This window comes from Magnetococcus sp. PR-3 (assembly GCF_036689865.1).
Classification (GTDB): domain Bacteria; phylum Pseudomonadota; class Magnetococcia; order Magnetococcales; family Magnetococcaceae; genus Magnetococcus.
The window spans coordinates 1-57,671 of the sequence record NZ_JBAHUQ010000014.1; the positions used below are offsets into that span (position 1 = coordinate 1).

The window sequence follows — 57,671 nt, forward strand, 5'->3', positions numbered from 1 at the left end:
GTGCGCAAGTCTATCGCCTGTGGGCAAGGGGGGCTGGCCATGTGCATAGCGACCTGTTTGTGTCGATACGATGCTTCATTTATGGATGATCTCTTAGGTCTCTCCTTATCCCAGGCAAAAAAGTGTGGTTTTTATGTGAGGGCAGGGTAGGAAAGTAAAGGCAGGAACCATAGAGGTTTTTGCTCTTTTAATCCGGGGTCTTCCAGCTATGCTCGCTTGCTGTAACACAAGGAGGGGCTTAATGGGGAGAACACCCGTGGTTGGTTGCGTATCTGATTGGCTTTCTGCCATGTGTATTGGTGGTACCGGTTAACACAGGTATATAACGTGTAAACACACACGTTATATACCAAGCATAGACGCTTCTTAACTCCTGGGAAGGAGGGCCGCTCACTTTATGGCATGCTGGTTGGCATGTGTTAATTGCCAACATCAAAACGTGGACGAAAACGCTGGACCTGCTCACCTTCCGGTTTGGGGATTACCTCTGAAATACCAGCAATAATTTCAGCCTGTATCTCTGGTGTTAGATTTAATTTTGCTATTTTTTCGTTGATCTCTGGCCAAAAAGCCAGGTCTGTACCAAACAAAGGGGTTAACTGTTTGCCTGGGGTTTCCTGCACAATAAGGCGTCCCAAAGGGGTAAGCTGCTCAATAGACCGGCCATCAACCATTCGTTCTTGTGCAACATTGGCAGTTAGTTGAAAATTATGGTTTGGAAACGTGGCTTGTTGAAAGCCGTGTGCCTGTTTGGTCCATTTTAAATACATCACAAACCTCACTTAATCCCTAGGGTATACCCTGTCATCATCATGTTTGATGGTTGGCAGGGGGGATGGATATCATCTGCCTTCTCCACCCCCCAAAAAAAGCTCTTCCTGAATGACCGCACCTCTATAAGTGCGGTGCTCATCATTGACTCTCTATAATCTTTAAAGTTCCTGTTTTGATCATGGGTCTAACATTTATTCCATGATCGCAGCTTATAGGTTCAAAAAAGTGAACAAAAAATCATGTGTTCACGCATGGTGCCCACTCCAGGTCGATGCCGCACACTGGCTTCATGGCCCACTTAGCTTTAGATCACGTTGTCATGAGCGTTTAGATATTTTGTGGGTTCAGGGGCCATTTTGGGTGATCTGTCTATTTGTCTGATCTTGATATTTAAATGCATGAGATGGCTTTAAACAAATATTTGAAATGAAAAAGGTGATGAAGACAAAATATAGCCTGGGTTAAATTTGATAAATATCAAAAAAAACAGAATGTTACATGTTGGTTTCAACTATTACATTTAAATATGGATATATTAGCAAACAATAATGTTCTAAATATGGAAGACGCATCCTCTGGTGGGAAGAATTGGAAGGGGGATGATCCATAGAGACCATCAAAAGAAGATGGGACTCAACGTACGAAGGAAAATAATCATGAAGAAACAAAATGTGTTTGCTATAGCTGTCATGATGGGCGCTGCCATCTTGACTCAAACAACCCAAGCCGCAGATTTTTGCTGTTTAGCTGAAGAGTGGTCACTAGAGCCTGCTCAACAGGAAGAGGTCGTTGCAACATCAGACAACCTGAAAGCTGCCAAGGTATGGAACCATGATCTAATTGCCGATGAATGGAAGTTGGACCTTCAGGCAGAAGAAGAGACAATGGTTGTGGTGCCTGCAGTTGGAGATGCACAAGGTTGGAACCATAATTTGATTGCCGATGAATGGAAGCTCAGTCCGCAACCGGGTAATAGTTCATGGGTAAAGCCGGTTTCTAGCTCAGAGCTGACGCAAGGGTGGAACCATGATCTCATTGCCGCAGAGTGGAAGCTGGATGAAAAAGCAGCTCACGCTGAAGTGGTGCAACATGAAAGTTGGAACCATGATCTCATTGCCAGTGAGTGGAAACTAGAAGCGCAAGCCGAGGGAACGACCCCTCAAAAAGCCACCGCCCATTGGGATGAAGATCTTCTAGCTGAAGAGTGGAAACTGTAATTAGGTGCAGCCATACGCTAAGAAAAAAGCGATCCTGTGGTATCAATACAGGATCGCTTTTTTGTCGGTGCCTTAAAAGCGCGTAAAGGTTTTGTGCTTCTCATTATACTCGATCAGCAAAAACCAGATGATGATGATGCCCAAGGTTAAAGTGAGTGCCAATCCCCAGCTATCCAGTAGATCTGGTAAAAATGCTTGATACCCCAGATCGCTCACCGTCGGTACACCGTCAAGATAATCCAGGTCAACATCAAGCTCCAACCAGCCTTGTATCCGTAACCAGGCAAAGCTGATTGAGCCACTCCACGCAAAAAAGAATAGGCTAACCAGCATCTTTAAGTTGCCTTCACCCAAGCGCCATAGTGAACTTGCAGCACACCCTTGACCCAATATCATGCCAACACCAAAGAGTATGCCACCGAAGAAAGAGCCCCACCAAAACCTGGGGGGAATAATGCTATAGGGGTCAATGTTTAAGCGGGTAATGAGCAAAGCGGCGAGGGGCGTGACTAAAAGGATGGCCAACATTAGCGCTTTGGCATATTCACCACCTCCGGTTTCGAACGGTTCCCGTATGGCTTGAGCAAAACAGAGTCGTGAACGTTGCAAAACAACCCCTAAAAAAAGGGCTGTAATGACGATAAAGCCGCGTTTTGCCAAAGTGCTATCTGTTCCTGCCTGAGTTATCCAGCTTACGCCCCATGCCATGCCACCTAGAATAGGTACCCAGCCAAGCCAAGTAAAACGTACTTGCCACAGCGGGGTCGTACATTGTGGCTCTGGGGTGCCTCCCCACGGTAGAACTTTTTTTGCCCAGATCATTGCGCGTATGGCAAGCGCAGCACCGATCATAAGCCCTAATAACATCATCCAACCCGCTGGTGAAGAAAACACCAGTGGATTAAAAAAACCGCCAACGGTACACCCTCCCGCTAAAGAGGCCCCCATGCCCATAAAGCATCCACCGAGCATGGCTGTAACATACTCCATGGGGGCTGGTCGGCTCAGGCGGAACTGACCAGCAAGCATTGCCGCGCCCATAGCCCCCATGACCATGGCAATATCTGAGATTAAAGAACGGTGTTTTAAGGGGGGAAGTAAATGATCATCCAGATCCAAAAGGGGGCCAAGGCCTAGCCAATTGTTAAAGGCATCCCCTAAATAGCGGATACCCGCAAAAACACTCCAGAAATTACCGTTGAGAAGAAACACGGCCATCGCCATAACCAGCAACAGCGCGCCGACTTGGGGTGTCCAGGTTGGTATAAAAGGGGTGCGAAGATATTGGTTGAGTTGATGGAGAAAATCAAAAAAACTCTTCACGCTGCGTAGGCTCCTGAGTGATATGGAATGATTGAAAATAAGCCTAAGATTAGGGCGGTTTTCGGTGCATGAAGTGGCCGTAAGAAGATGATGAGCTCTTCAAACATAATGTGATTGATAAATATTTTACGCGGGGAATCAACCCATAGGCAGTCGTTTCATGATAAAATGGAGGACATCAACTGAATCAATGGATCATCTGTACTAAGGTAACGTGAACACACCCTTGCACAATCATAGGTCACCTAATGCAGAGAGGTTAGACCATGCAAACCCCCGTTGAAGTGATGGTCGGTCAAGACAATATCATTTGTGCTGTTAATACAGCCTGGAATCATTTTGCTGTAGAGAATGCGTGTGAAGATTTATTAGCTGAACATGTTGTAGGGCAAAGCTTACTGGATTATGTAGAAGGCGGTGCGACCCGCATTTATGTTGAGACCATGTTGCATATGGTACGGCAAGGGGATCAACTTTTAAGTTGCCCTTACCGGTGTGATAGCCCTGATATGCGCCGTGAAATGGAGGTCAGACTATTTCCACCGATCAACGGTGTTGTCAAAATGCAGCACCGGTTGGTATCGGAGCGTCCGCTGTACCACCACACAACTTTCCAAACCGTTGCTGAAAACCGCCACGCGTGTGCAGAGCAGATCAAACGTTGCAGTCACTGTAATAACTTGCGTGTACATTGGAAATGGTATGATGTGGAGGAGATTGAAAAAGCAGGGTTGCGGCATTTAGCCGAGCCGATCCAAGTCTATTACGGCATTTGTGACCGGTGTTGCGGCACCTTGGACCAGAAGGTTGTTATCCAACAACAGAGCATGGTTATGTAATGCGGAAATGCTTTTTTTCACATGAGTTTAGGCTGTTGGTGCTGGGGGCTCAGTTCTATATAAGGGGTGGAACCTTAATGAGGTAAAGTTGGGTGAGCCCTATCTGTCTTTACCAAGCGCCAGTGAGCTACCGAAGCCGATCAGTACCAAGCCAGTAATCCGGTCAATGGCAACCTGATTTTTTTGAATGAATGCCAACATCCACTTGGTGCGTACCAGGGCGGTAAAGATAGTCCACACCACAAATGCTTCTAACACAATAAACAGTCCATAAACCATTTTATCCAAGAACGGGGTTGATGGTTCGACCATTTGTGTAAAGACCGCCAAAATAAACAGTGTCACTTTAGGGTTTAAAACATTACAGAGTAAACCATCCCTAAAAGCTGTTTTTGGGTCAGTGGTTTGTGTGTGATACGCGTGATCCAACGGCTGATGGTTGGATGAAAAGAGGGCGTTGACGCCAATATATACCAGATAGGCCGCACCCATCAGCTTGATGGTGGTAAAAAGTGTGGCACTAGCTGCGATCATGGTTGCGATACCCAGGATCGAAAAGCCGATATGAACCAATAAACCGCAACAGATGCCGGTGATACAAGCAACGGCGGGCCAGCGGTCACGCTCTCCACCATATTTGATCACCAGCATCATATCTGGACCCGGGCTCATCATAGATACAAAGGTGACGGTGGCCAGGATTATGAGTGTTGCAATCATTATTAAATATGACCTTACGTAAGATGGGATTAACGATATTTGGTTTGCTTTATCCCAAGGGGCCTTGCTAACGAATGACCACCGAGTCCTGTTGGCACATAGGAATGTTCACCAATCCTGATCGCTCCATTGAACCAGTAAGAGCATGGTTTTAATTCTATAGCTAAGCCTATGTGTATGGATGCAGGTGGTGTGCAAACCTTGTGGTTCTACCATCTGCCTTTATGATCGACTCTTGATCCCATAAACCGTGATCATTCTGTGTTGCACCACCATGGGGCAGGGGTTGAGTTTACGGTGTGCCACATGCCTGGAATGAATAAAAGATTAGAGCCCAACGTTAGATCACGAACAGTGTCTATCTCACACCTCGCCGAAGTTTCTCCCTCGGGGAGTGTGGTTTAGGCAACCAATACGTTGCCGTTGTGTGCATGGTGTAACGGCAACCCCCTTTTGTTTGATGTTGATTATGCAGGCATAACCATGATGTGTCATCCGTCTTCATTGGTCTATGAAGTCAGCTCAGCATTTAGGGTGCTTTGACAGGTGTTGCGCATAAAAAAAACGGCCCTGATGATTCAGGGCCGTTTTCTGTTTTCAGCAATCAAGGACGATTATTAACCGTCGATGATGGCATTCAGGGTTGCACTGCAACGCTGAGCGACAGCAACCTTGGCGGGGTCAGGGCGGAAGTAACCACCCGTATCCACAGCACTGCCCTGAGGCGCATCAATCTCCGCAACAATCTTAGCTTCGTTGGCGGCCAGTTGCTCGGCGATGGGTGCAAAATGTGCCTTCAGTTCAGCATCATCACTCTGAGCGGCCAAAGCTTGTGCCCAGTAAGTGGCCAGGTAGAAGTGGCTACCTTTGTTATCCAGTTGGCCAACTTTACGTAGAGGTGACTTGTTCTCATCCAGCAGTTTACCGGTACCTTCATCCAGGGCCTTAGCCAGAACCTTGGCTTTGGCGTTGTTACGGGTATCGGCCATGTACTCTAAAGAAGCACCCAAAGCACAGAACTCACCCAGTGAGTCCCAACGCAGGTGACCTTCTTCAACAAACTGCTGTACGTGCTTAGGTGCAGAACCACCTGCGCCGGTCTCAAACAGACCGCCACCATTCATCAGTGGTACGATGGAGAGCATCTTAGCACTGGTACCCAGCTCAAGGATGGGGAACAGGTCAGTGTTGTAGTCACGCAATACGTTACCGGTGACAGAGATGGTGTTCTTGCCCTCTTTCATGCGTGCCAGAGAAAGCTCAGTCGCTTCCACAGGACCCATGATGCGGATATCCAGGCCAGCGGTGTCATGATCTTTCAGGTATTCATTCACCTTTTTGATCAGCTCGACGTGGTGAGCACGGTTTTCGCTGAGCCAGAACACGGCTGGATCACCAGAGAGACGGGCACGGTTAACAGCCAGCTTAACCCAGTCACGGATTGGGGCATCTTTAACCTGACAAGCACGCCAGATGTCACCCTCTTCAACCTGATGCTCAAGTACAGTATTTCCGGCAGCATCCACAACACGCATGGTGCCATTACCAGGTGCGGTAAAGGTCTTGTCGTGTGAACCGTACTCTTCTGCTTTTTGCGCCATCAAACCAACGTTGGGTACAGAACCCATGGTTGCAGGATCAAAAGCACCATTCTTTTTGCAGAACTCAACGGTGGCATCGTAAACACCAGCGTAGCTGCTATCTGGGATAACGCAGCGGGTGTCAGCAGCGTTGCCATCAGGACCCCAACCAATACCACCAGCACGGATCACGGCAGGCATAGAGGCGTCGATGATCACGTCTGAAGGAACATGCAGGTTGGTAATACCCTTGTCAGAGTTCACCATGTACATGTCGGGCTGAGCTTCCAAGCAAGCATTGATATCGGCTTCGATTTCAGCTTTTTTGTCAGCAGGCAGCTTAGCGATGCGGTCTTCCAGGTCGCCCATACCGTTGTTGGGGTTAACACCCAGCTCGGCAAAGGTGGCGGCATGCTTTTCAAAGACATCAGCAAAGAAGACACTTACACAGTGACCGAAGATGATGGGGTCAGAGACCTTCATCATGGTGGCTTTCATGTGCAGAGAGAAGAGCACGCCTTCTTCTTTGGTCAAAGCGATCTGTTCAGCCAAAAAGGTGCGCAGTGCTTTAACATTCATGAAGGTTGCGTCAACGACTTCACCTTCTTGCAGGGCAATGCCTTCTTTAAGCACAGAGACGTTACCAGAACCATCAACAAACTCAATTTTAGCTGTGGTTGCTGCTGGGATGGTGGTGGACTTCTCATTGTGGTGGAAGTCATCACTACTCATGGTTGCAACATTACACTGAGATGTGGATTTCCACTCACCCATGGAATGTGGGTTTTTAGCGGCATAAGCTTTAACCGCAGGAGGGGGACGACGGTCAGAGTTACCCTCACGCAGAACAGGGTTTACTGCAGAACCTTTGATCTTGTCATAGCGGGCTTGGGTCTCACGCTCAGCATCTGTGTTTGCATCATCTGGATAGTCAGGCAGGGCGTAGCCTTTATCCTGAAGTTCTTTGATGGCTGCTTTTAGCTGGGGAATGGAAGCAGAAATGTTAGGCAGCTTGATGACATTGGCACCAGGCGTTTTAACGAGGTCACCCAGTTCAGCCAGGGCATCAGGAATGCGCTGCTCTTCGGGGAGCACATCATTGAATGTCGCTATTAGACGACCGGACAGGGAGATGTCCTTGGTGCCAACGGAAATACCCGCGGGCTTGGTGAACGCCTGGATAATCGGCAGGAAGGAACCACTGGCAAGCTCAGGTGCCTCATCAACGATGGTATAGATGATGTCGGGCTGTTCAGACATGTTTTCTTCTCCAGTCCAAGGAAATCAGTATTCGTCGTTGTACATAAACCCCAGTTGCGCCTCTCTTTTAAGGTCGCTAAATTGGGGCCGTCGCTCCATTGACCGTGCGATTGCAGGTCATAATTTTGCGACATAATGCCATTTTTGTTTCCATTAGGGAAGGCTAATCAACGTGTATTTATCTCGCTTGTGTGCAGTTTTTTGTAAAAATGCGTAACAAGCTATATTTTACACCATTGATTACTCAAGCAGAAAAAAGCAGGTGAAAAAGTATTTCTCCAGCTTGTTCTTGAGGTTAAAACGCCTTTAATGCCGTGGGGAAACGCCATCCGTTGTAACATGTTTTATTGGCGGATTAAACGATTTTTGTGTGGCGTTCAATCACAGCAAGCAGGGTCTCACGGCTGATAGGCTTGGTCAGGTGGCCATTACATCCAGCTCTTAGTGAGCGTTCGGCATCGCCCTCCATAGCGTGCGCTGTAAGGGCATAAATAGGGGTAGGGGATAACTGATAATGTTGTTCTTGCGCGCGTATATGCTTGGTGGCTTCTAAGCCATTCATCACAGGCATGCGTATATCCATAATAACGATGGTGTAGTTTTCACCATGGTCCAGCCGTTCCACCGCCATTTGACCGTTGCCAACAATATCCAATGTATGGGGGGTGTCCTGCAAGAACCCCTCAATGACCAGTTGATTGATCTGGTCATCCTCTACCAAAAGAATATGGGCTGCGGACGCAGCATCATCATTTTTGGGTTCGATGTTCCAATGGTTTGTGTGGGCTGATGGTGGCTGTCCGTGGATGATATCCTCATAGGGAAGAATGACATGAAAGGTGGTGCCTTGCCCCAGTACGCTATCAACGCTTATCTCCCCTTCCATGGCTTGGATCAAGCGCTTGCATAAGGTTAATCCTAAGCCTGCTCCACCATGCTGACGGGTAATTGAGGCATCCACTTGGGTAAAAGGTTCAAAAATGGTTCTGAGCTTATGTTCGGGTATCCCGATGCCGGTATCACTGATCTTCATATGGTAGGTGTGATTAGCTCTGGCCAGAATTTCCAACTTAATATGACCGTGTTCAGTAAATTTAATGGCATTACCAAGCAGGTTCAGCAAGACCTGTCGTAACCGCTTAGGGTCACCTTTAATATGTGCGGGTAATTGCTCATCAATATCGACGTGTAACGCTAACCCTTTGCTCTGGGCATTTAAAGTATGAACTTCAAGAACATCACGAACCAAGGTTCTTAACACAACAGCCTGTTGATGAAAATGAAGATGGCCGGATTCAATACCTGCCAAGTCTAAAATATCTTCAATGAGTGCAAGCATGCTCCGTGCGGCACGACCTTGTATCTCCATATAGTGCTGTTGGGTACTGTTCAGTTCGCTACGTAAGACAATATCTGTAATTCCCAAAATGGCGTTGAGTGGGGTACGGATTTCATGGCTCATAACAGCCAAAAATTCATTTTTTGCCAAATTGGCTTGTTCTGCCTCCTGTTGACGCAGTTTTAAGGTGCGCTCTGTCTCTTTGCGGTCGGTAATGTCTATGACGCTTATAGGAAGGGCTGCAAACCCTTTTTCGGTCGTGGGAATTCGAAAGGAGAGCTGTAACTGTCTGGCGTTTCCCTGGAGCGTATCCAAACTGGTTTCAACACGGATCATCGGGCGTTGATGCCAGATGGCGTCCATAATATGCAAAAAAGAGCTATGGTTGCGTGTCGCAGTAGTGATGCCCATTTGCTGCATAAACGCACTTTTGTTCGGCGCTTCAAACAGTTTTAATGTGGCTTGGTTCACATGTAATACACGGATGGTACTGATCCAAGTTTGGAGCAGTTGAGGGTGGATCTGTAAATGGTGGTGAATATTCTCAACACCACTGCTGCGCAAACTTTGTAGGGCACACCAAACTTCAGACCAATCCTCTTTCCATAATGAAACCTCGGCATCTTCAAACAGGTGTTTAAAGGAGGCCTCAGCCTGTTGGCGAGCACGGAGATTAACCCCAAATATAATTAATAGAAGGGTCATTAGCAGAAACACCCCTACACTGACCCAGATATAGAAACCATATTGATCAAAAACGGTATAAGGGCGGTGTAAAAGCGTGCTGCCTTGTGGTAGAGCATCTTCCGAAATGCCAAAGCGTACAAGTTGACGGTGGTCAAACATGTAGGGGTTTGGGCTTTCCAGCTGTATGGGCAGAGCGTGGGAGGGGGTGCCGTTGAGCAGCTTTAACCCCATAAGCGCGGCGCTTTGCCCGTGGCTAAAACCACTTAAAATCTGTCCCCCAACGGCACCTTGCCCAACATGCATTAGCCAGGCGCTATAGATAGGAGCCTGGCTGATGGAAGAGAGTTGCCGCACACCCTCTTCAGAAGAAATGGGCACGCCCTGTTCGGTATTGATCACCCCACCAGCTGAAACAATCATGCTTTGAGAGGTCAGGTTGGCAACACGTTTTTTAAGTTCCGTAAGGGTGTGATCTTGCCAGTAGACAAAGTGTGCGCGTTTTTTAAAGCGATCTGCAAAGGCTTCAAACTTAGCTCGGTTGGCTTGCCCTGTGGTATCCCCTCTATGAATAATAACAACTTGATTAATTTGTGGGTGTAGGTTTAACCCTAATTTGACGACGGCATCAAAGTTGGTGGATTCCACAATACCCGTTATGGGTTGCATGCCTTCTACGCGCTCGGGTGTAAAGTGGTTGAGACCACAAAAGACCAAAGGAATAGCCTTAAAGAGGGTCGGACGTAGCCGTTTGATAAAGTCAAAGGCATTATCGTCTGCGGTTAAGATCAAATCTGGTGGGTTGTTCTGATACTTATGCTGAAAAAGCTCTTCTAAATTTTGGTAGTGTTCAGCAGAGTGGTGCTGTTTGGTATCCAGGTATTCCACGCGTAAACGTAGATCGGGCCGATTTTGGGCCAGTGTATGTTTAATGCCCGCAAAGAGATCATCTGACCACGGAAAACCTTGATGATATGACTGAACCAAGAGAATGGTTTGAGGGGTGGCAAAGGCTGCTGTGGGAATAAAAGTTAGGCAAAAAAATAGCGTTAAAAAATGAAGTTTAGTTGTACGAAAAAGGCCAAAAGAGGGTAGATACCGGTTAAAAAAACGGTATGAACGTATAGATGCATGGCCCATTACCCCACCCATAACAGCCCCCTGTCGCCATATACCACTCAGCTTCATCATAGCGCTGAATGGGGAGGGGGCCTATAAAAAAAGGGGGGGAGGGGCCAGAAAGCCCCTCTGTTGAGAATGGTTATACTTTACCAGCTAAATCCTAAGTGATCTAACCGTTCAAAACGGTGTTGATCCATATTGCCATCCCGATAGGTCTGCCGTTGGAACTGAACCCATAGTCCCAGCTGAGCATTGCCAGCCCAGTCCACAGGTACATCGCAGTGGCCCTGTTCCTGTCTGAATTGACGTAATGCCTGGAACAGCTCTTCAGCTTGTGCCTGTTTAGTGTCCCAAATAAAGTCCAACGCATTGAGCATTTCAACCAACTCAGCAGATAACAGATCCTTACTCCCTGCTGTTCGCTGTTGTTGTACCCAGCGGGCCAGGGCAGGTTGCTCCGTATCATTAATGGAGATGGTGGAGTGCCCTTCTCTGGCATGGTAGGCCTTCAGGGATTCATAGTTGGCTTCCCAGATCAGCCGCTGGGGGTCCCAAATAAACTCCAGTTCATCCAGGCGCTGTGTCCGCTCTTGCCCTAGGCTATCGACTTTATGACTTTTACGTTGCGCCTCTACCCACCAGGCAAGTTCAGGATCTTCTTCGTAGTTGTCAGGTACATTACAGTGCCCATACAGGGTGTGGTACTCCACCAGCTGAATAAACATCTGCTCCCAAAAGACCTCTTGAGCATCCCATATAAAGTCCAGTTCATCGAGTAAGGCAATAGCATGATCGGATAGCTGTTCTTTTTTACGGGCATTGCGCTGGGTGGTAACCCATTTGGCCAGTTGAGGATTTTCTGGCCACCCTTTGGGAACATGACAGTGGCGACGCTGGTTGCGATAGGCCGCTAACGCCATGCGCATGCTATGCCAGTCATTCTCTTTCTGATCCCAAGCCATACCGACGGCAGAGAGGGCATCTTTTTGGTCCTGAGGCAGTTTTTCTTTACCACCCAGTTTACGTTGTTCCAATAACCATGCTGCCAGTTGCGGGTGTGTAGCATCCTCTTTGGCCAGGTATATGTGGCCATGTTCACGCTGAAATGCAATGGCTTGATCCAGCATAGCCCACCACCGTGTTAAGGTCGGGTTCCAATCAAAGCCCATCCGGTTAAGGGCTGTGATGCGCTCGGGATGTAGCTTCTCTTTAAGGTGCAGTTTGCGCTGTTTATCGCCCCAGCTAAAGAGCTCTTGTTCTGTCTCAGAATCCGGTTCAATGGCACCAAACTGCTCACGAAAAGCCATGAGTTTAGCCAGCATAATCTGCCAGTCCTGCTTCTCCAGGTCCCACACAAACTGAATTTGATCCAGCAGTAAGATCTGATCGACCTCCAACTTACCGGCGGCAAAAAGTTTACGTTGATCTGTCACCCAGCGGTGCAGTCCGGGGTTTCCGGGTGGGGCTTCTGGTACACGATCATGTCCGTGGCTCTGTTTGAACTGACGTAGGGTGTCGTACATACCTTCCCAGTGGGCCTGCTTCAGATCCCAGACAAAGTGTATCTGTTCTAACTGTGCCCGGTGTTCGTCAGACATCTTTCCGGTAAAGCCATCCCGGCGTTGTTTGCGTACCCAGCCTGACAGTTCAGGGTTCTTCTCAAACGGTTCAGGAACGTCATCATGTCCTTCTTGTTGTTTGAAAGTTACCAGGGCACGGTACATAAGCTGCCAATAGGTTTCGTCAGGATCCCAATCAAATCCAACGGCTTCCAGTGCTTCAATGCGGGGCTTGGGCATTGAACCAAGCTCATAGGCTTTGCGTTGCCGCTTGACCCACCGTTCTAGGGTTTCATCCTCTGTCTGAAACAGGGTGTCCGGTGGTAACAGCTTGGCTTGAGTTGCAAAAGCTCCCAGCATGCTATCCCATTGGCCCCCTAGGGCTTCTATGAGGTCAGCGCCAAAGCGTGCTTTAAAATCGCTACTATCCACACCATGGCCGGTGATTTCTAATAACTGCCATAGGGGTTCGGTATCCAGCTGTTTGGTCATCCCCTCACGAAGACGAATTTCATGAAGCTGAGCCGCCAGTTGGCTGTCCATTCCTTTTAGGGCCATGAGGAGGTTTTTAAGATCTTCCAGGCCGAAAGGTTCACCTGCAACCCGTCCATTTTCATCAAACCCCCGGTGGAAGACCAAAGGCATAATCATATGGGCGTGGGGGGTGTCTCCCCGCAGGGTTGGACGCAGCAGAGGTTGCATGGCATCCAGCAGATCCAACTTGCCCTCAAGCTGAGGGAACAGCAGTAAAGCATCGACCGGTGGGCAGGGCTCTCCCTTAACCAAGCATCGGTTGTGGGCCAATAACATCGGAGGGTCGGCTTGTAGTGAGAGCCAGTGTGCATCCCGTTTATGTGCAGGCCATTTGCCATCAAAACAACGTACAACATACCCTTCACGCATGGGATCTGGGGCGCTGCGTCCAGGCGAGGTATAGAACTGCTGGGCCTCTTTGCTGTTCACATGGGTGCTGAGTACCCGGTGTGGCCGTAAGGATTTTAAAATGTGTTTAGCCCCGCGCCACTGGGCACTGCGTAAATGTTCTTCCCGAGACAGGCCATCGGTCGGGGTTGGCATAAAGACCAGGGGAAGGTGCAGTTTATAAGGGCGAGCCAAATGATGACGAACCGCACGGCGATAGCTCAAAGGCAGAATGGTAGGGCCAAACAGCTCTTTTTCCATGCTGTATTGAGGTTTGGCATCCCCTTCTGGTGTCAATCGCCCTGCCAGCTTAGGCTCTGGGTTATGGGTCAGGAAAAGCGTGGGGGGCTCCTGCTTGGGGGTCTCAAATTCCCCCAGTGTTTCAAATAGGTGCGGATGACGGCTTTGCCTTTTGCCCGCCAGCTTGTGGGCATCGGTAATAATGCGCAGCATGGGGGGGGTGGCCTGTAAAAAAGCCTCGAGTTGGGGTAGTGCTTCTGTGGTTGTTAGGTAGAGTTTTACACCATGAAAACGCCATTGGCTAAAACGATCCACCGCTTCACGGTCCCCGTAGAGGGAGAAGGGTAGTTCCCAAGGGTTGAGCTTAGGGCGGTCTGTGGCACCTTTATGGGGTTCTGCGGGTTGAAAAGGCAGAACACTTAAGCTTAGAGAGCTGGCATGTCGGTTAAGGTAGCGCCACACTTTCCCCATTCTGGCCATGCCACCACTAATGGCTACACACACGGTGGCAGGTGCTTGTAGACCTTCAAGGTAGGTCAGCAGTAGAGCTTCTGTTAAACCGGTTGGTGGTAAGGCAACCGTACGCCGAACATTATTTTCCAGTCCTTGTAAACTCTCTTTTGCAACCGAGACCAAGGCAGGGGCAGGCTGAAAGCGTTGAGGTTCACTGCGGCCACTACGCAACCACTGGCGAAGCGCCAAAAAGTCGTTTTGGGTTAACTGATCCAGATCTGGCCCACGCACCGCAAACCAGGGGGCTTCCCCTTGCAGTTTGTTGGGTAGGGTATTGGCATTGGTAATTAAAACCCGGCGCAGTGCGGCAGGTTGAGCTTCTGCAAATGGGGCGAGCTGCTTAGCGGTCAGGGGGGCGCGATCTTCACTGAAAAGGGCGCCGACAGCATGTAAGCCCCCTTCAGGTGATTTGAAGATGGCTTGAAACGGGGTGTCACTGTTATGGGCCAGCCCCATCTGCTCGCGCAAATGTTCGGGTAGATCGCCCCAGAGTTGAAAGCCGGTCATGCGCATTAACCGGCCTGTGGCCAGTAATCCGTGCAGCAGACAAGCCATCCACTCTTGACGTAATGCGACATCCTCTACCGCAGCCAGACGAGACTCTAGCTCCGAAAAGGTGTGCAGATCGTCAAACAGCCCATGTTCGACCAGTGTGATCAGACGTGATGGAATGATGTTACCCATGGCACCCTTGCTCAACAGAACAACCGCAGCTAAAAGCAACGGTCATCAAAAACATCCGGTCATTGCGACCTGGGAAAAACCGGGAATTTATATTCCCTTTCTAGACCGCCATGCCGGATGGTTGATCGGGCATGGTGGGTTATCTTGGTGTGGCGTCTGGCAGTCCGCCATCCACCGGCAATGTTGCCCCGGTTGTTGGGGATTGCCGGGTGGCAAAGTAGGCCACAGCACGGGCCACATCCTCTGCCGTTATTTTTTCTTTGAGCAAGTTGCGGTTTCGGTAGTAATCCTCCAAACCCGCTTGGTCAAGCCCGCGGGCTTTCATACGATCTGGACCTACCGTTGCCCACAGCCCTGACTGACGGTCGCCATCCGAAAATACAGCATCTGGAGCGACCATATTCACCCGTACCCCAAGAGGTGCCAGTTCCAGACTGGCAATCCGTGCCAGTTGGTGGCTGGCTGCCTTGGTGGCACTGTAGGCACCAAAGCTGGCGCCAGGGGCAAAAACATTTTTGGTGGAGATAAGAATAATATCCCCACCCATCGCCATACTGGCGTAGTGGTTGGCAGCCTGCTTGATCAGGTTTAGCGTGCCTTCAACATTGACCTGCTGCAGGCGGGCAAACTTATCGTTTTCCATCTGAGCAAGGGTAGAAACATGGGCGAGCCCGGCATTAATAAGCACCAGATCCACGCCACCCCAAAGGTTAACCATCTCAGCCCACCCTTGGGCAATGGCGTCAGGGTCCGTTACATCCATCGGTAACCCCAGCAGGCAATCGCCATAAAGCGGGGTTAACTCGTCAACTAAGCTATCTAAAGCAGGGCCGGCCAAATCCGTTGCTGCAACACAGGCGCCAAGATCCAACAGGTGCCGTACAATACCGGATCCTATGGCCCCCGCCGCTCCAGTCACCACCGCAGTGGTGCCGGTCAGCGGCGGGGCCGTGGGGGTCGCCACTTTGTCCTGTTGGAGCATAAAATATTCCATATCGAAACATGCCTGCTCCGACAAGGGGTTATAGGTCCCTCCGGTATTATTCACCCACTGCTTAACACGCACATTTTGCTCGGTTAGGTCGGCTAAAATTGCCGCTTCGTGCTGATTTTGCGCCATGCAAACGGCACCCACCCCCGGAATAAAAATGACACTGGGCAGGGTGTTGGTTGGGGTAGGGGGCTGTTCTCCTCCATGCGTGCTCAGGTAGGTTTGATAGCGCTGTTGCCATGCTTCGATCTGCCCGGCCATTTGATCATAGTTATCCAGCCACATAGGCCAGGGTTTCATGCGGATTACATAATCTGATGTAATCGGGGCACTCATAAGCAGTGTATCAGCCCCAATGGCATTGACCGCCTGCAGCATGCTCTCCGTGATGATGGGGTGCAAAACCATGCGCTGTTTAGGAAAGGGACCATCGGCCATAACTGGGCTAAGTAGGCCCCGTAACTTAGGTGCCAGCTCTTGATAACTACGCTGTGCGGCCTCTAAGTTAACAATGGGGTCATGTCCGTGGCTGGCTCTTTTACTGCCAAGCCAGCGTTCCGCAGCAAAGATCAGATCAATGGTGCGTTCATAACTGCTGCGGGCGCTCTCCCCCCACGTGACCAGCCCATGACCCATGAGAACCATGCCGCGGGCATCCGGTTGTTGATCAAAGGCAAGCAGAGCTTGTTTGGCCAACTCAAAACCGGGATGCATATAGGGCACAATGATCACATCCGCCCCCAGTGCCTCTCGGACGATCTGCTCACCATCTGTACGGTTGGTTAGGGTAAGGATGGCCTCTGCATGGGTGTGGTCAACAAAGGTGGCGGGTAGCCATGCATGTAGCAGTGTCTCAATACTGGGCATAGGGCTGGTGTGATCCAGCCGGTTAAGGGCCAGTTGGTTGCGCATCTGCTCATCGGAGAGTTGCTCCAGGTGGCGCAGAGATTTAAGCCCCTCCAGATTCATGGAGACATGATCATCTGGCTGCATGACCGCCAAGTCCCGCCCGGAACCTTTAACGTGCAGTGTCGAGAGAGGATTGCCAAAAAGGTCTGTCTGGCTGGTTTTTACAGAGGTATTGCCCCCTCCGTGTAACACCAATGTTGGGTCCGCACCCAGTAGGTGGCTTGTGTAGGTGCGTATGGCTAGCGCTTCACCAAAAAGAGTGGCATAAGCATCCAGCATGTCAGCGGCTTCTGCATCAGACCATAGGTTCTGCATGGCAGTCCCTTTTTAAAACGGGGCATAAAGAAAATGTGGGTTGGGACAGAACGCCCCAACCCATATGGGCGTGTTTAGCTATTTTTAAGGTCCTGATAAAGCGCATAAGCCTCTTTGGGCTTCATCTCTTCATGGACCACTTTATTCACCGCTTGGATCATGGCGGTTGGGGCGTCGGATTGGAAGATATTCCGGCCCATATCCACACCAGCAGCGCCTTGCTGTATGGCATTGTAAGCCATGGTCAATGCATCCAGTTCAGGCTGCTTTTTACCCCCTGCAATAACAATGGGCACGGGGCAGGCTGCGGTGACGGTCTCAAAATCCTCTTCGACATAGTAGGTTTTGACATAAGCAGCCCCCAGTTCAGCAATAATACGGGTGGCCAAGCGCATATATTTGGCATCACGGGTCAGCTCTTTACCCACAGCGGTTACACCCAGAACAGGCATACCATAGCGGTTACCTGCATCAATCAAACGGGTGAGGTTGTGGATAGATCGTGTCTCAAACTCGCCACCAATGAAAACCTGTACAGCAACAGCCGCAACATTCAGGCGTAAGGCATCTTCCATGTTTACGGCAATCTCTTCATCCGAAAGCTCTTTAAGGATGCTGGGACCACCGCTGGCCCGCAGAACCACACCGTTGGTATAGGTGGGGGGGGTCATGCTACGCAGCACACCACGGGTGCACATGAGCGTATTAGACCAAGGCAGTAGGGGGACGATGTCGACATCAATACGTTCCAAGCCTGTGGTGGGGCCCATGAAGTAGCCATGGTCCACGGCCAGCATGACCGTACGGCCTGTATCTGGACGGAAAATCTTAGAGAGACGATTTTTCATGCCCCAGTCCAGGCTGTTGCACCCTTTAAGGGTGGTCTGGGGGTTCACCTGGGGGATGTTGAGGTGGTAATTTTTGCTCTCCTGCATACCGTCGGTATCAGCCATGGTGACCTCGCTTTAGTTTAAATACTCAATAACTGAGTAGTGATCGTTGATAAAAAAACGAGGGCATAATAACAGATTCCGCGTCAGCACGACAATTGATGCTGAGGGAAGGGAGAGGATTGTATGGGTTGGGGGGATGTTGGTGGGAAAAAGAAGGATTTATACGCAGGGCGCAGCCTGTTGACCGTTGGCAGCCAATTTGTTTATTGAGCTGTTTGTTATGAAGCGTGGTTAGATTGGTTCTTGGTGAGCGATTAAAAGCGGGAGGGGCTGGTTATCACACAGTCTATAGGGTGTGACGATTCATTCTGTGTAAAGGGGGTGGCTAAATATGGGGTGGTGATTCTGGCTGGTATAAGAACAAAAAAAACCCCGCTCTAGGCGGGGTTGGGAGTATAGAAAAAACGGATAGGTCGGTGTCTTACATGCGACTTTTTGGGTCGAGCAGTACCCGGACATTGCTGGAGATCGGGACACTGAAATCTTGAGCGCCCAAGGTGGCGCGATCTTTTATGCGAATAAGCTGAACATTAAAGAAGACGCGGCTACGCGCAACCGTGTAGGTGCCAGCAAATATAGCTTCTGCACGGGTCTCTTTAGAAATTTTGTCCAGTTCGCGGGTCAGTACAAACTGCCCCTGCTTGGGTTTCATCAACAAGTCGGAACGCAAGTTCATTTGTGTCACGGTATAACCGGACTGGGTGAAGCGTGCCGCCATTTGTTGACTGACCAGACGCCCCAAAGAGGTGGTCTTGGTCAGATCATCATTGTTGACAAAACTACCAGCGACAATGGGGAACCGGCTGGGAAAACGGTCGGCCAGATTGGTGATCATGGCATCGGCCGCCCCATAGGCGGTCGTCAGTAGCTCTGTTTCAGGTGGGCTGGCCTGCTCGCTGGGGGTTGAAACCAGCGGGTAGGTGTCCGGGAAGCGCGGTTGGGCGCAGCCAGAGACCATGGCTGCCGTCAACAGGGTGACGGCCAGCCCTTTGACGAAAGTTTTTTTGTTCATTATCGATCCACCACCGACAGGGAAGGCCCGCCCGTTTCAAGCAGGAGATCTTCCGTATTGGGATTGAGGGGCAGCTTGGCATCAACCGATGCAAGTACCTGGCGATTGTTCACCCGAATCATACGGGTGGTGAAATCCAGGTTGGTGCGGCCACGGGTATAGTTGCCAGTGACAACCGCATAAGCCTTGTATTCCGCAGAGAGTTTTTCAATGTCGCGGGAGAGAATAAACTCACCTTGCTGCATGCGAATAGCAAGATCTTGGCGCAGTTTAGGCTCAAGCACGGCAAAACCCTGCTGGGTAATGCGGGAGGCAATGTGGTCGGAGAGAAGCAGGCCTAGCTCCGAGGTGCTGTCCAGGTTGCTGCGGTGAACAAAGCTGGTCACCAGGATCGGCTTTGAGCGGTGGTAAGAAGGATGGTTCTTACGCAGCTCAGCCACCAGGGCGTCAGCAATTTGATGGCTCATGCCAATGAGATCCACCTCCACTGGGGGGGCAGGCAGTCGAACCTCAACAGGAGGTGCAGCCGGTGGGGCATGCACGGCAATGTTTTGGCAACCGGTTAGCGCCGAACCCAGTGCCAGCAGACCCAGGGAGAGGCCAGTAAGACGTTTTTTCATGGTACCCTATCCGTTTGATTTGAACTGGTCTTTGACGTTGGCCTTTTCATAGGCCTGCTCGCGGGTGATGAGACCCTTCTGAATACAGTCTTGCAAACCTTGTTCCAAAGTCTGCATGCCCAGTTTGCGACCGGTCTGAATGGATGAGTACATCTGTGCAACCTGATTTTCCCGGATCAGGTTTTTAATGGCCCCCGTACCCAGCATAATTTCATGTACGGCAATCCGGCCGCCCCCTCGTTTTTTTAGCAGGGCCTGAGAGATAACGGCTTTCAGTGACTCTGCCAGCATGGTGCGGATCATATCTTTTTCAGCTGCGGGAAAGGCGTCGACAATTCGGTCAACCGTTTTGGGGGCAGAGCTGGTGTGCAGTGTCCCAAATACCAGGTGACCTGTTTCAGCCGCGGTTAGTGCCAGGCGGATGGTCTCTAGATCGCGCATTTCCCCCACAAGGATGGTGTCGGGGTCTTCCCGCAAGGCAGCGCGCAGTGCGTTGTTGAAGCTTAGAGTGTCTCTGTGAACTTCCCGCTGACTGATCAGGCTTTTTTTGGATTGATGCACAAATTCAATAGGGTCTTCAACGGTCAGAATATGCCCATAGTCTGAAGCGTTTTTATAGTCAACCATCGCCGCTAGGGTGGTGGACTTACCCGAACCTGTCGGGCCTGTCACCAACACCATCCCCCGTGGCGTCGCGGAGATCTCTTTAAAGATCTCCGGGGCACCCAGTTGTTCCAGCGTGAGAACCTCTGATGGGATGGTACGCATAACCGCGCTGACACCGCGTTGCTGTTTGAACGCGTTGACACGGAAGCGTGCGACCCCATCGAGAGCAAAGGAGAAGTCGCTCTCATGCGTCTCTTCAAATCCTTTTTTCTGCACGTCGTTCATAATGCCATGCAGCATGGCCAAGACATCATCACTGGATTGGGTGGGTACATCAATACGTCTGACATCCCCATCAATACGCACCATGGGGGGCAGGCCGGCTGATAGATGCAGGTCAGATCCGCCATTCTGAACAATAAAGGTGAGCAGATCTTTCAGGTCCATGGTGAGAAATCCTTTTGGGTAAAGATGGGGGTGGTGAGGTCACTCAAGCAAATTTAATACCTGACGATGGTACACCGCAGTTGCAGTGTGAGCAATTGTCACAATTCAATTGAAGCAACCGTGGCTTTAATGGGCTTTTTTTTGTATAAATACTCCTTTGATAAAAAAAAGGCCGTGGGCATGGATCTGCGGCTATTTTTCGCGACGCTTCTGCCATCAAGAGGAATAATCATGGCTTTGGATAAAGATAAGAGCAAAGCGCTGGATGCAGCGCTCTCTCAGATTGAGCGCCAGTTTGGTAAAGGCAGCATCATGCGCATGAGCGAAGGGGCCTCCAAGGATATTCCTGTGGTCTCTACCGGCTCTCTAGGTTTGGATATTGCGTTGGGGATTGGTGGACTGCCCCGTGGGCGTATTGTTGAGGTGTATGGACCGGAATCTTCCGGTAAAACCACCATGGCACTTCATGTGGCCGCAGAGATCCAGAAAATTGGTGGTGTGGCTGCTTTTGTGGATGCTGAACACGCCTTGGATCCTGTTTATGCCCGTAAGCTGGGTGTGAACGTTGATGAGCTGATTATCTCTCAGCCTGATACCGGTGAACAGGCACTGGAAATTACCGACATGTTGGTTCGCTCCGGTGCTGTGGATCTGGTGGTGGTAGACTCTGTTGCCGCGTTGACGCCCCGCGCTGAACTGGAAGGTGAGATGGGGGATTCCCACGTGGGTCTTCAGGCTCGCCTGATGTCTCAAGCGCTGCGTAAGCTGACCGGTAGTATCAATCGTTCCAGCTCTCTGGTGTTGTTTATCAACCAGATTCGTATGAAAATTGGCGTCATGTTCGGCAGCCCCGAGACCACCACCGGTGGTAACGCTCTAAAATTCTACTCCTCTGTCCGTTTGGATATCCGTCGTATCGGTGCCATTAAGGATAAGGATGAAGTGGTGGGCAACCGCACCCGTGTTAAGGTGGTGAAAAATAAAATGGCACCGCCCTTCCGCCAGTGTGAATTTGACATCACCTACGGTTTGGGTGTCTCCCTACCTGGCGAGTTGCTGGATATGGGGGTAGAGATGGGCTTGGTAGAAAAATCTGGCGCTTGGTACTCCTATGATGGTGAGCGCATTGGCCAAGGCCGTGAAAATGCCAAACGTTACATGATGGAAAATCCAGATGCCGCCATGAAGTTGGAAGATCAGGTGCGCATTAAAGAGGGACTGCAGCCCAAACATGGTAGCGCGCCACAGCCTGCCGCAGAAGCAGCCCCAGCAGAGTAAGTGGTGAGACACGGTCCTGGTGTGTTCCTCTCCAGGACCGTGCGACCACGTTTTTCGTTTGTTATGTCTGCCAGTATGCCAGACAGCCACCTTTTAAGCGGCCTCCTGTAAGCTTCTTATGTCCGATACCTACGAACAGATTGATCCATGTAACCTACGTGAAGAGCTGGAGAGCCGGTATTTGGCTTATGCGCTCTCCACCATTATCAGCCGTTCTCTGCCTGATGTGCGGGATGGTTTGAAACCGGTACACCGGCGTATTCTCTACGCCATGCGTGCTCTTAGGTTGGATCCCAACAGCTCCTATAAAAAGTCGGCCCGTGTGGTTGGGGATGTGATTGGTAAGTACCATCCCCACGGTGACCAGGCTGCTTATGATGCCATGGTGCGTCTGGCTCAGGAGTTTGCGGTACGCTATCCCCTGGTTGATGGACAAGGCAACTTTGGCAATATCGATGGGGACTCCGCCGCGGCCATGCGTTATACCGAGGCACGTTTAACCTCGGTAGCTAAGGCCCTGCTGGAAGATTTGGAGATGGACACGGTGGACTTTATGGCCACCTATGATGGTTCCATGGAGGAGCCTGTTGTCCTACCTGCGCGTTTTCCCAATCTCTTGGCCAACGGTTCTTCAGGTATTGCGGTGGGTATGTCCACCAACGTTCCCCCGCATAATGTTGGGGAGATTTTAGATGCCTGCCTGCAGTTGGTGAAAAAACCGTCCATCACCGTTGAAGAGCTCATGGCTTTCCTGCCGGCTCCGGATTTTCCCACCGGTGGTATTCTCATGGCGGATCATGCCGAACGGCTGGAGGTCTATACCGAAGGTAAGGGGAGTCTGCGTTTACGTGCCCGTTGGGATGTCGAAGACTTAGGGCGTGGGCAGTGGCAGATTGTGGTTACGGAAATTCCGTATCAGGTGCAAAAATCACGTTTGATTGAGCGTATTGCCCAGCTGGTTATTGATAAGAAGTGCCCTTTCTTGACCAATGTGCGAGATGAGTCTGACGAAAATCTACGTATCGTACTAGAGCCGCGAACTCGGACGCTGGACCCTGAGTTGATTATGGCCTTCCTCTTCCGTCATTCTGATCTGGAGTCACGGGCTGGCTTTAATCTCAATGTTATTATTGGTGGGCATCGTCCTGAGGTGTTGGATCTTAAGGGCATACTGCGTCACTGGTTGGATCACCGTTTTGTGGTGCACACCCGCCGGGCCAGCTATGAGCTGGGTAAAATCCGTGATCGCCTGCACCTATTACAAGCGTTCCTCATTGTTCATTTGAATATTGATGAGGTGGTGGAGATCATTAAAACCAATGATGATCCAGCGCCTGTCTTAATGCAGCGCTTTAGTCTGGATGAGATCCAGGCTGAGGCGATTCTCAATATGCGTTTGCGTAATTTACGTAAGCTTGAGGAGATGAAAATCCGTAAGGAGATGGAAGAGCTGCAAGCGCGGGCTGCTGAACTGGAGGCGATGCTGGCTGATGATAAAATTATGTGGCGTGCCATCCGCGAAGAGTTAAAGGCCACCCGTAAAGAGTTCGCCGATGAGCGCCGTACTGAGATCACCGGTTCAGTTGAAGAGATCCATGTACGGCCCGAAGATTTTGTGGAAAAAGAGCCTGTCTCGGTCATTCTCTCTAAAATGGGCTGGATTAAAGCCAATAAAGGTCATGATATCAATCTCGAGACCTTACGCTTTAAGGGGGATGATGAACTGCTGCGGGCCTTCCCCAGTTACACCAATCAGTCGATCTCTTTTATCAGTCAGAGTGGTAAGCTGTTCACCGTACTGGGGAGTAACCTACCCGCTGGTAAAGGTTTTGGTGAACCGCTGACAGGTATGTTTGACCTGGATGGTGGCGACCGGGTGCTATGGGCTCTTGCTGTAGACCCCGATCAGGAGTATCTGGTCATTACCCGGTTAGGGCAGGGCTTTAGGGTTAAGGGGACAGACCTTATTGCCAACCAGCGTAAGGGCAAACAGTTGATTACCCTTAAAAGTGGTGATCAACTGCTCCATATGCATAGGATTAAAGGCCCTTGGGTGGGGGCCATCAGTCGTAGTCGTCGCCTTCTGATCTTCCCCATCGAGCAGTTCCCCTTAATGGCCAAAGGTAAGGGTGTACGGGTACAAAAACTGACCGGTGATGAAGTGATTGTTGATGTCACAACCTTTACCGATGAAGAAGGCTTTGTGCTGGATTCTGGTAAAAAGACCAAGCTGATTACCGATTATGATCAGTGGCATGGCAACCGTGCTCAGCGAGGGGCCATGTTGCCTCATGGCTTCCTCAGTGGCGCCGTCTTTAAAGGAACCGGGGCATCCCCCTTAAAAGCGGGTAAAGGTCTGACCGGTGAACTGTTTGATGACTAGTTTGATTGCGTATTAAGCTGTGGTGCCGTTTGCCCAAGGTGGGTGAGGGGACCCTTTTGTTTGGGCCCATGTCGGTTACTGACAGATATGGAGTGGGGGGGGAGCACTTTTTTACCCCTCTTTAGTATGCCTATGTTTTAGCCGTCATGTGTATAAGTAATGATATAAGGCTGGGGTATGATCCGCTTTCTTCAGTGGCTGGATAGCATCAATGAAGGTGTTGGTCGGGTGATATCCTGGTTGACGTTGGCCATGGTGGTGGTCACCTTTGCCGTAGTGGTTTTACGCTACCAGTTTAATATGGGCTCCATTGCCATGCAGGAGTCTATTACCTACATGCATGGTCTCTTGTTTATGCTGGGTGCAGGTTATACCCTGCGTCATGAAGGTCATGTACGGGTAGACCTCTTCTACCGCCCTCGACCCCCTAAGACCCAAGCACTCATCAATCTTCTTGGCACGTTTTTTCTGCTTTTTCCGTTAATGATCTTTCTATTGATCATCAGTTTTGACTATGTGGCGGCCTCTTGGTCAATCCATGAGGGTTCCCGCGAGGCGGGTGGGTTAGAAGGGGTTTGGCTGCTAAAAAGCGCCTTGCTTATCATGCCAGTACTCATGATTTTACAAGGGGTTGCTCAGGCTGGTAAAGCGGTATTGATCCTAAAGGGTCAGGAAATTCCGGGGTTGACCCGTGGTGATGCAGCCAAAGAACCGCGTGAGCAGGAGCAGGCATAATGTTTGAAGATTATGCTGTCCTATACATGTTTGCGACGGTCTGTTTGGTGTTGTTAATGGGCTATCCCGTGGCTTTTTCACTGGCGGGTACCGCTTTGATCTTCGCCTGGGTTGGTAGTCTGTATGATCTGTACGATTTGACCGAGTTGGCATTTATGCCCAACCGACTGTACGGCATCATGACCAATGAGACCCTCATTGCTGTCCCCCTGTTTATCTTCATGGGTATGATGTTGGAGCGATCTTGTGTCGCGGAACAGTTGCTGGATACCATGGCGTCCCTGTTTGGCGCTGTACGGGGTGGTTTGGGCATTTCTGTGACCCTTGTGGGCATGCTCATGGCAGCCAGTACCGGTATTGTTGGGGCAACTGTAGTGACTATGGGGCTGTTGTCACTGCCCACCATGATCCGCCGTAACTATGACCCGGCCTTGGCCACAGGTATTATCTGTGCGGCAGGCACCTTAGGTCAGATTATCCCCCCTTCCATTGTGCTGGTCTTACTGGGGGATGTCATCTCTGCTGCGTATCAGCAGGCTCAGTTGGATATGGGCAGTTATGCGCTGCAGACAGTTTCGGTTGGGGATCTGTTTGTCGGGGCGTTACTGCCTGGTTTAATGCTTGTTGGGTTTTATATCCTTTACCTCCTCTGGCTGGCATGGCGTCGGCCGGCAATGGTTCCGGCCATTCCTGCTCAAGAGCGGACCCTGCAAGGGTGGGCGCTTGGCAAGCGGGTGCTGCAGGTTTTGGTACCCCCCTTATTTCTAATTTTGGCGGTATTGGGTTCAATCTTAGGTGGTCTGGCAACCCCAACTGAAGCGGCTTCCGTGGGCGCCATGGGGGCGATGGTTCTGGCCGCTTTTCAAGGACAGCTAAGCTTTAAGACCCTGCAAGAGGTGATGCAAGGTACCACCCGTGTAACCAGCATGGTTTTTTTAATCTTTGTCGGGGCGACCCTCTTCTCTCTGGTTTTTAGAGGGTTTGGTGGGGATACATTGGTGGCAGATTTTCTGGGAGATCTGCCTGGGGGTAAGTTTGGGGCAATGTTAGCTGTGATGTTGCTCATGTTTGTCTTGGGTTTTTTCATCGATTTTATTGAGATCACCTTTGTGGTGGTACCGATTGTTGGTCCTATTCTGCTGCAAATGGGGTTTGATCCCGTTTGGTTGGGGGTGATGATTGCCATTAATTTACAAACCTCCTTTTTAACCCCACCTTTTGGTTTTTCCCTCTTTTATCTACGTGGGGTCGCACCCGCACAGATCTCTACTCAACAGATGTATCGTGGTGTTCTTCCCTTTATTTTTATCCAAATGGTAACCTTGGCGGCACTGGCGCAATGGCCCATTCTTGCGACCTGGTTACCTTCATGGGTGTATGGTCCGTAGAATTTAGGAGAAATGCATGTCTATTGAGCTCTATCTCTCTGCGGACTACGAGCTGTACTTTGCCCGTAACCGGCTGCCCGAAGCTGAGGTTCTTATTCCCCCAACCCAGCAGTTAATGGCGCAATGTGAGGCCGTTCATGCCCCTTTAACGCTGTTTTGTGATGTCGCCTGTCTTATGCGCTATCAACAGTGGGGCGAGTTGGACTTTGTACGCGCTGTTGAACAGCAGTTGCAGGAGGCCATCCGGCGGGGTCACGATGTACAACTGCATTTGCATCCTCACTGGTTCCGTACCCAGCGGGATGATCAGGGGGGATATCAGTTTGCCCCAGAAGATTATCTGCTGGGCAGCTATGAGCCGGACCCAGCGCAACAACCCGCTCAATTTGATCAGATGATCGGGCAGGGTAAAGCCTATTTGGAGACCCTGTTACAAGGGGTGGATAGCCACTACCAGTGCAACAGCTTTAGGGGGGGTGGGTATGGTTTACAGCCGGGTACCGAAGCGTTGTTTACGGCTCTACAAAAGCATGGTGTGGTGGTTGATTCCAGTGTAGTGCCGGGTTACTACCTGAAAACAGCGGTGCATCGGGTAGATTTTCGTGAGATGGTGGGGCGGTCTAACCAGTGGTTTGGCCCTGAGCATGGGTTAAGTTCATCTGCCCCAAAAGGGGGGGGGCTTTTTGAGGTCCCCATTGGGGCAGCCAACCTCCCCGATGTGCCCAGTTGGAATGCGTGGCCTGAGGCGCTGGGGCGTTGTATGAATACCCTAAGATATGGTGGCCCGGCTCAAGACCCTCGGGGTGAGCCGGTAGGCTGGCAGTCACCACCTTTGCTACCCTGGCATAAACGGCCTAAACAGGCTTGGTGGGATCTGCATGCTGTACGTAATCGCGGTTTTGCTAAGTTAGAGATGCACAGCAGCTCTCGCTTAATGTTGGCCATTATGGAGGGGCACCTAGAACGGGAGGCACCCTATGAGGGTACGCACTACCTCTCGATGAATGGGCATCCTAAAGGCATGTTCCAGCCCCATTTCCATGCACTGGGTCAGTTTGTTAAACAGGTACGGGCCCGCTATGGGCAGGGTGTACACTTTTTAACCTTTACCGACTTGGCTCAGCGGTTTGATGGATCATGACCACAGGCGGTAAGGTTAAACTCCGTTGTGCGGAGTAGGGTCAAGATAAAGGTAAGAGATATCCCCCTCCTTCATGCCGTATGAATCGGTATCTTGGCTTGATTTGAGCAACTATTCACGTCATGTTTGAGCGATAACGACAGCTTTTGGACGCGGCATAGAACAGTAGGGGTGGACAGAGCTTATGGTTGGTCAAAGTATGGATAGCAAAAAGCTCTCGGCTTCAGTCGAATGTTGTAAACCAGGGTGGGCTAATCCCAGTCTGGATGTTGGCCTGTTGCATCATGCCGTGAGCTATTGGGCTGAACAGCAACCTGACCATCCTGCCGTGGATGATGGAAGCTGTATCTGGAACTATGGTGCCTTGGCCCAGGCAATGGTTGCACTGGCTGCCCAGATAGGCCAAACCGCTTTACCGATCAATGGACGTGTGGCGCTGTTTATGGACAGCCGCGCAGATGCCATTTTGGCAATGCTAGGTACTCTGCAGGCAGGGGGCTGTTATGTGCCCATCGATCCAGACTATCCTGCCCCTCGTGTGGCGGCAATTTTAGAAGATGCTGAGGCTACAGTTTTAATGACAGCCTCAGCCTTTTTACCACAGCTTGAGCGGCTGCTTGAAGCGCATGGTCAAACCCTCCCCAAAACCCTGATTGTTCTGGATGGGCAGGTAGCGGATATTTCCCAAGCCCTGCAGCAAGGTTTTACCGATGTTGTCTGTTTTGATCGTCAACAACTTGCCCCCCAAACCTATCAGCCACCCCGGCGTACAGAAGCGGATCTGGCCTATATCATCTTTACCTCTGGTACCACAGGCCGCCCAAAAGGGGTGATGCTCAGCCATGCCAACGTCAAAGCGTTTATCCGCTGGTCTGTGGATTATTTAAAGGTCTCCCCTCAGGACCGTATTGCCAACCATGCCAGTATTGCTTTTGATCTAAGTGTGCTGCCCATCTATACCGCACTTATGGGGGGGGCAACCCTCTATCCGGTCATTGAGGTCCGGGATAAAGCCTTTCCTATGGATTTTATTCAGCGTCATGAAATCACCATATGGACCTCTGTTCCCAGCATATTGGGGTTGATGATCCAGGCAAAACAGATGCCTGTGGGTGCCTTTGAACCCCATCTACGTGCAGCCGTTTTTTGTGGGGAGGCTATGCTTCCTGCCCATGCACAGGCATTGATGGAGAGTCATCCGGATGTTGCGGTGATCAACCTTTATGGTCCGACGGAAGCTGCGGTAGCTTGTACCTACCATCATGTCGGGGTTGATGCTCCTTTTGATGCCAATAAGCCCGTGCCCATTGGTGTGCCGTGCCGGGATGCTGAAATTGTTATTTTAAAAAATGACGAAGATACCCTCTGCGCACCAGGTGAACTGGGCCGTTTGATGATTACGGGAACCCAAGTCGCGCAAGGCTATTGGCGGAGACCCGAACTCAGTGCCGAAAAATTCTATGCAAACCCGCTACATCCGACCTTTCCTCAGCCGATGTATGATACAGGAGATTTGGCGTATCGGGATGAGTCCGGGTTGCTTCACTATGGGGGCAGACGGGATTTTCAGGTTAAATTCCGCGGTTTTCGTATTGAGCTCGGAGATATTGAGGCTACCTTGGCCAGTCATCCGCAGCTTAATGAGGTTGCGGTGGTTTACCATGAGCAGCCCATTCCCAGCCTGGAAGCCGCTTATACCTTGGTGCCGGGTCAGGTGATGAGGGCGGATTCGGATGAAGCCAAAGCTTTTTCCTTTGAACTGGTCGATTATTTAAAAGCTCGCTTACCGGCCTATATGGTGCCGGGGCGCTGGACACAACTGGAAAAACTGCCCCAAAACAGCAATGGTAAAATTGATCGCCATGCCTTGAAAGCCCAACTGGAACCATGAATATTTATCGCATCAAACAGGTGATTCCTAAACCTTTATACCCGTTGATTTCACCACTCTATGGGTGGATCAAACAGGCTCAGCAACGCTTGATTCTACTTCGTGAAGGCCCGGATATTCAGCCGGAAGTTTTTCGCGGTATGCTGCAGGAGCTGGGCATTCAAAAAGGGTCTATCGTTCTAGTGCATAGTGCGATGGATGGCATTTTGGAGCGGGTTCCCGGGATGAATCCGGTTAAGTTAATTGAGCTGCTAACAGATATGGTCGGTGAAGAGGGCACATTGTTAATGCCGACCTTTCCTTTTCGTGGGCGGCAACGGGATTATATTGAACAACAGCCTGTTTTTGATCGCCAAAAAACCCCTTCACGTGTGGGGCTTATGACGGAAATTTTTCGTCGTATGCCGGGTGTGACGCGCTCTTTACACCCCACCCACCCCTTGGCTGGGCGAGGGGCCATGGCCGCATCGTTACTAAATGAGCACCACATGGGGCGCACTTTTGGGGATGCGACTTCGCCCTTTTACAAGCTGGTTGAACACAAAGCACTGATTGTAGGGTTGGGCATTGACCTGGATTTTACCATCCAGTATGTACCAGAAGAGCGTCATCCTCGTTTTCGGGATAAGGTCTTTGCTGCAGATCCGGTGATGTTGACCATGAAAGATCAAGGGCAGGAAATTCCTTATGCCATTCATCCCACCATTGCTTACCGTGACTATGACCATTTGTGGGAAATTTTAGAGCAATTTAAGGCAGAAGGCATTGTGACGACACTCAGCCGAAAAGGTCTAACGTGTACCTCCGTTCGGGCTGATCGTTATCTGGAACGCTATAATCGGCTGATGGATCAAGGGACCACACTCTTTACCACAACCCCCCCCAGCAAACAGGAATCATAAACCATGGGGGAGCCCACATCTGAGCCACCACTGAAAGTTCTTGAAGTCTATTCTCAAGTCTATACCCATATTAAAGGGGGGTTGCAGACCATGCTGCACACCCTGGTGGATGAGCTTGGCCAAAAGCATCGCATCACTTTTTTCGAGGCGGCCCATTGGCAGCATACAACGTTGGAACAGCGGGTTGAAAAAGGCTATACCCACTACCGAAAACGGTTACGCTCCCCATTGGACCGTAATAACCCTGTCATGGGGTTTATAGGGTGGCTAAGGGAGTTCCCCAAAAGTCTTTGGCAGCTACGACAGTTATGTCGTCAAGAGCAGATTGAGATTATTCATCTACATACGCTACAAGAGCACCATGCCTATTTTCGCATGTTATCCATCCTTGGTGGGCCACCCTATGTCATTACACTGCACGGTTCAGATGTGGCCAAGTTTGATCGGCAAAAGGGGCTGGTCCGCTGGTTATTGCAGTGGAGTTTAAAGGGGGCATCGGCTGTGGTCTCTGTTTCCCAAACACTGCATAACGATGCCCAACAAGTGTTTGCTGCTGATCTACCTTTAACGTGGATCGCCAATGGTATTGATACAACGCCACCAAACAGAGCCCCCATAACACCACCTTTTAGCGATACCTCCCAGCCATATTGTATTCTTGCAGGCCATTTGGACCCCAATAAAGGGCAAGATCTGGCCATTCAAGCATGGTTAAGGCTGCGGCAACGGCAACCTGACTTGCACCTGCTACTGATTGGTAGCTTGGAGCCCCAGCCCCAGTATGAAAAAGAGGTGCGGGCTCTGCTTGAAAAGGAGTTGTCGCCGGGTCGTATTCATCTGCTCGGTGGGCTCTGCCGTGATGAAACTTTGGCATTAGCGGCTTCTCCCAACTGTGTTGGTTGGTTAATGCCTTCGTTACGAGAGGGGTTGCCGTACGCACTTCTCGAGTGTGGCGTACTTGGCAAACCTTTGTTATGCAGCGGAGTTGAACCCTTTACGGACCTGGTTCAAGAGGGCACAGAAGCGGTTATGTTACCCCCTAGGGATGCCCAGGCTTGGGCTGAAGCGGTGTGTGAGTTACTGGAAAAACCAGGAGAGGCCCAGGCCCGTGCACAGGCGCTAAATCGGCGTGTCATCAAATCGTATAGTGCGACAGGTATGGCCAATGCCTATGCAGATTTGTTCAATAAACTGCTTAATCGCTGAGTTTACCGGCCTGTTTTAAAAAGTCGGTAATCCGTTCCACACTATTGATCTCACCAATTTGATCAAACTCAAACGAGACATCATAGTGACTCTCAATGGCTGTAATCAGTGTTAACTGTCCATAAGAGTCCCACCCATGGGTTTTCCCCATGGCACTTTGGTCGGTCACTTCCTGTAAGTTCAGGGTCTGTTGAATAAAGCTGCGTAGTGCGTCTTGAGATGTCATGCCGGTTCACTTATGACGGTGCGTTAATTATTGATCCAGTGTAGCCAATGATCCCACCTGTTAACAAGTGGTGTTTGTGCCGAAAAATCGGAGTGTTGTGTCCATACAAAATAGGCCATACCCCGACCATCGGTTGTTCATAAGCACAGCGGACTGAGATACCATTATTTGGCCCCTAATAATCCCAGAAGAACAGCAAATGAATTGGTGTGGATCGAGGGGGTCCTGTTGATGACAAGCCATGTGTATGTTCTATCGTTTCTGCATCCGAACACATGAGTTTAAGGTAATGCCGCGTTGCTGTGTACGCTTGATCAAAAAGGGCCCGGTAATATAAGTATTACCGGGCCCTTTTTGACGCTGTATTCAGAAACTGTTAGTCATAGACTTTGGTCATAAAGTCTAACAATATGGTCTGAATAAGTTCTTGATCTACTTTGGAAAGCTTGTAGCTTTTCGGCTCTGCCGCTTCCTCATCAACCCAGCTATGTACCCACAATTTGCCGTCAGCAATGGCCTCTTCAAACATCAACCGATCTGCTTTTTCCAAGGCCTTTTCGCGGATAACCTCTCGCTGAAACCGGGGGTAGGTGTTCAACTGCACACGAGCAGCCTGCACGGTAATTTGGCTGCTGTAGGTTTGCCGGGTATCGGCATGAAAAGTCGGGTGGTGATAAGCAGAGCAGGGATAACCCCGGTTCTCCACCGCATCGGCCATGACATAGCACAGATGGCTGATCTCTTCTGTCAGTGTTTTCCAGGTCTCAATGCGTTGCTGCAGCTTATCCATGTCCGTGTAGCGAACACCATCATTTTTATGCCGCTCTTCAAAGACCTTTAACAGATCACTCACGCGAGATTTAAACTTTTTTTCCACATTTTTCATGGCAGGCTTCCCTTCATAGACCCCTCTTTTGCCGAGACATCCTCCCCCAGATTCGGTCAAAATAGGGTCTTTAATGGTATTAACACTATCATTGTATGCAAATATTATGACGTTCTTATGATTGAATGGTTTAGAAATCGACAGTGTGGCAAAAACATTGAGTTCATACAGGGTTGACGGACATGACGTAAGCGACTCAATGATAAAAAAGAGGCCTTAACACGGTTAAGGCCTCTTTTGTAAGCAAATAAGGTCGTTATTTACATCATGCTGGGCTGTTCAGGGGCCAATACTTCCCGTTTCCCTTGATGGTTCGCTTGGGAAATTAAGCCATCCTCTTCCATCTGCTCGACAATGCGTGCGGCACGGTTATAGCCAATTTTAAAATGGCGCTGGATCATACTGGTACTGACACGACGCTGTCGGATAATCAACTGTGCAGCCTGATCATAGAACTCGTCATAGTCTGTGCCACCACCCGCACCCGGTACTGCCATAGCTGAGCCGTCATCACCTGCAGCATCGCCCTCTTCATCCTCACGAGGGATCAACACATTATCGTTATAATCTGGCCCGCCAAACTGTTTCCAGTGATTCACCAGAGAGTGGACTTCGCCATCGGTGACAAAGGGGGCATGAATACGTTGTAGATGCGAGGTGCCTGGTGGTAGATAGAGTCCATCACCCATACCCAGCAGCCGATCAGCACCCATGGCATCCAAAATGGTGCGTGAGTCGGTGCGGGATGAAACCTGGAACGCCAAACGTGTGGGGAAGTTTGCTTTAATTAACCCGGTAATCACATCTACCGATGGACGCTGTGTTGCCAAGATAAGGTGTAGACCAGCAGCCCGTGCCATCTGTGCCAAGCGGGCAATGGCCGGTTCAACCTCTTTGCCAACTTGGATCATAAGGTCAGCCAACTCATCAATAACGATAACAATGAGTGGTTTTTTCTCGAGTGGAATCGGTTCATCACGTTCAACCGGTGCGCCGGTTTCTGGGTCAAAACCTACTTTGACCCGCCGTGTGGGCTGTTCTCCACTGGCGATCATCTGCTCCATTTTTTCATTGAAACCCGCAAGGTTTCGAACCCCAATCTCAGACATCAAGCGGTAACGCTCTTCCATCTCATGCACCGCCCATTTGAGCAGCGTTGCCGATTTATTAACATCGGTAACCACCGGTGCTAAGAGGTGGGGAATACCTTCATAAATGGAGAGTTCCAACATCTTGGGGTCGACCATAAGAAAGCGCACTTCATCGGGCCGAGCATGGAACAAAATGGAGCAGATCATGGCATTTACAGCCACAGATTTACCCGACCCTGTGGTACCAGCCACGAGTAGGTGGGGCATTTTAGCCAAATTGGCCACCACCGGCGAACCTTCGATATCCGACCCTAAAGCAACGGCCAAAGGGGCTTTGTTCTCTTTAAACTGTTTCGATTGTAGCACCTCACGAAGATAGACCGTTTCACGGCTTTCGTTGGGTACTTCAATACCAATGACGCTTTTACCCGGAATATTCCCCACAACCCGGACAGAAAGTGCAGAGATTGAGCGGGCTAAATCATCTGAAATCCCGACCACTTTTGAGGATTTTAAACCTGGTGCTGGATCCAGATCATAGGTGGTAACCACTGGACCTGGATGATAATCAATGATCTGCCCTTTGACCTTAAAGTGACCTAAAACCGCTTCCAACTGTCTGGCTTTAGCATTGAGCGCCGATTCATCCACAACATGAGCGGTTGGATCTGGCAGTTGTAACATCGAAAGATCGGGTAAAGTATATTTCTCTTCGGATGTTAGGGCCACTTTTTGTGGGGCTGGTGGGGTAACCAGTGGTGCTGGTTCAGGTTCTTCAACCGCAGGGATCGTGGTGACATCCTGCGAGACCTCATCAACGATCGGAGCGTCAGTTACCGCCTCTAAGTCGGCTGTAAAAGCTTCCGTGTCCGTAGGTGTGCTCGGTGTGGGGTCTGTCTCGACAGTGGCCTGTATAGGCGTTGGCAACTCGGGTTCAGGTTCCGAGAGCGCTTCTTCCTGACCGTTCTGTGCGGGAGGCTCCTCTACCGCTTCAACCACATCCTCTGTTGCCACTTCTGTTGCTAAGGGCTCTGGCTGTTCCTCGGATTCGGAAATAACAGAGGTGACATCATGATCTTGAGCGGGTTCCACTAAAGGCGTGGTCTCGACATCCTCACCAGCTTCATCATTTGGTGGTGTAATCTCCAGCGTTTCCTGCGCCACTTCAGGCTGTAAAGTGGCGGGGAGGGGAGATGTCTCAGGTTCTGTTGCAGGTGTTCTGAAAATCGATGTATCTGCAGGCGTTAAGGGGGCCTGACCAGCTGTACTGTGTGCAGATCCACTTGGCGAAACCGTATCTGTTGGTGAGGCCGCTTCTCCAACAACCGCACTGTTTGTGGCGGCCATTGCAGTTAATGCCGCTGCCGCCGGTGTCGGGGCTGATGGGGTTTGTTCAGGTTGAATAGAGCCATGACCAGGAGGAATATCCATCATCTCTGCCCGCTGAGTTTCAGCAGGTAGCAGATCTGGTGTGATGGCTAGATCCTCAGCGTTGTCAGCAGAATCGGCTGGGGTGATACTTCCGTGTGTTGCAAGAGGCGGTAGTTCACTGGATGGCGTATCCTTGCTGGCCCGCAGTGCCTGCATAATCCGGTCTTCTTTGGCCTGGAGTGAGCCGGTATCCTCAACTTCAGTCGTCTCAGCTTCTTGCGCCTGAACTTCTACCGAATGATCCACTTCCTGTTCATTGTCGGTTTCATTCTGAAAAGCAGGATGCAGTTTTTCAGCAACCTGACGGGCCGCTTCAATAATGTTAGGTACAGCCTGCTGGTCTCCGCTGGCAGTATCCTCGACAACAATTTCCCCTTCAGGCCCTTCATGCATATCCCCAGTTGCTTCAGCCAGTGCAACGGCTTCTGCAATGGTTAGTTCGGCCTCTTCTAAAGGGTTACCTTGATCGTCTGGATCAACCAACAGGTTAGCTGGTGTCGCCGGTAGCATCGGTTCTGCAGCCGCTTGTTCAAGCGTGGCTTTATCCTGTTCACCTAAAGCGGGCAGTAGGTCAGATTCTTCTTCTTGTAATAACCCTTTTTCTGCAACAGCTTGGGCCAGTGAGCTTAATGTAGGGTCTTCTTCTTCTGCCCCGTTTGGCTCGGTACTCGCTTCGCTCGCCCCATCCATGATTTCTGCTTCACCGCTGGCGGGCTCATGGCCATCTGGCAGACCTTTTTCGGCCATCTGTTGCACGATGCTCTCAGCCAGTGGGTCAAGCTCTTCCTCAGGCTCTAGAGGGGCCTCATCCATATGATCCACAGAGGGTACGGACTCAGCTGTTAGGGGAGCTGTTTCCTCATCCTGTGTTGTGGTTTCACGCGCCGGAGCCCAGTCCAGTTGAACGGTAGGTTTCGGCGCTTGATCTTCTTCTTGTTGCGCTGAGGAGCTCGGGTTTTGCAGGCGACTTTCAGTTTGGCCAACAACATTGGCCAAACTGGCTAACAGGGGATGTTCGGACTGTTTGTCATTGGATGGCTTTTCAACCCCCTGCAGGGTGGCATCCGCCAAAGCTTGAGAGAGATTTTGGTTGGTTTGCTCAGGGTCCGTATCTTCATCAAATGAAGGCTCTTGCATCTGACCTGTAGGGTCAAATTCATCAAAGCTGGGCTCTAAGCGCCAATCCTCTTCTTGCTGCTCTTCTGTGGCGGGCGCTTGGTCATCCATGGCGGCCATGGCGGCATCTTCATTACGCCCTGGTTTGCGCAGGGCGCGTGCCATGACCGGTCCACTATGACGGCTCTGGCTCTCTTCCTGAGCCTGCTTCTTCATAGCATCCAGCTGCCGGTTACGTCTGAGCTTGCCAAGGTTCAGTACAAAACGACCACCCTGTGCCAACAAGGAGCCGATCTGGTTAAAACCTTCTGCAACACGGGCGGCACCCTCATAAAGGGCGGTCGCTACTTTGGAGGGCTCTTCAGCCACCTGTCCGTCATGAACAGGATTGCTTCCTAATTCGGCAACCTGGCCCAACAGCTGCTCTTTGGCTTGGGATTTCTCCTCTTCCAAAGTCAGCTTCTCTTCACGTTGATCACGGAGCTGGTCCAGCTTCGCCAAGGTTTCAACCACCGAAATTTTAGTGGTGAGCAAAAAGCTGATGGCAAAAAGAGGCAGAAGTACAATTAGAGAACCCCATGCACCAAAGTTAAAGTGCATGACCCGACCCAACACAATCCCCAACCAACCACCGGGGCCAGCAGGCAAACCCTGATCCAGAGGAGGAGGGGGCAGGAGTAAGGTCAAGAGGGTACAAAGAGAGGCCAGGAATATGGGTAGAGCAACCATTCGATACCATGCGGTATCCAATGGAGGGCTACGGAACATGCGTATTCCCACGTAGCCGACTAAAAGCGGTAGAAGTACCGCAGACCAGCCCATGGTTTGGAACAAGACATCAGCCAAATACGCACCGGTCTGCCCAGCCAGATTTTCCGCAGGGAGCGGACTGGTATGGTTAAAAGAGGGATCGGCCCTATGATAAGAGGCCAAACTCAACGTCAAAAAAGCGGTTACACAGGCCAGAACAATACCAGTACCTTCCCGATATTGGGTCTGTCGTTTCTCGTCCTTGACGGCGTCAGTTCCTTTGACGCGATTACGCTGCTTGCCACGCGTAGATGCCACTTCCTACATCTCCATCACCATGGGGAGAACCACCGGTCGGCGTCCTAGCCGTTTTTTGAAAAAGCGCCGCAGTGCACGAACGGCCAGATCGTTGGCGCCAACTTGCTCATCCTCACTAAAATCCATGCCTTTGGGTCCAATAGCAAGGGCCTGCGCAACAGATTCGCGCATTTCTTCCAACATCTCGGGGTTTTCATCCTCATGAATCACGCCTCGGGTGAGGATTTCTGGCCCTTCCAGTAGCTTGCCACTATCTTTTTCAACCACCAGAACCACAATGACCATACCATCCTGGGAAAGGTGGCGACGGTCACGCATGACGATGTCACAAATATCCCCAACCCCTTTGCCATCCACAAACACCCGGCCATGGTCAATGGAATCGATAATCCCCACGTTCTGTTGGGTTAACTCCACCAGATCCCCATTTTCCATCACCAGTGATTTTTCCGGGTCCACCCCCATCTCTAGTGCAAGATTGCGGTGTAGGTGTAGGTGGCGTGGCTCCCCATGCATGGGAATAAAAAATTCAGGTTTGGTCAGTGCCAGCATGGTCTTAAGATCATCAGCTGGTGCGTGTCCTGATACGTGAATGGCTGGGTTATCTTTTTCATGCACCACCTCAACCCCATTTTCATAGAGCTTGTTGATCAAGCCCCAGATCGCCCGTTCATTACCAGGAATGAATTTGGAGGAGAGGATAACCATATCCTCTTCTCCCAACACAATATCCCGATGTTCTTGGTGGGCAATACGCATTAATGAGGAGTTGGGTTCTCCTTGGCTACCTGTGCTGATGACGCAAATATGCTGGCGCTGGTAGTTTTTAATGTTTTTCACCGTAACCATGTTTTCGCCATCTAGACGGATGAAGCCCAGTTCACGGGCAACACCGACATTGGCTTCCATGGAGCGTCCATTGAGGACCACTTTACGGCCATGGGCGATGGCAGAGTCGATAATTTGTTGAATACGATGAATGTTTGAGCTGAAGGTTGCACAAACTACCAATCCCTGAGCACGAGCCATCTGCTCATCCAGGGCAGGGCGTACGCTGCTCTCTGAACGTGAAGTACCGCTACGGGCCACATTGGTTGAGTCTGACAACAGGGCAAGAACCCCTTCTTCCCCCAGTTTGGCTAAAGAGAAGAGGTCACTGGTATGACCATCCACAGGGGTATGATCAAACTTAAAATCCCCACTGTGTAAAATGGTACCGATGGGGGTACGAATGGCCACCGCAGAGGCGTCAACAATAGAGTGGGTTACATGGATGTAGGTCAGGTTATAGGGCCCAACCTGAAAAGCCTCTCTATGCCGAACTTCACGGATGCTGCTGGTCGAAAGGTCATGCTCTTTAAACTTCATCTTAACCAAGCCGATGGTAAAGGCGGTGGCAAAGATAGGCGCTTGTAGCTTCGGCCAAACATAGGGTAGGGCACCAATATGGTCTTCATGACCATGGGTCAGAATAATCCCAACCACATCATCCTTACGTTCTTCCAGCCAAGCAATATCTGGAATAATGACATCGACCCCAGGGGTGTCTGGAGAGGGAAATGTCAGACCCGTATCAAAGACTAAAATCTTCCCTTGGCATTCATAAACCATAAGGTTCATGCCAATTTCACCCAAGCCACCCAAAGGCAGAATACGAACAGAATGCTCTGAGCTATCGGTCATGATCGTTGCTCCCCACCACCCTCATCATCATCATCATCCAGGTCGTTGTCTTGCGCATCCCACTCGGCCGCTTCCTGTTCGGCCCGCTTACGTTCAATACGGCGGCCCATAATGATGGAGGCTTCATACATGAGCATGATGGGAATGGCTAAAAAGACCTGGGTAAAAGGATCTGGTGGAGTAAGAAGTGCTGCAAAAACAAAGGCTAAAACAATGTTGTATTTACGCTTATTGGCCAAGCCTTCGGTCGTAAGTACACCTGCTTTAATCCCTAATAACAAACCCACGGGGAGTTCAAAGGTAATACCAAAAGCGATAATCAACTTAATAACCAGTGAAAGATACTCTTTCATACTGGGTAGGGCTTCAATGGTCGAGGTCTCAAAGCCTAAGAAGAATTTAAAAGCCAGTGGAAAAACGAAATAGTAGGCTAAGGCACCACCAAAGAAAAACAGAATAGGGGTGACAAACAGAAAGGGGAGAATAGCCGAACGTTCATGCTGGTAAAGCCCTGGTGCAATAAACAACCACATCTGCACAAAGATCAGGGGCATAGCCAGGAACAGGCCCGTCAGAAAAGAGACTTTGATCTGTGTGAAAAAGGCCTCATGCAAACCGGTATAGATCATCTTGGCATCGGGACCGCGCAGGGTATAGAGCGGTGCAGCCAGAAAATCAAAAATCTCAGCGGCAAAACCAAAACAGAGCACAAAACCGACGATAATGGCACCAACAGAAATCATCAGTCGGGTGCGCAGTTCGATCAAATGTTCAACCAAGGGGGCTTTCTGTTCAACGTCCAGGGACATGGCCGTTTATTCTCCAGATTATAAATGGCAATCGGCGCACCCTCAATTTAAGGGTGCGCCGTTGATCTGTTCGTTTGCAATAAGAAGCGCACTCAGGTGCGGCTACCTAGGCAGACTTATTCTCATCTTGTTGTACGCTAGAAGCAGGCTCTGCTGGTGTTTCAGGTGCGGCTGGTTCATCACCATCGGCATACTGATATCCAGCTTCTTCCTCGTACCAGTCATCCTCATCCGCATCTGCCTGTTTGTTCTCGGCATTGGGGTAGGCGACTGGTGGAGGTGGAACATCCAGACGTTCTGATTCTGCCAGAGGCTCAGGTTCCTGCGCTTGAGCAGGGGCCGTACGATTACTATTCTGGATTTCATCCAGATCAACACTGTCACGGATATCCTGGGCAAAGCGTTGCATTTGACGCATTGCCTTGGCCAACCCTCTGGCCACTTCCGGAATTTTGTCGGGCCCAATTACTACCAAAGCCACCACGAGGACGATAAAAATCTCCCCCCAACCCATACCAAGCATCGATTCCATCCTTCAACGTCGGATCACAACCTAAGGCTGTTTTCCACGTTCAGGCTACAGGTGTCAGGTGTCTTTTTTTTCAGACGTTTCAGAAGCTGCCGGCTTAGTTGCTTCAGCCTCTGCTGCTGCTTCTTCTTCCGTGTTCATCGCTTTTTTAAAGCTTTTCACACCGCGACCCATGTCGCCCATCACTTTGGGCAGTTTGCCTGCACCAAAAATAACCAGAACGATCACCAGGATGATGACCATTTCCATGGTACCCAAACCAAACATCGGCTACCTCCAAGACGGTAAATCCGTGTGGCATATGCCACGAAACAAAGGTGTCATACTCTATCCCATTTTCCCCCACAATGCTATGCATGTGATGGGTACGCCATGGGGGGCGTAAAAGGGGGTTACCCTTTATCTGCTTGCAATTTTTCCTTGGCCATATCCATGGCCTTTTGCACCTGGGGTTTAACATCTTCTGGTGCAACGGGCATCAGTTTATCAAACCACTTCAGTGCAACATCAAATTTCCCCATCTGGAAAGAGCCCATTCCCAGTAGCCACATGGCGTCAAGCTGTTTGGGGTTCTTTTTGTGGATGCTCTCCAGTAAATTGATGCCAACCCCCATTTGAGCAGGATCCCCAGTCTCCAGCAGTGTAACCGCCATGCCGAGTGCGGCATCGGTATTGCTGGGGTCTCTATCTAGGATATGCTTATAGGCATTGATGGCATCCATGGGGCGATCCATATTGCGGTAGGAGCGACCCAGCATTAGCCAGCCTTGAATGTTATCTGGCTCATCTTTTAAGCGTTCAGCCAAACCAGAGACCATGGCTTTGATATCTGGTGCACCATCTGCACCTTGCATGGGTCCACCGCCACCGCCACCACCGCTCCGTTGCTGAGATGAGGCGCTGTAATATTCAAACTCAGAATCGTCCGGGGTGCCCATGGCTTGGTAGGTCATAAAGCTAGAGGCGACAACCAAAGCTACCACGGCAATACCCATGGCGCGGTTGTTACTCAACGCACCTTGACTGGTCGTGGTGTCCTTATCGCTCTTGTCCGTATGCTTGTTCAGTTTATCCAGCGCAACCAGGACCTGACCCAACTCTTCTTCTAGTCCTTCACGGTTATTGGCGGCATCTGCTTCGTCCACCAAACCACCTTGAGTATCCAGTTCCAGCTCTTTGAGCTGGCGCAATAGTACATCTCGACGGTCTTCCAGTTCAACCAGCGGGTTGCCTTCTAACCCCAATGGTAGGGGGCGGTTGCCGTTGGCACGAAACAGGGGAACAAAGACCATAAACAAAGTAACAATCAGAATGGGAACGATGATTAGCCAGAGGGTCATACCATTTCCGTTCATTAAGCCGTTGTATGAAGGGTAAACGAGCAGCCACGAGGATAAACCCGAGCCTTAGCTTTAGCATTGAGGCATATCAACCCGTGCATGGTGCTCAAAATCACCATAATGTAGCAGACCCAATAGGCAATGGCGAAGCATGAATCGCCCATCATGGGGAAAAAGCTGCTTTAAAGGAGTATATGCATGCCAGAGTTGCCAGAAGTTGAAACCACACGCTGCGGTATTGAACCTGCCGTAAAGGGTAAAAAAATTGTCGATATGGTGGTGCGACAACCCAAGCTGCGTTGGCCGATACCTGTAGATGAGCTGGAGCAACAGCTGGTGGGGCGGCAGATCTTAACCATTGGGCGGCGGGCTAAGTATCTGCTTTGGCGCAATGGTCTAGGTAGTATGTTGGTCCACTTGGGCATGTCTGGCTCTATGCGTATCTTACCGCAAGATACCCCACCTGAGCGACACGATCATGTGGATTGGATTATGGAAGATCGGCAGATGGTCCGGCTGAATGACCCTCGCCGGTTTGGCGCGGTGTTGTGGATACCTCATTCTCAAGGGGAGTCTCAACATCCCCTATTGGCAAAACTGGGGCCGGAACCTTTTGATGACGCTTTTCAAGGTCGCATGCTCTATAAAAAGTCTCGTGGACGGAGCTTGGCGGTGAAAAATTTCATCATGGATCAATCCATCGTCGTGGGGGTGGGAAATATTTACGCCAGCGAATCACTGTTCCGGGCAGGTATTCATCCGGCGCAAAAGGCTGGCCAAGTGAGCTTGGCACGCTATGGCTTGTTAGCTGAGGCCGCCAAGTGTGTATTGGCTGAGTCCATTGAACAAGGGGGAACGACCTTACGGGATTTTAAGGGGAGCGATGGTAAACCGGGTTACTTTGTGCAGTCTCTAGCTGTCTATGGTCGTGAAGGTGAGCCATGTAACCAGTGTGGGGGCTCGATTGAGAAAACCGTTTTAGGGCAACGTTCCAGTTTTTATTGTCCGCGCTGTCAGAAGCGGTGACTAAACCGTAGCAGGTTGTTGGTTTTCTAGAGTTTCCAAAATATCATACAGTAAGGTAATGCCCATTTCATGGCGGTCATGATCTGTCAGCAGCAGAGCGATGCCTCGTTCCATGGTACGCACAACCTCACAACCAAACTTTAGAACCTTGCCATGCTTGGGGTACATGAGTATGCAGCCTTGGGTACCAGGGTCGATATGGGCAGGAGGGGTCGGTAGTTGTACAAAAAGTCCTGTCGCTGAGATATCCCGCGTGGTGCCGTTTAACCGAATACCACTTTTAAAACGTACCTCAGCATTCACATCATGAGAAATGCGCAAGTGTTTACGCTGGCCGGTTTGTATGGCCTGTTTATAAGGCGTGGCTTTTTTTATGGGGGATATTTTAATTTGAAAATCACTGGGTTTTAACGCGTCACTACCATATTTTTTTTTAACCGCCATCCCCATTCCCCCCCATTTTCATGGCCTAAACACAGACCAGATCTGCCATAATGACAGAAAGATCACGAATAGTATCACAGCTATCCTGCAAAAGGCCATCGTACAGTGAGAAATGTTGGGATTTGTTCGAAGTTCTTTGAAATAGAGCCAAACGATGCGGGCAAAATAGAAGCCCACATACTAAATTATTCATAGCTGGGAGCGTTTTTTTCGACCCGTTTGGGAAGGTTAGTCATCAACGGTTTCCCTTGTTTTTTAGAGCGTCGTGATTAGGACAAACGGGTTGTATCGGTTTCTTTGGCCGCTTTCCAAACTTCATTCAGCATTTCAGAAATTAGGCCGCCTTCACTGCATGCATGCTCAAGCAAAACCCTGGCAGCGTCTAAAAGTTTCTCATCTAACATGGCACCCCTCATTATTTCATGGCCTATTCAAAAGGTCGGTGACGCTTTCATATGATCACCATGAGTCAATGTTTTTCAATGCTGGTTTTTGGAAAGAATCATCCAGGGTAGCCAGTAAAATAGCCTTAGATATTGAGTGGGTACGCATGCAGGAACGCGTGCGAAAAATTGCGACCAGGGGGGGGGCGCATGGTCACATCGGGGCGATATTCATGTATGAGGTGACAGGTGGCCTCTATATGATTAATGAGTCTCTTGAACCGTTGTGACTCAGCATGCGTGTCTATGAAGATCAAATTTATCTTTTGGGGATAGCCTGCTTTAATGCTTCTTCCCTTTGTTTATTATAACAAAATTCGGGTTGGCCTAGAGTGATGATAAAAAAGTCAGAGTTCAGCAAACTCTTTCGAGCATGGGCTTGAACCTCTACATCATAGTCATGTTCATGGCCTTGTTTAACCTGCCCAAGCTGGTTGTCAATTTTGCGATCTTCAAGCGCCCATTCTAACAGTTGACGAATGGCATCGCTGTTTATCCTGCCTTCACCAGAGCACGATAGGCTGAACGGTTGTTGCCTTGCTCGTTGGAGCTACGCTGTCGGTTCGCCGGTGTCGTCACTCCGAACGATGGGTGGCCAAGCAACAGCCACAGGCGACAGTACTATCTGAATGATATAAACATTGACCTGCAGGAGACTCCTGGTCTGTAACGCTATCCACCCGAACAGATCGGGCTTGTTGGGGATGATCATCACTAGCGTTAAAATGATCGTGCTTGTCACGGTAGCAAATGCTATGCGCCATGTGCTCAACACCATCTTTTATATTTAAAACCAGCCTGGGATGCCTCCGGACTTACCTAAGGGTCGCAGTCAATAACTTAGATAAAACGGTATGGTCTGCTTTGGAACATCAGTAATATGAGATGTGACCTCTAAGGGCATAGTTAAAGGCGGACAGCTTTGGAAAAAGTGTCAAGCTGTCGTTGCTTCGTTATACCCTGTCATACACGATAGTACAGGTGGGTGAGCTTATGTTGTTTTATGGCCATGAGCTCACGGTCAGGCCATAAAACAACGATGATCTTTAGGGGTGCCTTTTTGGTTTTGGGGCTTCTTTGGGAAGTTGAATGGGTAAAGGCTGTTCTTTGCCTTCCCGCTCAATGGTTAGGGTAAGGGCATCCCCCCAGTTGTGCTGGCGCAGTAGGCGAACCAAATGGTGGTTGGTCTCTGTAGCATGACCATCTAAAGCGGTAATACGGTCTTTAATTTTAAATCCTGCTTTTTCAGCAATACTGTCTGGCATGACTTTGCGAACTTCAACAGGACCGTTGGCCGTTTGGCTTTCATCTTCCAAAACAATGCCCAGACGAACAGGTGGGGGGACTTTTCCTCGTTCCATGGGTTGGGTGCCCCAGGCATAGTCTCCAGCCTGTTGTTCAATCCAATCATGGCCACTTGTCCAGGGAATAACGCTGGCGACCTGATCCAAGCCACGGGATTTCAATTGGTGGGCAATACCATAACCAAATTCAATATGGCCGGTCCCTGCAATACCAATGGCAATACCATTCGGGTTTTTTTCGGCCCATTTTAAAAGCCCATCGGCCATGACCGCATCCCAAGTTGTTTGGGCTTCAATAAACTGATCGGTTGAACCTTTTACCATCATGCTATGGATATGACTCTCAAAGATGGTCGTAAGCTCTGTACGGTAAGCCTCTGGTGCCTCAGCGGGTTTGGGAAGTGATTGACGCGTGACTTCGTTGATGTTCTCTAACCCTTTTTCACGGATTTGAGCAATGGTGCTTCGCTTAACGTTAATCGCCAACAGGGGCAACTTATGATCCCTGACATAACGGAGAATGGGTAGGTAGAGCTCAGGATCCATGCCCCAAGTGAAGTACCATTGGGTCTGATCCAACAGTTGATCTTCTGTCAGCTCCCCCTGGCTCCAGCGGTCCAGTACCGGTTGTAGGTGACGGGGAAACTGCTCCATCCCCACCGCCACCTGGCCATGCTTTTGGTGTAGGGCCCGTATGACCTGTAGCTGTACGTTATGCTGGTAGGGATCATCATGCTGTTCCCCCACCAACACCACACGGAATTGGCTTAGGGCATCCGTCAATGCTGCCTGGGAGATGGCTTCTCTTTTTTTAAGATCAACAATTTCATCGGTATTTACAGAAACAGGCATATTCTTCCCGACTAATATCGCTAATAAAAAGGCGCCACCGACAACGAGAGGTGCTGGCATGTTAGTTCTCCCACAATTTTAACAGTGGATGTTGAAATTTTTGGCGAATTAAAAGCATCACAGCATTCAATGCACGACGATCGACAAAAACCCGTGCTTGCTTGCGGCGACAATGGCCCAGAAAATTGATGCGTTCAGAGGCCTGCTCCGCAGGACGTAAATATCCACTCCCATCTAAGACCGGGATGCTACCACGACTACCGATTGCGTACTGCATGTGGGCATAAGGGGCACGATGGATACTATCCACATGGACAAGTAGCGCGAGGGGAACGTTCCATTTTTCTTTGTTATCAGGCTGGGAAATCGTAATGGGGTAGTCCCGGTGTTCTTTAAGAAAATGGTGCAAGCTTTCGGCAGCATCGGCATCAATAATCACATCCGTAGCACCATCTTGCCCGTTTAAGGCATCCTCCCCCTCACTCCAGAGTGAGTTTTCCGGATCCAGGTGCCAAAGCAGGCGTTTATAGGGGGTTTCCCGCTGTTGAAACATCTGGCTTTTGCGTTGTAACTCTCTGATCAGGGGGGAGGGTTCTGTGTTTAAAGGCAGTCGTGACCAATAGCCCATGGCATAATCCAACACCGCATCATCCAGGGCATGGAAAAGGGTATAATCTTCATGGTGTGGGTTTCGTTCCTGCTTAAGGTAGGCGATTAGCTCGATTGGTGTACCACTGGGGAGAGGTTGTTCGGCATCGAGCATGGCATGCAAAGTACGGATGATATGTATGAGCAAGGCTTCAAACGCGCGTACCGCTTTATGGTCGTAGACTTGGCGATACATATCATCGCGGGCAGCGATGTAGGACTCCAGTGCGGCAGGCCCTTTGGCGATTTCAACACAGAGTACCGGGCCGCTTTCGGTTTTTTTTAATCTCAATGAACGCAGCAACCATGCGGCATCAAAACGACCATACCGAACCCCCGTAAAGTGGGCGTCTCGCTGTAGGTAGTCCATACGGTCGGCATCAAGCTGGCTGGAGATAAACTGTCTGGCCAAGCCCAGTAGCCCGGTGGCTTCCCCTTGGCCAAGTATAATCGCCAGCTCTTGCGTAAAGCGATCTCGATCCAGATAGTGCTGTTCACAAAAATGATAAATAGCCCGACGCACGCCAGAGTCGTGCTTTAGAAGGGTTATACCACGCTGTTCATGGTGAACAGGATGGGGATTAACATGTTCAAACACGTGGGAGTAGGGGCCGTGCCCAAGGTCGTGAATTAAAGCGGCACAGCGAATTTGTAGACCTAACAGCGGGGTGATAACGCCAGGGTGGCGTTGTGCAACACCGGCAATCATACGGCTGGCCAGGTGCATGGCACCAAGCGCATGAGAAAAACGGGTGTGTTCCGCAGAAGGGTAGACTTTGGCGGCAGGGCCTAGCTGACGAATGCGTCGTAAACGTTGCAGTTCCGGGGTATCAATGAGATCAAGTAAAAGTGGATCCCCCCAGGCCCAGGGCGGGGATTCCCCCATGGGACCAGTGTGCAGGCGCAATTCAATCATGTCATGCACCGGGTCCCGAAACAGCTTAACCGGCATGCTCTCAAGATCAGCCATAAGGTGGCTCCTTCAGGGAAACATGGCGTTCATGACCATGGTGGGGCGGTTGATCCCACCGTGATGACCGAGACTGTGTTCTTTTTTACGGCCAGGGCAAGGGTCACACGTTTGATGAAATCAAACAGTGTGGCTGACGGATCAGCATCCTGAGGGTGCCCTTAAAGGAGATTAACCCCTAGAGATCTTTCAAGGGGTTATCCGTTACTGTTTCGGCCAAAGCCATAATCTCCCAGGCCCCACGATATTTTTGTAATCTTTGCAGGTCTGCTTCGCTTAGGTTCTCTGGAAGGCGGCGGATGTCCATATTGTCTTCCAGGTCAGCCCGTTTCACGGAACATGCAACAGGGTGGGCCATGACACGGCGCAGATACTCTGCATAATTTTCGCTGGGTTTGCGTGTTAAAAGCTCCACGGCAAACAGAACATCATAAGAGAAGCCCGACTCATCCAAAAACTGCAGGGTGACCTCTGTATCCTCAACCACATCGTGCAGTACCGCAACTTGACGGGCAATGTCATTGGTCTGTTTCATCATGACACGTAAGGGGTGCAGAATGTATGGCTGCCCGGATTTATCCTTCTGCCCTTTATGCGCACGGGTGGCAATGGCAATGGCGGTCTCAAGATCAGCCATAATGGCTCTCCCCCTCAAACAGTGTGATTAAACAATGGCCAGCATGCGGTTTAAGGCCACTTTAGCCGACTCCGCCTGTTTAGCAGGTACTACAATTGGATTAACCACTTCCCCTTCAACCAGGTTTTCCAGGGTCCACAGAAGGTGTTGTGGGTCGATCCGGAACATGGTGGAGCACATGCAGATGGTTGGGCTAAGGAAGTGGATCTCTTTTTCAGGCATCTCATGCTTGAGGCGGTTGACCAGGTTCAGCTCTGTACCAATGACAAACTTGGAACCGGCTGGCGCCTCACGAACACGGGTTTGAATCAACTCAGTAGAACCCAGTGCATCCGCTTTTTGGCATACCTCATAACTACACTCAGGGTGACAAACCACTTGCACGCCAGGAATGCGTTCCCGCCATTGGTCAATATGCTGGGGTTGGAACATTTGGTGAACAGAGCAGTAGCCATCCCACAAAATGATCTTGGCTTTCTCAATCTCTTCTTTGGTCAAACCGCCCATGGGCTCGGCGGGCTTCCACAACACCATCTCATCCAGGGGAATATCCATGGCGCCCCCCGTGTTTCGACCTAAATGTTGGTCGGGGAAAAAGAGTACTTTCTCTCGCTCAGAAAAAGCCCACTTTAGAACGTGACCAGCGTTGGATGAGGTACACACGGTACCGCCATGATCACCACAGAAGGCTTTTAGGTCAGCCGCTGAGTTGACATACGTGATGGGTGTGATGGTGGCTTCAGCATCCAGAACCGTGCTCAGTTGCCGCCAGCACTCTTCAACGGCTGGTAGGTCGGCCATATCGGCCATGGAACAGCCGGCCGCCATATCGGGTAAAAGCGCTGTTTGATCGGGGGATGATAAGATATCCGCCACTTCAGCCATAAAGTGTACACCACAAAAAATGATATAATCGGCATCGGGGCGTTGCGAGGCCAAGCGGGCCAGCTTTAGGGAGTCCCCGGTCAGGTCCGCATATTTATAGACCTCTTCACGTTGATAGTGATGGCCTAGAATGACACAGTTGTCGCCCAGTTTCGCTTTAGCCGCTACAATACGGGCATCAATCTGGTCGTCGGTCAGTTGGTAGAGGGGCTCAAGGGCCACTTTATTCGCAGTCGTCATTGCCAATTTCCATAGGTCAGCACCCAACGGCGCTTTGATCTTGCTCAACATTCAGGAGACGGATCATCCCGATTCCACAGACACAATGTACCCACCACAGCCATGAACTCAAGGAGGAAATCCGAGCAAAGGCCCTGGAAATGGGTTTTGACACGGTTGGTTTTGCCCCTCCAACCCCTCCAGTCAACCATGAGAAACTAGAAACATGGTTAAATTCTGGTGGTTATGGAGATATGGATTGGATGGCCCGTAACCGGGACCGGCGGGCAGACCCCAGGCAGTTAATGGCAGGTCTTAGCACCATTATGGTGGTTGGGGTTAACTACCAGCCCGCCCCGGAATTACTCAATGCGCTCAATGAACCTCATATCGGGTATATTTCGGCCTATGCCCGACATAAGGATTATCACGATATTCTAAAAAAACGCCTTAAAGCGCTGGCGCGTTGGTTGGAAGCACACCTAGGGGGGCCACAGGATGGCCGTGTGTTTGTGGATACGGCACCGGTATTAGAAAGGCCGTTGGCAGCACAGTCCGGTTTGGGCTGGCAGGGTAAAAACAGCATGTTGGTATCACGCCAGCACGGTTGTTGGCTTTTTTTGGGTGAACTCTTTTTAGCTTTACCGTTGGCTCCAGATCCTGTGGAGCCTGATCATTGTGGTCAGTGTGATCGCTGTCAAAAAGCATGCCCCACAGGGGCGCTAGATCAACCTTATTGGCTGTTGGCGCCAGATTGTCTGGCTTACTGGAGTATTGAAACCGACCTGCCTATTCCTCAGGGCATGCGTCAGGCTATGGGGAACCGGGTTTATGGGTGTGATGACTGTTTAATTGTCTGCCCCTTTAACCGCTTTGGAACCCCAACCCAGGAGCCTCTTTTTTTACCCAAACCTGAGCTGGAAAACCCAGATTTATTGATGTTAGCGCAGTTGGATGAAACGCAATTCCGTACCCTGTTCAGTCAATCTCCGGTTAAGCGTACAGGGCGTATCCGGGTGCAGCGTAATGTGGCGGTGGCATTAGGCAATTGGGGCAGTGAAGAAGCATGTGACATGCTCAAACAGTTATTCATGCACGAGCATGCCCTGGTGCGTGGCCACGCGGCCTGGGGGTTGGGGCAGTGCGGTGAACAGGGGCAGGCTGCTTTAGAACAAGCACAAAAGGAAGAGGCAGATCCTTATGTTCAAGAAGAGATCCAGGCGGTTTTAGCGCAAGGTTAATGGGGGAGATCTAGAACCATGCCAGACATCAAGCACTCTTCTGGAGTATCTAGGCTTGGCCATGTTAAGCACTTGCAGAGTATGGGTATAAAAAAGGTCCATAGCGTGGATGAGTCGCTTAAGCACGGTTTGAAGACCGTACCTCCCTACAAGAGGAGGGGCTCTGCGTTGCTGCCATATGTGGCACGGGGGGCTGGTTCAGGCGCTCGGGCTGTTTGCTTTTGGCCGGTGGATAGAGGGGGGCGGTTAAGTCTGTCATCAAGGCGTCAGGCACAGCGATATCGAGGAAAATAAGCAAGGCTTAAGCCTCTAACGCTTGAGAACAAGCGATGGAGGCTTAAGCGCGCTCTTCATCCTCTTCGGGGATATCTTCATCATAATAGTCGGTGTGCCGACGCATGGCATTGACCAGGAACTGGGTCGCACGATCGAGCTGTTGTCGCCGTGCCTCGGGGGCTTGGTGCCACCGGGCGATGTGGGCAACATCCTCAGCGACCTGATTGGCACGGATCATCTCCAAAGCATGCTGAGCGGCTTCCTGGCCATGATCAGGGTCAGGGTTTTGATGTTCCTCTTCTTGCTCTTCCTGCTCTTCTTGGCGAACCACGCGGTCCACCGCCTCCACCGGCTCATGGCTGGCAGGGCGCCCAACATTGGGCTTGGTGCGGTGACGTACCACAGGTCCTTGGTTGGACTCCTGGGTAGTCTCGACATGGTGTTCATCTTGGGCTTTGCCATTTTCTGTGCGTATATCACGTCGGTCACGCTCGCGACCAACCTCTTTTTGGAACGCACTGAGCAAACCAAAGACCATCACGTTTTGTACGGGATTAATCATGGTTGCAATCCTCCTACTTCTAAGATCGGAGGTTTTGCAGTAAATGTTGAATAAAAAATAGTAGATGTTCGAAAAAAAGCGCTTATTAGGTCTGTTTTTCCCGTTTTTTCTGCTCTTTTTGGAAGGTGCTGCACCAGTCCGTAACCAGGCACTCGGCACACAGGGGTTTGCGTGCTTTGCAGGTGTAGCGCCCCAGCAGAATTAACCAATGGTGGGCGTGATCCATAAAGTGCTCAGGAACCACCTTAACCAGGGGGGCTTCGGTGGATTCCGGGGTTTTACTCTTGACCAGCCCTAAACGGTTAGAGACCCGAAAAACATGGGTATCCACCGCCATGGTCGGTTGCCCAAAGGCGACATTTAGAACCACATTGGCCGTTTTACGCCCCACACCGGGTAGGGCTTGGAGCTCTTCACGGGTTTGGGGCACCACGCTGTTGTGCTCATGGACCAGCTTTTTGGCCAGTAAGCCCAAATTCTTAGCTTTACTGTTAAACAACCCAATGGTGCGGATGTGGGGCTTAATGCCCTCTTCCCCCAGTTCAGCCATGGCTTCTGGGGTCGGGGCGGCCTGAAACAGGCCAGGGGTTGCCTTGTTTACGCCAACATCCGTGGCTTGAGCAGAGAGCACCACCGCAACCAGGAGCTCAAACGGGTTACGGTAATCCAACTCGCTTACAGGCTCAGGATTGGCCGCTTTGAGTGTGGCAAAAATGGATTCAATATCTTTTTTTGTCTTACGGGCCATGTGTCGCTTCCATTGTGTTGATGGGGCAAAGGGGGTTATACCAGATGCTGGGTACTTTTGCCCAATGCTTTAAGTTAAGAGTGACATTGGACCATGGCTACAGAAACACACTATACCACCTGCCCACTGGATTGCCCCAGCGCCTGTGCCCTGCAGATCACCACAGAAGAGGGGCGTTTAACCAAGATTAAAGGCGATGGTAACCATCCTTTTACTCAAGGGGTTATTTGCGGCAAAGTGGCCCGTTATGAGGCGGTGCAGAATGGTGAACGCATTACCCAACCGATGAAGCGGGTAGGCCCCAAGGGGTTAGGTCATTTTGAGCCTATCAGTTGGGATGAGGCCATGGAGACCATGGTAACTGAGCTGCAAAGTCGCATCGATACATATGGTGCCGAGACGGTTTGGCCCTACTGGTACGGGGGGACCATGGGGCTGTTGCAGCGTAAAGCTCTGACACGTTTGACCCACCGTGGGGGGTTCAGCCGTATGTTGGGCACCATCTGCTCCTATATCGGGGTAGCGGGGTGGCAAGCTGGGGTCAATAATTTTGTCGGCCCCAGTGCCGATGATATGGCGGCGTGTAGTGATCTTGTTGTGTTGTGGGGCATTAATGCGGTCTCTACCCACATCAATATGATGGGGTTTGTTAAAAAAGCCCGTGCCCGCGGTGCAAAATTTATTGTCGTCGATCCCTATCGTAACCGGACCGCTAAGTTGGCGGATGAGCATATTAATCCGCGTCCCGGTACCGATGGCGCACTGGCTGCCGCTATGATGCATGTCTTGTTGGGGGAGGGTTTGGCCAATCGGGACTATCTGGCGCGCATGACCGACTTTGATGAAGAAGTTGAGACTCACTTTAAGGATAAGACTCCCGAGTGGGCTGCTGAAATTACCGGCCTGGAGGCGGAGACGATCCGCCAGTTTGCTCGGCAGTTAGGGCAGGCTTCGGTGCCCTATATCCGTATGGGGTTGGGTATGAGCCGCCAAAACAATGGGGCGGTCAATATTCATGCGGTGTCTGCCCTTCCTGCCATGGTGGGCGCTTGGGAAAAGCGCGGGGGTGGGGCGATGATGATGTCCCACGGGGCCTTTGGTCTCAACGATCGGGCCATTACCGGACCCCATTTAGTGCAAGGGCAGCCCGCACGTGAGCTGGATATGAGCCGTGTTGGGGCGATCTTGAATGATACAAAGCAGGAAACCCCGGTTTCAGCGATGTTGATTATGAGTGTGAATCCGGCTGTGACCAACCCGGATCTTGGCGCTGTCTACCGGGGGCTAACCCGTAAAGATCTGTTTACCGTGGTGCATGAACAGGTCATGAGTGATACCGCCAAGTTTGCAGATATCTTACTGCCAGCCACCACCTTTTTGGAGCATGAAGATCTCTACAGCTCCTATGGCCAATATACCCTGCAGCATGCCCAGCCCATTTTACCACCAACTGGGGATGCCCGGTGTAACCACGATTGGGTCAATGAGCTGGCCCGCCGTTTGGGATATGAGGAGCAGGAGTTTAAGAACAGCACCACCCAAACCGTTGCCCAGGTATTGGCAGACTCTAACCTGCCACCCATTGATCAGTGGCAAGGGCGTTGGCAGGATGTCACACCGGATGAAGATACCCGTCACCACCGGCATGGTTTTGGGCATGCCGATAAGCGTTTTCACTTTCGGGCCCATTGGTCGAATCCTCAAATGCCAGCTCTACCAGACCACTGGGCGGTCAACCGGCGTGATCTGGCTTCAGATCAGAGCTATCCGCTGGATTTTATGACCCCACCGGCCCATGCCGTATTGAACTCGACCTTCACCCAGTGCGACTATCATGAAAAAAAGCTGGGGGAGCCTCTGTTGTTCATTAACCCAGAGGATGCCCAGCAGCGTGGGGTGAAAGAGGGGGATCTTGTTGTTGCTTATAACGCTTTGGCTTATCTGCGTTTTAAAGCACACCTGACAGAAGATGTTCGTCCTGGTCTAACCCTATGTGAAAGCAACTATGCGGCAAAGGCATTTAAAGAGGGCATCTCTCTAAACGCTTTGAGTCATGCTGATGTTGTTGAACCGACCGGTGGTGCGGCTTTTCATGATAACCGCGTACAGGTTGAAAAGGTGACCTGATCTTAACCATATGGCGGTTGCGTGCTATGGGGTATGGTGTGTGATTGGTGTTGATTTTTAGACGATGTGAGATGATTGAATGACAGAATCCATACATCCTGGTCGGTATTTGGTGACCTCACTCTCCGGGTTAACCCTTAGCGCGGAGGAGAAGGTCTATCTCAAGGCGGTTAAACCGGCAGGTGTCATGCTCTTCTCCCGTAACATCCGGGATCTTGAGCAGGTGACACATCTGATTGAGCGTATTCGCCACTACAGTGCAGATACGGTCTTATGGATTGATCAGGAAGGGGGGCGGGTACAGCGTTTAGGGCATCCACTTACCCCATTACCCGCGGCTGAGCAGTTTGCTAAACTCTACCGTCATGCCCCCATGCAGGCACGATATTTGGCTGAACAGGCTGGTGCCTTAGCTGGGCGAGAGTTAAAAAGCCTGGGGTTTGGTGTCAACTGTGCGCCGGTACTGGATATTCCTGCCCCACAGGCAGATCCGGTCATTGGTAACCGTGCTTTTGGGCGAGATGCCCACACCATTACCGATCTAGCTGGGGCTTGGCTTACCGGTTTGCAGTCTGCTGGGGTGATGGGGGTGGCTAAGCACTTTCCCGGTCATGGGGATGCCTTGGTCGACTCCCATTTGGCTTTGCCTCGGGTAAAAACAGAAATTGGGGAACTGCGGCAAAAAACCTGGGTCCCATATGTGCAGTTGATAAAACAAATCCAGGGCATTATGACCGCTCATCTGGTGATGGAAAATTTGGATCCTCAACATCCAGCTACGTGGTCCTCCGTGGTGTTAAAAGACTGGCTCAGGGGCCGGTTGGGATATACGGGGCTTATTGTTTCGGATGCACTGGAGATGGGCGCACTTGGTGGGTCTATGGAGGATCGTGCCGCGCGTGCTATACGTGCTGGGTGTGATCAATTGTTGGTCTGTTCAGGGCGGCGGAACCATATGGAGCAAGCCTTGTGTGGTGTGGTACAAGCGTTGGGTGAAAAATCACAATCTGAGCAGCAAAGTGATGGTCAACGTATGGAACGTATCCTTTCCTCATGCCGTTTTTCACCGGGTAATTGGCAGAAGGTAGTTGAAGATCCAGCCCAAGAGGCGTTAAAAGAGAGTCTACAACGTTTGGTCAGTCATGATCTTGGCCGGGACCCGACGGAAGTGTTACATAGAAAATTATAGGTCGATTGACCTGTTTAGGGAGTAGTGAAGATGGATTTGAATCAGACCCAGTTTGGCGCCTCGCACCTACCTACAGAGATTCGTCAGATCTCAGCGGAGAAGGTGTTGGAGATCACCTGGGATAATGGTAAGAAGTCTCGTTTTACCATGGAAGCACTGCGGGTGTTTTGCCCCTGTGCTGACTGCCGTGGTCATACACCGGATCAAAAAAAGCTCATTGATGGCAAGTTGGATGTCACCATCACCGATATTGAGCCCGTTGGTCACTATGCGGTACGTCTAGGCTTTTCTGATGATCATGACAGTGGTATTTACGATTGGGAACTGCTGTATGATCTTGATGAGAATATGGAAGTCTACTGGAAAGGCTATGAGGCAGAGCTGCAGCAGGCTGGTAAACGCCGCCGTCCATCGGTTTTTGCCATTAAGTCTGTCTAACGTGACAGCTTTTAAATCGGTATAATCTATGATCCAAAGCCCTTTAAAGGATCGTAAGATCTTAAGTCGATACACAAAGCCCTGTTGCTGTGGCTGGGAAGCTCTTTTTCCTTTTCACGGCCGCAGGGCTTTTCTGTTTTTATAAAGACTCCAGGGGTAGATCCTAGCGATTGAAAGGGTAGGGGGCAAAACCATCAGAGTGAACCCTGTTTTAGGTTAGATCGTTTTAATCGTGGTGGTAAGTCGCGAGGCATGGTGTAAGCAGCAGCTTGTTTTTTTCATCCCTGTGATTGGGGGTTTGTTGTTCATAAGGCAACAAGGGGTCCTTGTGTTTAAATGATAGCCTTATCGATCAGCTGATCGTTATGCAAGCCGGTGCAGGTTCCAACCCATGGGCAGAGATGAGCTTGAATAAGCGATCAGCACCTAGAGCAGATTTGAACACTGCACAGCTTAGGATTTCTTAGGGGCCTGATCATTTTGGCGTACGCTCTCTATGGGTTATAAAAGGGGAGGAGGGGGCCTTTTGGCGATTCACGACGGTTGCTTATAGGGGGCCGCTCGATGGGGTCGTGATCAGGGGTTTTTTATAGGCGTGGCATTTTTGTGAGAGCATGGTGAAAAAAAGCGTTGCATCTGCCCCACTGAGTGCGCTATAAACTGGCCCACGGCATACCAATGTCCCGTTCGTCTAGGGGCCTAGGACACCGGCCTTTCACGCCGGTAACACGGGTTCGATTCCCGTACGGGACGCCATATATTAAAACGCTGTCTGCCCCGACTGGCGTTTTGCACAGATAGCCCCAAAAGGGCGTGTGCCTTAACGGCCTGCTGATAACCTCAGCAGGCCGTTTTGCATGGTGGGTGATTCTCCCTGTATCCTTCCATTGTTTCATATGCTCTCTCCTTTTGTGGTTCTTATGCGTTTGGTTTAAGCCTTCTCACCTGACATACAATCGTTGTGACGCTGGAATTCTGCTGAGTTTGAACGCTTATAGGCGAGCTGCCCTGTGAGCATCTCTGCTCATCTTGCCCTATCTGTATCATGTGTATCTTTGTGCGCTGTTAGGTTGGGGGCATCGTTTAGGAGGGGGCTATTTAGTGGGGAAAAGAGGTGGGTTTGTGCGTTGGTCGGCTCGGTTAACCGTAGGAGAAGATCGGTGGAAGACCCCGCTCTTTTTAGATGGCCTCTGCCTAAGCATCGAATCATTTTTCGTAGGATCGTTGATCTGCCCTAAAAAACGGCATGGGTTGTGCTTTTATTGGATAGGTGTGTGTTGCACTAAGCGTCTTTTCAATGGGAGATAAGCCATGAGTTTCCAGATCCAAGCCTATCAAATCTCTAGTGTTTCCTATAGCCGTTCGGTTTCAATGAATCGTGTGGGGCAGGTGGAAAAATCTGCCGCTATCTCCTATAGCCAGACGGAAATAATTGCCTTCTCTGGGGATTCTCGTTCCATGCAGGCCTTGGATGCACTCTATGAAGAGCGGGATGCACTTTTAGAAAATAACCTCAGTGCCAAAGATATGCGTAACATTGACCACGCTTACGACCGCTTGCAGGAGATCTTCTCCAGCTTTGACCTCTCTGATGCCCAGCAAGAGGAGGGAGATGCTCTGTTTGATTCGTTAGATACCGCCTTTAACCAAGCACAGTTCTTTATGCCACCTGATGTGAAAAGTCGGGTAGAGAGCCTTAATGAAGAGATCTCAGCCATGGAAGAGATGCTGGATGAGATGTTTACACTTAGCGAAGAACAAGAAGGACAGTTGGTGGCTTGGCAGCACGAGCAGAGTGAAATTTTACTGGCACAATTAAGCGCGACACAGAGTGAGTCTATTGAATCACTCAACCAACTGCTTAAAGCCCTGTTTGAAGAGCTCTCACCGGATGATGAGCAGCAAAGTGAGATTGATGAAATCTTTGCCAT

Annotated in this window: 43 protein-coding genes and 1 tRNA gene (1 of these 44 running past the window's edge); 17 read left to right on the forward strand and 27 right to left on the reverse strand. The window is 50.5% G+C overall.

Annotated elements, in window-relative coordinates; genetic code table 11:
* Positions 1–419 precede the first annotated feature (419 nt).
* Positions 420–770, reverse strand: coding sequence for a hypothetical protein (locus tag V5T57_RS09540; protein WP_332890974.1), 351 nt, complete (start codon positions 768–770; stop codon positions 420–422).
* 660 nt (positions 771–1,430) lie between these two features.
* Between V5T57_RS09540 and V5T57_RS09545 the strand changes: the two genes are divergently transcribed.
* Positions 1,431–1,991: a hypothetical protein gene (locus tag V5T57_RS09545; protein ID WP_332890975.1), complete on the forward strand. Its 561-nt coding sequence runs from the start codon at positions 1,431–1,433 to the stop codon at positions 1,989–1,991.
* A gap of 72 nt (positions 1,992–2,063) precedes the next feature.
* Here the strand turns inward: V5T57_RS09545 and V5T57_RS09550 are convergent, their stop codons facing one another.
* Positions 2,064–3,314 carry a YeeE/YedE thiosulfate transporter family protein gene (locus V5T57_RS09550; protein WP_332890976.1) on the reverse strand — a complete coding sequence of 417 codons (1,251 nt, stop codon included), beginning with the start codon at positions 3,312–3,314 and terminating at the stop codon, positions 2,064–2,066.
* Positions 3,315–3,580: 266 nt separating this feature from the next.
* Between V5T57_RS09550 and V5T57_RS09555 the strand changes: the two genes are divergently transcribed.
* On the forward strand, positions 3,581–4,153 hold the full coding sequence (locus V5T57_RS09555; protein WP_332890977.1) for a hypothetical protein: 573 nt from the start codon (positions 3,581–3,583) through the stop codon (positions 4,151–4,153).
* A 99-nt stretch (positions 4,154–4,252) separates the two neighbouring features.
* On the opposite strand, the gene V5T57_RS09560 is transcribed toward V5T57_RS09555, so the two are convergent.
* From V5T57_RS09560 to V5T57_RS09600, 9 genes are all read right to left on the reverse strand, one after another.
* Positions 4,253–4,873, reverse strand: a complete 621-nt coding sequence (locus V5T57_RS09560; protein WP_332890978.1) for a LysE family translocator — start codon at positions 4,871–4,873, stop codon at positions 4,253–4,255.
* Between the two features lie 617 nt (positions 4,874–5,490).
* Positions 5,491–7,713, reverse strand: coding sequence for an NADP-dependent isocitrate dehydrogenase (locus V5T57_RS09565; protein ID WP_332890979.1), 2,223 nt, complete (start codon positions 7,711–7,713; stop codon positions 5,491–5,493).
* Between the two features lie 355 nt (positions 7,714–8,068).
* Entirely contained in the window at positions 8,069–10,888 is a 2,820-nt protein-coding gene (locus V5T57_RS09570) for an ATP-binding protein (protein WP_332890980.1), read from the reverse strand.
* A gap of 116 nt (positions 10,889–11,004) precedes the next feature.
* On the reverse strand, positions 11,005–14,775 hold the full coding sequence (locus tag V5T57_RS09575; RefSeq protein WP_332890981.1) for a helicase associated domain-containing protein: 3,771 nt from the start codon (positions 14,773–14,775) through the stop codon (positions 11,005–11,007).
* A gap of 139 nt (positions 14,776–14,914) precedes the next feature.
* The gene (locus tag V5T57_RS09580) at positions 14,915–16,990 is read right to left on the reverse strand and encodes a bifunctional aldolase/short-chain dehydrogenase (RefSeq protein ID WP_332890982.1); all 2,076 of its coding nucleotides are present in this window, start codon (positions 16,988–16,990) and stop codon (positions 14,915–14,917) included.
* A 74-nt stretch (positions 16,991–17,064) separates the two neighbouring features.
* Positions 17,065–17,943, reverse strand: a complete 879-nt coding sequence (lsrF, locus tag V5T57_RS09585) for a 3-hydroxy-5-phosphonooxypentane-2,4-dione thiolase (protein ID WP_332890983.1) — start codon at positions 17,941–17,943, stop codon at positions 17,065–17,067.
* 421 nt (positions 17,944–18,364) lie between these two features.
* Positions 18,365–18,955 (reverse strand): FlgO family outer membrane protein, encoded by a 591-nt coding sequence (locus V5T57_RS09590; RefSeq protein ID WP_332890984.1) that lies wholly within the window; start codon positions 18,953–18,955, stop codon positions 18,365–18,367.
* Positions 18,955–19,575 carry a FlgO family outer membrane protein gene (locus V5T57_RS09595; RefSeq protein WP_332890985.1) on the reverse strand — a complete coding sequence of 207 codons (621 nt, stop codon included), beginning with the start codon at positions 19,573–19,575 and terminating at the stop codon, positions 18,955–18,957. The genes V5T57_RS09590 and V5T57_RS09595 overlap by 1 nt, the downstream gene beginning before the upstream one ends.
* A gap of 6 nt (positions 19,576–19,581) precedes the next feature.
* A complete protein-coding gene (locus V5T57_RS09600; protein ID WP_332890986.1) occupies positions 19,582–20,628 on the reverse strand; it encodes a type IV pilus twitching motility protein PilT in 1,047 nt (348 codons plus the stop codon).
* Between the two features lie 231 nt (positions 20,629–20,859).
* Here V5T57_RS09600 and recA point away from each other — a divergent pair, with 231 nt between their 5' ends.
* The 8 genes from recA (at position 20,860) to V5T57_RS09640 (ending at position 31,552) form a co-directional block, all read left to right on the forward strand.
* The gene (recA, locus tag V5T57_RS09605; RefSeq protein ID WP_442918195.1) at positions 20,860–21,906 is read left to right on the forward strand and encodes a recombinase RecA; all 1,047 of its coding nucleotides are present in this window, start codon (positions 20,860–20,862) and stop codon (positions 21,904–21,906) included.
* 118 nt (positions 21,907–22,024) lie between these two features.
* On the forward strand, positions 22,025–24,289 hold the full coding sequence (parC, locus tag V5T57_RS09610) for a DNA topoisomerase IV subunit A (RefSeq protein WP_332890987.1): 2,265 nt from the start codon (positions 22,025–22,027) through the stop codon (positions 24,287–24,289).
* Positions 24,290–24,466: 177 nt separating this feature from the next.
* Positions 24,467–25,024, forward strand: coding sequence for a TRAP transporter small permease subunit (locus V5T57_RS09615; protein WP_332890988.1), 558 nt, complete (start codon positions 24,467–24,469; stop codon positions 25,022–25,024).
* Positions 25,024–26,412: a TRAP transporter large permease gene (locus tag V5T57_RS09620; RefSeq protein ID WP_332890989.1), complete on the forward strand. Its 1,389-nt coding sequence runs from the start codon at positions 25,024–25,026 to the stop codon at positions 26,410–26,412. The genes V5T57_RS09615 and V5T57_RS09620 overlap by 1 nt, the downstream gene beginning before the upstream one ends.
* A 16-nt stretch (positions 26,413–26,428) precedes the next feature.
* Positions 26,429–27,553: a polysaccharide deacetylase family protein gene (locus V5T57_RS09625; protein ID WP_332890990.1), complete on the forward strand. Its 1,125-nt coding sequence runs from the start codon at positions 26,429–26,431 to the stop codon at positions 27,551–27,553.
* A 199-nt stretch (positions 27,554–27,752) separates the two neighbouring features.
* Positions 27,753–29,444 (forward strand): amino acid adenylation domain-containing protein, encoded by a 1,692-nt coding sequence (locus tag V5T57_RS09630; protein WP_332890991.1) that lies wholly within the window; start codon positions 27,753–27,755, stop codon positions 29,442–29,444.
* The gene (locus V5T57_RS09635; protein ID WP_332890992.1) at positions 29,441–30,346 is read left to right on the forward strand and encodes an AAC(3) family N-acetyltransferase; all 906 of its coding nucleotides are present in this window, start codon (positions 29,441–29,443) and stop codon (positions 30,344–30,346) included. Before V5T57_RS09630 ends, V5T57_RS09635 begins: the two co-directional genes overlap by 4 nt.
* Positions 30,347–30,349: 3 nt before the next feature.
* Positions 30,350–31,552, forward strand: a complete 1,203-nt coding sequence (locus V5T57_RS09640) for a glycosyltransferase family 4 protein (protein WP_332890993.1) — start codon at positions 30,350–30,352, stop codon at positions 31,550–31,552.
* Here the strand turns inward: V5T57_RS09640 and V5T57_RS09645 are convergent.
* The 8 genes from V5T57_RS09645 to ccmI form a co-directional block, all read right to left on the reverse strand.
* A complete protein-coding gene (locus V5T57_RS09645; RefSeq protein ID WP_332890994.1) occupies positions 31,542–31,778 on the reverse strand; it encodes an acyl carrier protein in 237 nt (78 codons plus the stop codon). The genes V5T57_RS09640 and V5T57_RS09645 overlap by 11 nt on opposite strands.
* A gap of 376 nt (positions 31,779–32,154) precedes the next feature.
* A complete protein-coding gene (locus V5T57_RS09650; protein ID WP_332890995.1) occupies positions 32,155–32,664 on the reverse strand; it encodes a hypothetical protein in 510 nt (169 codons plus the stop codon).
* A 260-nt stretch (positions 32,665–32,924) separates the two neighbouring features.
* A complete protein-coding gene (locus tag V5T57_RS09655; protein WP_332890996.1) occupies positions 32,925–37,370 on the reverse strand; it encodes a DNA translocase FtsK in 4,446 nt (1,481 codons plus the stop codon).
* Between the two features lie 3 nt (positions 37,371–37,373).
* Positions 37,374–39,053 carry a ribonuclease J gene (locus V5T57_RS09660; protein WP_332890997.1) on the reverse strand — a complete coding sequence of 560 codons (1,680 nt, stop codon included), beginning with the start codon at positions 39,051–39,053 and terminating at the stop codon, positions 37,374–37,376.
* Entirely contained in the window at positions 39,050–39,862 is an 813-nt protein-coding gene (gene tatC / locus V5T57_RS09665; RefSeq protein WP_332890998.1) for a twin-arginine translocase subunit TatC, read from the reverse strand. Before tatC ends, V5T57_RS09660 begins: the two co-directional genes overlap by 4 nt.
* A 106-nt stretch (positions 39,863–39,968) precedes the next feature.
* Positions 39,969–40,385 carry a Sec-independent protein translocase subunit TatA/TatB gene (locus V5T57_RS09670; protein WP_332890999.1) on the reverse strand — a complete coding sequence of 139 codons (417 nt, stop codon included), beginning with the start codon at positions 40,383–40,385 and terminating at the stop codon, positions 39,969–39,971.
* Positions 40,386–40,448: 63 nt separating this feature from the next.
* On the reverse strand, positions 40,449–40,658 hold the full coding sequence (gene tatA, locus V5T57_RS09675; RefSeq protein WP_332891000.1) for a twin-arginine translocase TatA/TatE family subunit: 210 nt from the start codon (positions 40,656–40,658) through the stop codon (positions 40,449–40,451).
* Between the two features lie 125 nt (positions 40,659–40,783).
* Entirely contained in the window at positions 40,784–41,731 is a 948-nt protein-coding gene (gene ccmI / locus V5T57_RS09680; RefSeq protein ID WP_332891001.1) for a c-type cytochrome biogenesis protein CcmI, read from the reverse strand.
* 198 nt (positions 41,732–41,929) lie between these two features.
* On the opposite strand from ccmI, the gene mutM reads away from it, so the two are divergent.
* Positions 41,930–42,757: a bifunctional DNA-formamidopyrimidine glycosylase/DNA-(apurinic or apyrimidinic site) lyase gene (gene mutM / locus V5T57_RS09685; RefSeq protein WP_332891002.1), complete on the forward strand. Its 828-nt coding sequence runs from the start codon at positions 41,930–41,932 to the stop codon at positions 42,755–42,757.
* Here the strand turns inward: mutM and V5T57_RS09690 are convergent, their stop codons facing one another.
* From V5T57_RS09690 to nadA, 6 genes are all read right to left on the reverse strand, one after another.
* Positions 42,758–43,201: a PilZ domain-containing protein gene (locus V5T57_RS09690; RefSeq protein ID WP_332891003.1), complete on the reverse strand. Its 444-nt coding sequence runs from the start codon at positions 43,199–43,201 to the stop codon at positions 42,758–42,760.
* A 269-nt stretch (positions 43,202–43,470) separates the two neighbouring features.
* Entirely contained in the window at positions 43,471–43,605 is a 135-nt protein-coding gene (locus V5T57_RS09695) for a hypothetical protein (RefSeq protein WP_332891004.1), read from the reverse strand.
* 1,085 nt (positions 43,606–44,690) lie between these two features.
* The gene (locus V5T57_RS09700) at positions 44,691–45,860 is read right to left on the reverse strand and encodes a ChaN family lipoprotein (RefSeq protein WP_332891005.1); all 1,170 of its coding nucleotides are present in this window, start codon (positions 45,858–45,860) and stop codon (positions 44,691–44,693) included.
* A 1-nt stretch (position 45,861) separates the two neighbouring features.
* A complete protein-coding gene (locus V5T57_RS09705; RefSeq protein WP_332891006.1) occupies positions 45,862–47,418 on the reverse strand; it encodes an HD domain-containing protein in 1,557 nt (518 codons plus the stop codon).
* Positions 47,419–47,596: 178 nt separating this feature from the next.
* Positions 47,597–48,055: a GTP pyrophosphokinase gene (locus V5T57_RS09710; protein ID WP_332891007.1), complete on the reverse strand. Its 459-nt coding sequence runs from the start codon at positions 48,053–48,055 to the stop codon at positions 47,597–47,599.
* Positions 48,056–48,082: 27 nt separating this feature from the next.
* Complete coding sequence (gene nadA, locus V5T57_RS09715) at positions 48,083–49,180, reverse strand: quinolinate synthase NadA (protein WP_332891008.1); 1,098 nt, start codon at positions 49,178–49,180, stop codon at positions 48,083–48,085.
* 119 nt (positions 49,181–49,299) lie between these two features.
* On the opposite strand from nadA, the gene queG reads away from it, so the two are divergent.
* On the forward strand, positions 49,300–50,400 hold the full coding sequence (gene queG, locus V5T57_RS09720) for a tRNA epoxyqueuosine(34) reductase QueG (protein ID WP_332891091.1): 1,101 nt from the start codon (positions 49,300–49,302) through the stop codon (positions 50,398–50,400).
* 337 nt (positions 50,401–50,737) lie between these two features.
* Here queG and V5T57_RS09725 read toward each other — a convergent pair whose 3' ends face one another.
* Together V5T57_RS09725 and nth are read right to left on the reverse strand one after the other, a co-directional pair.
* A complete protein-coding gene (locus V5T57_RS09725) occupies positions 50,738–51,238 on the reverse strand; it encodes a hypothetical protein (RefSeq protein ID WP_332891009.1) in 501 nt (166 codons plus the stop codon).
* Between the two features lie 85 nt (positions 51,239–51,323).
* Positions 51,324–51,986, reverse strand: coding sequence for an endonuclease III (gene nth, locus V5T57_RS09730; protein ID WP_332891010.1), 663 nt, complete (start codon positions 51,984–51,986; stop codon positions 51,324–51,326).
* 93 nt (positions 51,987–52,079) lie between these two features.
* Here nth and V5T57_RS09735 point away from each other — a divergent pair, with 93 nt between their 5' ends.
* The 5 genes from V5T57_RS09735 to V5T57_RS09755 form a co-directional block, all read left to right on the forward strand.
* Positions 52,080–54,113 carry a molybdopterin oxidoreductase family protein gene (locus tag V5T57_RS09735; protein ID WP_332891011.1) on the forward strand — a complete coding sequence of 678 codons (2,034 nt, stop codon included), beginning with the start codon at positions 52,080–52,082 and terminating at the stop codon, positions 54,111–54,113.
* Positions 54,114–54,192: 79 nt separating this feature from the next.
* Positions 54,193–55,302, forward strand: coding sequence for a beta-N-acetylhexosaminidase (gene nagZ, locus V5T57_RS09740; RefSeq protein WP_332891012.1), 1,110 nt, complete (start codon positions 54,193–54,195; stop codon positions 55,300–55,302).
* A gap of 30 nt (positions 55,303–55,332) precedes the next feature.
* Positions 55,333–55,740 (forward strand): gamma-butyrobetaine hydroxylase family protein, encoded by a 408-nt coding sequence (locus V5T57_RS09745; protein WP_332891013.1) that lies wholly within the window; start codon positions 55,333–55,335, stop codon positions 55,738–55,740.
* A gap of 680 nt (positions 55,741–56,420) precedes the next feature.
* Positions 56,421–56,496, forward strand: a tRNA-Glu gene (locus tag V5T57_RS09750).
* A gap of 555 nt (positions 56,497–57,051) precedes the next feature.
* A protein-coding gene (locus tag V5T57_RS09755) for a hypothetical protein (RefSeq protein WP_332891014.1) crosses the window boundary here: on the forward strand, positions 57,052–57,671 show its 5' portion. 121 nt of this gene lie beyond the right edge of the window; 620 of the gene's 741 nt are visible here — the first part of the coding sequence; it begins with the start codon at positions 57,052–57,054; its stop codon lies off the right edge, out of view.

Coding starts and splice junctions, on each gene's coding strand:
- tatA (WP_332891000.1), bottom strand. CDS start 40,658: ATGTTTGGTTTGGGTACCATGGAAATGGTCATCATCCTGGTGATCGTT.
- V5T57_RS09700 (WP_332891005.1), bottom strand. CDS start 45,860: ATGCCAGCACCTCTCGTTGTCGGTGGCGCCTTTTTATTAGCGATATTA.
- mutM (WP_332891002.1), top strand. CDS start 41,930: ATGCCAGAGTTGCCAGAAGTTGAAACCACACGCTGCGGTATTGAACCT.
- tatC (WP_332890998.1), bottom strand. CDS start 39,862: ATGTCCCTGGACGTTGAACAGAAAGCCCCCTTGGTTGAACATTTGATC.
- V5T57_RS09555 (WP_332890977.1), top strand. CDS start 3,581: ATGCAAACCCCCGTTGAAGTGATGGTCGGTCAAGACAATATCATTTGT.
- V5T57_RS09615 (WP_332890988.1), top strand. CDS start 24,467: ATGATCCGCTTTCTTCAGTGGCTGGATAGCATCAATGAAGGTGTTGGT.
- parC (WP_332890987.1), top strand. CDS start 22,025: ATGTCCGATACCTACGAACAGATTGATCCATGTAACCTACGTGAAGAG.
- V5T57_RS09545 (WP_332890975.1), top strand. CDS start 1,431: ATGAAGAAACAAAATGTGTTTGCTATAGCTGTCATGATGGGCGCTGCC.
- ccmI (WP_332891001.1), bottom strand. CDS start 41,731: ATGACCCTCTGGCTAATCATCGTTCCCATTCTGATTGTTACTTTGTTT.
- V5T57_RS09565 (WP_332890979.1), bottom strand. CDS start 7,713: ATGTCTGAACAGCCCGACATCATCTATACCATCGTTGATGAGGCACCT.
- V5T57_RS09540 (WP_332890974.1), bottom strand. CDS start 770: ATGTATTTAAAATGGACCAAACAGGCACACGGCTTTCAACAAGCCACG.
- V5T57_RS09560 (WP_332890978.1), bottom strand. CDS start 4,873: ATGATTGCAACACTCATAATCCTGGCCACCGTCACCTTTGTATCTATG.
- nagZ (WP_332891012.1), top strand. CDS start 54,193: ATGACAGAATCCATACATCCTGGTCGGTATTTGGTGACCTCACTCTCC.
- recA (WP_442918195.1), top strand. CDS start 20,860: ATGGCTTTGGATAAAGATAAGAGCAAAGCGCTGGATGCAGCGCTCTCT.
- V5T57_RS09580 (WP_332890982.1), bottom strand. CDS start 16,990: ATGCAGAACCTATGGTCTGATGCAGAAGCCGCTGACATGCTGGATGCT.
- V5T57_RS09695 (WP_332891004.1), bottom strand. CDS start 43,605: ATGTTAGATGAGAAACTTTTAGACGCTGCCAGGGTTTTGCTTGAGCAT.
- V5T57_RS09660 (WP_332890997.1), bottom strand. CDS start 39,053: ATGACCGATAGCTCAGAGCATTCTGTTCGTATTCTGCCTTTGGGTGGC.
- V5T57_RS09635 (WP_332890992.1), top strand. CDS start 29,441: ATGAATATTTATCGCATCAAACAGGTGATTCCTAAACCTTTATACCCG.
- V5T57_RS09745 (WP_332891013.1), top strand. CDS start 55,333: ATGGATTTGAATCAGACCCAGTTTGGCGCCTCGCACCTACCTACAGAG.
- V5T57_RS09705 (WP_332891006.1), bottom strand. CDS start 47,418: ATGGCTGATCTTGAGAGCATGCCGGTTAAGCTGTTTCGGGACCCGGTG.
- V5T57_RS09650 (WP_332890995.1), bottom strand. CDS start 32,664: ATGAAAAATGTGGAAAAAAAGTTTAAATCTCGCGTGAGTGATCTGTTA.
- V5T57_RS09600 (WP_332890986.1), bottom strand. CDS start 20,628: ATGGACCTGAAAGATCTGCTCACCTTTATTGTTCAGAATGGCGGATCT.
- nth (WP_332891010.1), bottom strand. CDS start 51,986: ATGGCCCGTAAGACAAAAAAAGATATTGAATCCATTTTTGCCACACTC.
- V5T57_RS09575 (WP_332890981.1), bottom strand. CDS start 14,775: ATGGGTAACATCATTCCATCACGTCTGATCACACTGGTCGAACATGGG.
- V5T57_RS09645 (WP_332890994.1), bottom strand. CDS start 31,778: ATGACATCTCAAGACGCACTACGCAGCTTTATTCAACAGACCCTGAAC.
- nadA (WP_332891008.1), bottom strand. CDS start 49,180: ATGACGACTGCGAATAAAGTGGCCCTTGAGCCCCTCTACCAACTGACC.
- V5T57_RS09690 (WP_332891003.1), bottom strand. CDS start 43,201: ATGGCGGTTAAAAAAAAATATGGTAGTGACGCGTTAAAACCCAGTGAT.
- V5T57_RS09595 (WP_332890985.1), bottom strand. CDS start 19,575: ATGAAAAAACGTCTTACTGGCCTCTCCCTGGGTCTGCTGGCACTGGGT.
- V5T57_RS09725 (WP_332891009.1), bottom strand. CDS start 51,238: ATGATTAATCCCGTACAAAACGTGATGGTCTTTGGTTTGCTCAGTGCG.
- V5T57_RS09640 (WP_332890993.1), top strand. CDS start 30,350: ATGGGGGAGCCCACATCTGAGCCACCACTGAAAGTTCTTGAAGTCTAT.
- V5T57_RS09630 (WP_332890991.1), top strand. CDS start 27,753: ATGGATAGCAAAAAGCTCTCGGCTTCAGTCGAATGTTGTAAACCAGGG.
- V5T57_RS09570 (WP_332890980.1), bottom strand. CDS start 10,888: ATGGGTGGGGTAATGGGCCATGCATCTATACGTTCATACCGTTTTTTT.
- V5T57_RS09625 (WP_332890990.1), top strand. CDS start 26,429: ATGTCTATTGAGCTCTATCTCTCTGCGGACTACGAGCTGTACTTTGCC.
- V5T57_RS09670 (WP_332890999.1), bottom strand. CDS start 40,385: ATGCTTGGTATGGGTTGGGGGGAGATTTTTATCGTCCTCGTGGTGGCT.
- V5T57_RS09735 (WP_332891011.1), top strand. CDS start 52,080: ATGGCTACAGAAACACACTATACCACCTGCCCACTGGATTGCCCCAGC.
- V5T57_RS09590 (WP_332890984.1), bottom strand. CDS start 18,955: ATGAACAAAAAAACTTTCGTCAAAGGGCTGGCCGTCACCCTGTTGACG.
- V5T57_RS09620 (WP_332890989.1), top strand. CDS start 25,024: ATGTTTGAAGATTATGCTGTCCTATACATGTTTGCGACGGTCTGTTTG.
- V5T57_RS09710 (WP_332891007.1), bottom strand. CDS start 48,055: ATGGCTGATCTTGAGACCGCCATTGCCATTGCCACCCGTGCGCATAAA.
- lsrF (WP_332890983.1), bottom strand. CDS start 17,943: ATGGCTGATACCGACGGTATGCAGGAGAGCAAAAATTACCACCTCAAC.